Raw genomic sequence first — 55871 nt, forward strand, 5'->3', positions numbered from 1 at the left:
ACGGTGATGTCGGTCATCGCCCGGCGCAGCCGGCCCAGCGCCTGCTCGCGGTCGCGGCCGTACGCGATGATCTTCGCGATCATCGAGTCGAACGCGGCCGGGATGACGTCGCCCTCCCTGACGCCGGTGTCCACGCGGATGCCGGGCCCGGCGGGCAGCACCAGGCGCGCGACGCGGCCGGGGGACGGCGCGAAGTCGCGGTCGGGGTCCTCGGCGTTGAGCCTGGCCTCGACGGCGTGGCCGGTCTCGACCGGGGGAGGCCCCTCCAGCCTGCCGCCCGCGGCCACGTGGAGCTGCAGCCGGACCAGGTCGGTGCCGGTGGTGACCTCGGTGATGGGGTGCTCGACCTGCAGCCGGGTGTTGACCTCCAGGAAGGCGAACAGCTCCTCGCCGGGGTGGTAGAGGAACTCCACGGTGCAGGCGCCGCGGTAGCCGACCGCCTTGGCCAGCCGCTCGGCCGACGCCTTGAGCTCGGCGGCCTGCTCCTCGCTCAGGACCGGGGAGGCCGACTCCTCGATGACCTTCTGGTTGCGCCGCTGGACCGAGCAGTCGCGTACGCCGAGCGCCCACGCGGTGCCCTGGCCGTCGGCGACCACCTGGACCTCGACGTGCCGGGCCCCGGTGACCAGCCGCTCCAGGAACACCACGCCGGAGCCGAACGCGCGCAGCGCCTCCTGGCGGGTGCGCTCGTAGGCGTCGGCCAGCTCCTCCTCGGAGGTGATCACGCGGATGCCGCGCCCGCCGCCGCCGGCGCTCGCCTTGAGCATCAGCGGGTAGCCGATCTCCTGGCCGGCGCGCAGCGCCTGCTCCAGGGTGGCCACCTCGCCGCGGCTCCACGGCGCGACCGGGACGCCGGCCTCCTCGGCGAGCAGCTTCGCGCCGATCTTGTCGCCGAGCCGGCGCATGGCCTCGGCACTCGGCCCGATGAAGGTCACCCCGATCTTCTCGCACAGCTCGGCGAAGGCCGGGTCCTCGGCGACGAAGCCCCAGCCGACCCAGGCCGCGTCGGCCCCGGTCTCGACGAGCGCCCGCTCCAGGACGGCGTGGTCGAGGTACGGCCGGGCCGAGGCGGGCCCGAGCAGATGGGCGAGATCGGCCTCCCTGACGAAGGTGGCGTCACGGTCGGCGTCGGTGTAGAGGGCGACCGTCTCGATCCGCACCCCGGTCTCCGCCGAGAGGTCCCTGACCGCGTGGATGAGCCGCATCGCGGCCTCTCCGCGGTTGACGATGGCGACACGTTTGAACACCGACTGATTCTCCCCGCTGTCACGTGCGCGAGGCGACGTTCATCGCATCGCGTCGCCTCCACCCGTTCCACGGTGCTCGAACATCATCATTCGCGGCGCCATATGGAGGCCGCCACATTGTAAAAGATCCGCCTCGCGACGGGACCTGCGCGCTGTCATTACCGGCGGGTATCAGCCCTGGTACGGCGGCGCGACGCCCCACCCCCAGTGCGGCACCGGGGCCTGCTCGACGGGGGTCGCACCGGGCTGCGAGTTGGCCAGGGCGAGCCTGGTGCCCCATTCGACGTAGCCCATGAACGCGGCGCGGAACTCCGGGTCGTCCGGCAGGCCGACCTCGTCGGCGGCGTCGGCCAGCAGGTTGACCCAGCGGCGGCGCTGCCGCTCGCTGATCGCCCTGTCGCGGTGCATGCCGAGCATGTGCGGGTAGCCCCCGCGCTCGCCCGTGTAGCGCGCGGGGCCGCCGAACACCTCCGCCAGCCACATGGCGACGAAGCGGGGATGGTCGGGGTCCATGTGGGCGAACAGCGGGCCGACGACGTCGTCGGCCTTGACCAGCTCGTAGAAGCGCTCGGTGAGCCGTTCGAGCGCCTCGGTGCCGCCGGCCCACTCGTACAGGGAGGGGACGGAGCCGCCGGGGCCGCGCACCGGGGTCTGCTCGTAGTGGCGCATCTCCTCGATCCGCTCCACGTAGGGGCGGATCTCCTCGAAGAAGGCGGGGAAGTGCTCGCCCGCCCTGAAGCCCTTCATGTGGTCCTCGGGCGAGGTCCAGGTGATGCGCAGGACGTAGCAGGCGGGTTCGTCCACGCAGCGGCTGAGCTCGTAGTCCACGCACTGCGGCGCTTCGGCGAGCGACCGGGCCGCCCTGCCGTAGGCGGCCTCGAACTCAGCCGAAGCGCCGGCGGGTAAGCGATAACGGATGTACTCCACGATCACGATGACTCCTCCCCAGGGGTTGTAATGATGTAATCACAACAGCTGCCCGGCGGCGAGCTCAGCTCTCAGCTCTGGACGAACGCGAGCGGCACGCCACAGGCGTCGCCGGCGGAGACGTAGAAGCCGTCGGGGGTGGTCCGGGTGGGGATGCCGTTGCCCTCGATCAGCTCGCGCGCGGCCGTCAGGTCGCGGACGGCGACGGTGTGCGCGGCCAGCAGGGGAACGGCGGGCAGGACGTGTCCGGGCAGGAAGTGATCGAGCGCGGACCGGGGCAGGATCTCCACCCGGCCGTGCCGCAGCGGCAGCACGCGCTTGGGGCCGTCGATCCACACGTCGGCGTCCAGGATGCGGGCGTAGCGCTCCTCGTGCTCGTCCACCTCGTCGTCGGGCACGACCATCAGCACGCCGTGCAGGCCGGTCGCGCCGTTGGGGTGGTCGAGGTAGCGGGGCTGGTGCACGTACTGAGGGGTGAAGTGCTGGGTGGCCTGCAACGCGCACCCGGGGGTGTGCGCGGCGTCGACGCGGACGCTGTCGGCCCGTACGGTCCGCGGCCCCTCGGGCGTGCCGACCTCGCGCTCCAGCCCGCGGACGCCGGTGGAGGCCAGGCCGGCGGCGTGCAGCCGTGCCGCGGTGGCCCGCACGTCGCGGGAGCCGAGCGTCATGAGCAGGCCGCGGTAGGTCCGGCGGAGCTCGTGCACGCCCCAGGGGTCGGGCGCGGTGGCGTCGACGATGCCGAGGAGCTCGATGAACGACTCCCCGAAGTAGGCGCAGCGGTTGGCCGTGCAGGCGGGCATCAGGGGACCGCCGGGCCGTTCGGCGAGCTGGTGGGGCGAGACGGGGCTGAGGGTGAAGCCGAGGTCCTGGTAGCGGGCGGACGTCGCGGCGAGGTCCGTCGTGATGAGCACCGTGTGGTCGATGTGGTCGATGTCGGAGCGGGTCATGGGTTGTGGTCCTTGGTGGTCAGACGGGGCGGATCCGTCTCCAATCTTGTCAGCGGAAAGATTGGATGATGCTCGCCATCTTGTCAATGTCAAGATAAGGTGAGGTCGTCACGCGACAGCACCGGAGGTGAGAGGGATCAGCCAGCAGGGCTACCACCACGGCAACCTGAGGCGCGCCGTCATCGACGCCGCCCTTCAGGCCATCAGCGAGTCCGGCCCGGCCGGATGGAGCCTGCGCGAGCTCGCGCGCCGCGCCGGCGTCTCGCACGCCGCCCCCGCCCACCACTTCGGCGACAAGCAGGGGCTGCTGACCGCCGTGGCCGCCGAGGGGTTCGCGATGTTCGCCGACGCCCTCGAACGGGCCGCCGGCGACGTGTGGGAGATCGGCGTCGCCTACGTCCGCTTCGCCATCGATCACCGGCCCTACTTCGAGGTGATGTTCCGGCCCGAGCTCTATCGCGGTGACGACCCCGGCGTGCGGTCCGGGCACGAGCGCGCCGCCGGCGTGCTCATCGCCGGCGCCGCGACGCTGTCGCCGGGCCCGGCGGAGGACCACCTGACCGCGGTCGCCGTCTGGTCGCTGGTCCACGGCTTCACCAGCCTGTGGCTGAGCGGCGTGCTGCCGGAGAGCGCCGACGGCGATCCGGAGGCGCTCGCCCGCTCGATGATCCGGGTCGTCTTCGGCGCGACGCGCTGAGACCCCCGGCCTTCCCCAAGGGTTGTTGGAGAACCTATGATCCGACGGTGACCTCGGAGAACGAGCTCGTGCCGCTGCGCGCCCTGGCCAACCCGCTGCGCATGCGCATCGTGTCGCTGCTCACCGGCGCGTCGATGTCGGCCACCGAGGTCGCCGACGAGCTCGGGATCGCGCACGGCTCGGCCAGCTACCACCTGCGCCGGCTCGCCGAGGCGGGCTTCCTCCAGCAGGTGGACGAACGGCCGCCGGCGGGCAAGGGCCGGCCGCGGGTGCTCTACCGCTACGACCCGTCCAGCGCCGAGCGCATCGACAGGTCCGACGGCCGGCAGCTCCTCCACCAGGCGATGAGCGCCGACCTGGCCAGACGCCTGACCGAGACCGAGCGCCAGCGCATGTCCATGGACGCCGAGGTGTGGCTGCCCAGGCCCGTGTGGGAGGAGGTCGTCGGACTGATCGGCCAGGCCGTCGCGCTCCTGCACGACAAGGCAGGAGCGCCGCGCGACGGTGTCAAGGTCAGCATGACGGCGCTCCTGCTCGAACTGCGTGACGAACGATGAGGCGTGACCGAGGTCAGCGCTGCAGGGTCAGCAGGCCCGGCCGGTAGGGCAGGAGGCCGTAGTCGCCGCCCGAGCTGGGGCTGCGTCCCTGGTAGAGCAGTTGCAGGTTGCAGGGGTCGACGGTGAAGGTCTGGTCCGCGCTGGTGCGGATCAGCTCACCGTGGCTGATGTCGTTGGTCCAGGTGGCGCCGCTGTTGGCCTTGCCGGCGAACGGGTTGCTCTCGGTGGCGGCCTGCGGGGTCCAGGTGCCGTTCAGGCTGGTGGCGGTGAAGGAACGGAAGTAGCGGCCCTGCGCGCCGATCGCCTCGACGAGCATGAGGTACTTGTTCTGGCCCTGGAGCTTGTAGACCTGGACGGCCTCGAACAGGTTGTTGGTCGAGTCGCTCATGATGACGGTCGAGGTGGTGCCGAAGCTGCCGGGGAAGTTCCCGATAGGCATGCTCGCCCGGTAGATCTTGCCGTTGTCGCCGGCGAAGAACAGGTACATGTTCGTGCCGTCACCGATGAGCGTCTGGTCGATGGGGCCGGTGCCGGAGCCGGAGATGCTTCCGGAGAAGAGCACCTGCTGCGGGCCCCAGCCATTGGGGTTGGTGGGGTCGCTGGAGGTCCGGTAGGAGAAGGCGGTGCCGCCCCACTGGTAGGCGAGCACCCAGATGTTCTTCGGGGCGAAGTAGAAGAGCGTGGGGGCGACGGTCGAGTTGGACATGGTGTTCTGGCTCGCCGAGGCCATCTCGGACCAGTTGGTGAAGGGGCTGAAGTTCATCGAGCCCCACCTCGTGCCCGTGTCGTGCGTGGTGGCGTAGACGAGGTGCTTGCCGTTGTAGGGGGCGACGGTGAAGTCCTTGAGCGAGACCCAGCCCGACTTCGGGGTGGCCAGCGGGCCGGTCGAGCTCCACCGGTAGGACGAGGGGAGGTCGCACTGGCCGGGGTTCTGGGTGCCGCCGTCCACCTTGACGAACTGCCACTGCTGGTTGGTGCCGCCCCAGTCGTCGTACTGGACGATGTTGCCGCCGTCGGCGGTGGAGGCGCCCTGCACTTCGAGTGCCTTGTTGCTGTGGCGGGAGATCAGCCGCACGTAGCCGTCGGGGCTGTCGGCCAGGCGCCACTGCTGGTTCGTGCCGTTGGAGTCGGTCCACTGCACGATCGCGCCGCCGTTGGCGGTGGAGAAGTTGTAGACGTCGAGGACCTTGCCGGAGTGGCGGGACTTGACGCGGTAGTAGCCGCCTCCGGAGTCCACGAACTGCCACTGCTGCTGGTTCTGGTTGTTACGGGTCCATTGCGTGATGCGGCCGCCGTCGGCGGTGGACAGGTTGTAGACGTCCAGGGCCTTGCCGCTGTTGCGGTTGACCAGGACGTACCAGGCGTTGGTGTCGACGGTGGCCGCGTTGGCCGGCTGGGTCTGCAGGGCGACGAACAGGCTGGCCAGTAAGGCGGTCACCGTCGCCAGGATGGACAGGGGTCTGTGCTTCATCGGGGCTCCGTTGTTAGCGCTAACATGATGTGGTGCGGAGGCTTGTCGCGGAGTACATCCGACGGGTGGCCCGGCGTCAACGGAAGGGTCTCCCGTCGAGCCGGGCCTTGCCGTCACACGGCCTTCCCTCCTGGGGTTTCGCCTCCAGGAGGGTCGTTCATCCAGTTGAAACTTTCACAGTGCGGATGTGTAACTTGCGGCCGTTCCGAGGTTAAGTTGCTGGGGTGTAGGACCACTTCTGGTTGTTGCCGCCCCAGCAGGAGTAGAGCTGCAGCCCCGTCCCGTTGCCGGTGCCGGCGCCGATCGCGTCGAGGCACAGCCCGGACTGGACGCCGGTGATGGTGCCGTCGGAGTTGACGCGCCACTTCTGGTTGTCGCCGCCCCAGCAGGAGTAGATCTGGATCCTGGCGCCGTTGCCTGTGCCCCCGGCGTCCAGGCACTTGTTGCCGTAGACCCTCAGCTCCCCTGCCGAGGTCTGCGTCCACTGCTGGTTGGACTGGCCGTTGCAGTCCCACAGCTGGACCGCGGTGCCGTCGGCGGTGCCGGCGTTCGGCACGTCCACGCAGCGGCCGGCGGCCGTGCTCCTGATCTGGCCCGCGGTGCCGCCGCCGGGGTCCTGCGTCGGGGTGGTGGTCGGGGTGCTGGTGGCGCCGCCGTTCAGCGCGTTGAGCACCGAGGTGTAGGCGGCCTTCTTGTTGCCGTTGCCGTCGAAGAGCAGCGCGGAGGCGTTGGTGCCGAGCCAGGAGTCGGTGTCACGCACCCCCCAGACCGAGATGCCGGTGCACCGCGGCACCGCCAGGCAGTCGTTGACGACGTTGGCGTACGTGGTGGCCGAGCCGCCCTGGATGTCCAGCTCGGTGATCTGCACGTCCACCCCCAGCGCCGCGAAGCTCTGGATGGTCGTGCGGTAGTTGCTGTTGTAGGGGCTGTTGCTGTTGAAGTGCGACTGCAGGCCGACGCAGTCGATCGGTACGCCGCGCGACTTGAAGTCCCGCACCATGTTGTAGACGCCCTGCGTCTTGGCCCAGGACCAGTTGTCGATGTTGTAGTCGTTGTAACAGAGCTTGGCGGCGGGGTCGGCGGCGCGCGCGGTGCGGAAGGCGACCTCGATCCAGTCGTTCCCGGTGCTCTGCAGGTTGGAGGAGCGCCGGCCGCCGGAGTTGCCGTCGGCGTAGGCCTCGTTGACCACGTCCCAGGCGTAGATCTTGCCCTTGTAGTGGCCCACGACGCCGTTGATGTGGTCGATCATCGCCTGGCGCAGCGAGCTGCCCGACAGCGACTGCATCCAGCCCGGCTGCTGGTTGTGCCAGGCCAGGGTGTGCCCGCGCACCCGCTTGCCGTTCTGCACGGCCCAGTTGTAGACCCGGTCCCCGTTCGTGAAGTTGAACTGCCCCCGGTTGGGCTCGGTGGCGTCGATCTTCATCTCGTTCTCGGCCGTCACCATGTTGAACTCGCGGTTGGCGATCGTCGTGTAGGCCGAGTCGCCGAGCTTGCCGGCGGCGATGGCGGTGCCGAAGTAACGGCCGCTCTGAGCGGCCGCCGCGCCGAGCGTGCTCGCCGCGGCGTCGGCGGGGATCGCCGTCGCGAACGCCGCGACCAGGCCGATCGCGCCGAGCGCGCCGGCGATCACCGCCCGGCGGCGCGCGCCGGGCGGGCGGTGTTCGGCAGGTGGGGACATGGCGTTGACGCGCATGACTGAGCCTCCATAGCGAATCGGAGAGAGAACGTGCGGGACGTGCCCACGTGATCGACGCCGCGCCACGGGGGCGTCGTGACGGCGGTCCCCGCCGTGCGCCACCGATGCGGCAGGGAGATCGCCTCGGGGACTCAGTGTGAGGAGGCTCACCGAAACTTGTCAAGAATGTAATGAAACTTTTCGTGGCGTTTCGGCGGGATCTGGCCGGTGTTCTGCGAGTACGCTCGATCAGGAGCTGGCGAAAGTTTCGGCTCTGTTAAGTAGTCAGATGAAAGTTTCATCGTGGTGCCGGCGCCGATCGTTCGCCGAAACGGCAGGTCGGCGCGGTCGGGCCCCGTCTTCTTCGCTCCGTTGCCGGTTCCGGCGTGGTTGACAGGACCTTTCCTGCTCGGATTTGCTCCGTGACGCCGCCACCCCCACCGGCTGCCGAGGAGGAGCTCGACGAGAAAGCTTCCTGTTAGCGGTAACAGCCTCGGGTTCTCACCTGGGCTCGGGGTCGAGGCAGCTGCCGGTCTCGTGCACCTGGTCCGCAGGCGGAGGCTCGATGGACACGGTGCTTCCCCAGTCGGTGAAGTCGATCTCGGTCACGGCGGTCCTGGGCACGCCCTCCGCCGCCTCCGGGTCGGTCGTGACGAGCCGGACCCGGCGGGGCAGGCCGTCCGGCCCGACCCACAGCCGCCACGAGACCTCCGTCGGGCGGGCCTGCTCGCGCAGCACCGCCGCCATGACCGGGTCGTCACCCGGGGAACGGACGGCGAACTCGGTCTGCAACGCGCTTCCGGCGTGCACCACGGTGTCGACCCCGTCGATGACCTCGCCGGAGGAAGGAGCGGGGGCGGCCAGCTTCCGCAGCACCTGGGGCGACAGGATCGTCCGCAGGTCCAGGTTTCCGACGAGCCGCGCCGCCGCCCCGCAGCCGGCGCCGTCGTGGTGCAGCCAGGTCTTGCCGGCGGGCATGTCCTTCCGCTCGGCTCGCTGCTCGTAGGTGCCGGAGTCGCCGATCGAGATCGCCCTGGTCGTCATGTAGGACAGATCGTCCGGGATCACGCTCTTCAGGTCTTCGGGGATGTTGGTCCGGTAGTAGGTCGTGGTCAGATCGGAGGCGGTCGTACCGAGCCGCAGGACTCCGGTGGTCCGGCTCTCGTTGTACTCGCCGATGTTGACCGGCACGACGCCGTCGTCCTCCCCGAGAGGGGTGGGCATCGCCTCGCCGTAGTCCAGACGGACGATCTTGGTGACCTTCACCCCCGTCGAGTCCTCCGCCTGCCGGGCCACCGCCTCGGCGGGCGACGAAGCCGCCGGCGCGCACCCGCCGGCCAGGGTGATCATGAGCATGGCCGGCGCGATCCTCGGTAAGCGCATCCGTTGATCATAGGGAAACTCCGGCGCGGCCCCGAACCACTGATCGGCTCGTGGCGTCCAACGAGACCACGGCACCGGAAGGGGGACACATGACGGTCGGGGCGTGCACATGGTGATCCGCGAGCGCGCCCCACGTGTCGACGTGGCCCGCCTGCCCGACGACGTCGTGGCGCTCATCGACGCGCTCGAACCCGGCGAGAGCCTGATCCTCACACGGGACGGCGCGTCGATCGCGACGATCTCCAGCACGATCGACGTCGTGGAGGGCGCCGTCGTCGAGCGCGACGAGCCGGACGAGGGCGACGAGCAGGGACCGATCGACTACGAGAGCGTGACGGTCGTGGCCACCGCCATGGAGCTGTCGGCCGCCGCCAGGGTCGCGCTGTCCACCCAGCTCGGGGCGGACTACGTGGTGCTCGACATGCACGCCGCGCCCGCGACGGCCGACGTGCTGCTGGTCCCCGCGGGCAGCCCGCAGCTCATCGCGGGGCTCCGGTCGATGTTCCCGGAGGCCCGGGTGGTCGTCACCGAGATCGAGGACGACGAGCTCGGCGTTCAGTACCACGGGCCGGTACGGCGGCTGCTCGACGCGGGCGCCGACGCGTACCTGCCTCCGGCGACCCTCAACGTCCTGGCCAGGCAGCTCGACCACACCCTGAGCCAGGGGCGCGAGCTCGCCGGCGGGGCCGCGACGCCCCTGCAGATCGCGCCGGCCGCGACACGGACGGAGGCGGCCGGCGAATGACCTTCCTGACGGCGTCCGTGAGCAGAAGCTTGGTCGTCGCTTCGTGGTCGCGCGCGACGGCCGGTCGTGTCGGCGCGGATGTCGCGGAGCTTCGTCACGGCCCTGTGCGCCCCGTCCGCCCCGTCGCCGGCGTGACGCCGGCCTCGAGGCCGACCAGCGAGTCTCCTGTCTGCTCCCGGGTGAGGAGATCCCACGTGCGCACCGTACGGTCCTCTCCGGCGGTGAGAGCGATCGGCCGGCCGTTCACCTGGGTCACCGCGAGGGCGACGACGCCTCTGTCGTGGCCCGTCAGTGGGTCGCCGAGCTGCTTCCTCGTGGCCAGATCCCACATCCGCACCGTACGGTCCACGCCGCCGGAGACGATGACGGGCCGGCCGTTCACCTGGGTGACCGCGACGGGACCCCCGGCGCGTTCGTGGCCGATCAGCGGCCCGCCGAGCTGTTCGCCGGTGGCCAGGTCCCACACGCGCAGCGTGGCGTCCCAGGCGCCCGACACGGCGACCGGCCGGCCGTCCACCTCGCCGAGCGCGACGGACACCACGAGGCTCGTGCCGCCGGTCATGGGCGCGCCGCTCTGTCTCCTCGTGACCGGATCCCACCTGCGCACCGTGCCGTCATGACCGCCGGAGACGATGACCGGCCGGCCGTCCACCTCGCCGAACACGACCGAAGCGATCACCCCGGCATGGCCGGTGAGCGGGTCGCCGATCTGCTTCCGCGTGGAGGGGTCCCACATGCGCAACGTGCCGTCCGCGCTGCCGGAGACGACGACCGGCCGGCCGTCCACCTCGCCGAGCGCGACGGCGACGACACGGCGTTCGTGGCCGGTCATCGGGCGGCCGAGCTGCTGTCCCGTGTGCGGATCCCAGATCCGTACGGCGCAGTCCCGCCCGCCCGTGACAGCGATGGGCCGTCCGGCGAGCCGGCCGAGCGCGACCGTGAGGACACGTTCGTCACCGGTCGCCGGCTCCCCGAACTCCGACAGCACGATCAGGCTCCCGATCTGCCTTCTCGTCGTCAGGTTCCACACCCGCACGGTGTCGTCCCTGCCGGCTGAGATCGCGATCGGCTGTCCGTCCACCTCGCCGGCCGTGAGCGAGATGACGCCGGCGTCGTGCGCCGCCGGCCCGGGACCCCGGCCGACGGCGCACGACACGGCAAGGGTCACGGCCGCCGCCGAGGCCACGATCAGCACGTCACGGCGGTTCAGGACATCGTCTCCAGCTGGTTGCGCGTCAGCTTGACGGTGTTCTCCGGCAGCGGCGCCGGGTTGTTGGCGCTGTCCAGCGGATACTTGCCCTGGACGGGGTTGAGCAGCGCCGCCGGGGAGTCGGGGTAGGTCTCCAGGAACAGGACGTACCCGCTGCCCTCGTTCAGCGCCGTGGTGTGCTCCTCCTCGTACGTCACGCCGTCGAAGACGCCGCCGAGCTCCTTGACCTCGACCTTCTGCCCCACCTGGGCCTCGCCCTTGTACACCTTCAGCACCTCGGCGGTGTAGACGGTGATGACCATCGGCGGGGCGTCGGGCTGGGCGGCCACCGCGGCGGGAGCTCCCGCCATGGGGTTCAGCCGCGGATCCGTCTCGGCGGGGTCGGGCTCCGACACTTCCTGCAGGTAGCGCGGCTCGCCGACGACGCGGGCCTCGACGACCAGGTTCGCCCGGTCGAAGAGCGCGTCGGCGTTCTCGTACTCCGGATAGTCGGCCCGGTAGAGCACGGGCTCCTGATGGGCGGCGCACGCGGTGACGAACAACGCGGTCAGGACGAGTGCGCCAAGACGCCGTAGCATCCTGCGGCCTCCTTCAGTAGTAGGCGTTGACGTCGGCGACATCGTGCGACGAGGGTTTCGTCATCGAGTTACGGTTGCGGCTTCTGTTCATGATGGACGTGGTCGAGTTGTGCGCGAGATTCAGCGCGTGCCCGAACTCGTGGACCAGCGTGCTGGTGACGAAATTGGAGAAGTTCGAGGCGTCCCGGTTGATTGTGCGCGAGTTCAGCCGGACGTACATGCACATCCCGCCGCACCGCTGATAGTTGCCGTACCAGGTGTTGCTGTAGGACTTCACCGTGATGGTCGAGCCGGAATTCGAGTTCTTGTAGAAATTGGCGGGGCTCGACGTCGCGTTCCAGTTGGCGAGCGCCTTGTTCATCGGCGTCTGCCACGTGCTGTTGTAGCTGTACGGGCGCATGTGGATGCTGGCGATGTCCTGGCCGGTGCCGTTCCAGTGGGCGAACGCCGGGTCGGCGCTCGTCGCCGTCAGCAGAATGACGGCGGCCGCCGCGGCGGATCCCCGTCGAAGGGCATGCCCTAACACTCCCGAAGCCATTTCGAGATGTCACTCCCTGCGTCTTTGTGATGCTGGCGGAAAATGCAGGAACCCGGGCCGGCGAAGGGTGAGGGGGAATTAGGGCCCGGAGGTCGGGAGGGTTTTTGACAACCTCTTTTGAAGCGTCTGATGGGAGTATGCAAGGTCCATGATCACCATGTCAATGGCGAAGGGCCGCCCGCGCGACGCGGACGGCCCTTCGCCTGACGCTTCAGATCAGGCCGAGTGACAGCATGGCGTCGGCGACCCGGCGGAAGCCGTCGATGTTGGCGCCGGCCACGTAGTCGCCGGGCATGCCGTACTCGTCGGCGGTCTGCAGGCACCGGGCGTGGATGTCGCGCATGATCTCCTGCAGCCGGTGCTCGGAGAACTCGAACGTCCACGAGTCGCGGCTGGCGTTCTGCTGCATCTCCAGCGCGCTGGTGGCCACGCCGCCCGCGTTGGCGGCCTTGCCCGGCCCGAACGCGACCCCCGCGTCCAGGAACACCTTGATGCCCTCGGGCATGGTCGGCATGTTGGCGCCCTCGCCGACCGCGATGCAGCCGTTCTGCACCAGGAACGCGGCGTCGCGGCCGGTGATCTCGTTCTGCGTGGCGGACGGCATCGCCACCTCGCAGGGCACCTCCCACACGCTGCGGCCCGGCACGAAGGACACGTGGTCGCCGCGGCGCGCCGCGTACGTGTCCAGCCGGCCGCGCTCGACCTGCTTGATGTGCTTGAGCAGCGCCAGGTCGATGCCCTTCTCGTCCACGACGTAGCCGGAGGAGTCGGAGCAGGCCACCACGAGCCCGCCGAGCTGCTCGATCTTCTCGATCGTGTAGATGGCGACGTTGCCGGAGCCGGAGACCACGACCCGCTTGCCGTCGAACGACGTGCCGCGCGCCTTCAGCATCTCCTCCACGAAGAACGTGCAGCCGTAGCCGGTGGCCTCGGTCCGCACCTGCGCGCCGCCGTACGCCAGGCCCTTGCCGGTGATGACGCCTGACTCGTAGCGGTTCGTGATGCGCTTGTACTGGCCGAACAGGTAGCCGATCTCCCGGCCGCCGACGCCGATGTCACCGGCGGGCACGTCGGTGTACTCGCCGATGTGCCGGTAGAGCTCGGTCATGAAGCTCTGGCAGAAGGCCATCACCTCGCGGTCGGAGCGGCCCTTGGGGTCGAAGTCGGACCCGCCCTTGCCGCCGCCGATCGGCAGGCCCGTCAGGCTGTTCTTGAAGATCTGCTCGAAGCCCAGGAACTTGACGATCCCCAGGTAGACCGAGGGATGGAAGCGCAGCCCGCCCTTGTAAGGACCCAGCGCGCTGTTGAACTCGACCCGGAAGCCACGGTTGATCTGCACCTCGCCGCTGTCGTCGAGCCACGGCACGCGGAAGATGATCTGCCGCTCGGGCTCGCAGATGCGCTCGATGATCTTCGACTCGGCGTACTCGGGGTGTTTGCCGAGAACCGGGCCGATGCTATCGAGCACTTCGCGCACCGCCTGGTGGAACTCGACCTCCCCAGGGTTGCGGCGCAGGACGTTGTCGTAGATCGACGACAGTTTCTCGTGCAACATGTGCTCCCGACCTCATTGCGGTGATCCGTGCTCACCTTACGGTTAGGCCAGAAGTGAGAAGAACCCGCCCCGGCACTCTGCCGAAATCATTACCCGGCGGCGGACGACGGGTGGGACGGCGGCGGAGCCCGGCCCCCGCCGCCGGCCGCGTCCCGGCCGACCGGGTCAGCGGACCCGGATGAAGACCGGGTTGGAGTAGAACCAGAGGTCCTGCCAGGGGCTCTCCTTGCCGTCCGCGAGCGGCTCCATCTCGTCGGTGCTGGTGCCGCGCACCCGGAGGTAGCTGTCCTGGCCCACGTCGCGCAGGGTGTGGCGGATGACCATGTCCTGGCCCTGACGGCGCCAGTCGTTCGGGCCGAAGCGGGCGACGACCTTGGTGGTGGGGTTGGCAGCCGCGTCGAGGTCGGCGCTGACCCCCGTCACCTGGCCGGCGATGAGGTCCACGCGCCGGACCTCGGGGCGGTCGCCGTTGCCGTTGACGCCGTTCAGCGGGCGGAAGCGGATCTCCACCTCGACGTCGCCCCGGCCCCGGTTGCTGAGGACCAGCGTCTCGCTCACGGTGGCGGAGCGGCCCTGGGCGCTCGCGGTGACGTCCAGGGCGGTGACCAGGTCGCCGGTAGTGACGAAGATCCGGCCGCCCCGCAGGGCGTCCATGACGTCGCCGTAGTCCTGGCGGGCCATCACGTACGTCTTGCTGTACTCGCCCGGCCAGAAGTCGGAGCCGCCACGGGTCCAGTGCACGTGGGAGTCGGAGGTGGCGGTGATCCACCAGTGCCGGCCCTCGCCGAGCAGGGAGTCCCACAGGCCGCCGACGCGGGCGGTCATCTGGTCGAAGCCGCCGTACGTGGGGTGGTTGCCGTAGCCGCCGCGCGCGCCGCCGTTCAGCGGGCCGGCCTGGTGGCCGGGGGCGCCCTCGAAGCCGACGTACACGTCGGGGGCGACGTTGTTGCCGTTGCGGAACTCGCGCGGCGTGTCCTGGCCCCACACGCCCAGCCCGGTCGCCGAGCGCGAGGCGTGGTGGGCGATGACCAGCGGCTTCTGCCGCATGTCGCGGGCGGCCTTCAGGAACTCCACCATCTTGGCCTCGGTGTCGCGGCCCGGGTCGGCCGGGAAGGCGTCGTGCTTGGCGAAGCGGCTCTCCAGCTCGAACAGCTGCTGCGCCTCCCCGTCGTGGTGCGGGATCATCAGGGTGTGGTGGTCGAGCGCCGGCGCGTCGAACTCCATGCCCCAGAACTGCAGCACCTCGGGCACCAGCACCCGCGAACGCAGCAGGTCGGGATACGCCTGCTCCAGGTTCACCTTGGAGTGGGTGGGGCCGCCGTGGTCGGTGCACATCGCCCAGGTCAGGCCGAAGTGCTTGGCCATGATCGCGTTGGTGACGATCGGGTAGACCGCGTCCGCGCCCTTGTGGAAGATGGGCGGGCTGGTCTTGGTGTCGAACTCGCCGCTGTACTCGGAGTGGATGTGGTGGTCGCCGGCCCGCCACCTGCGGCCGTTGCCGCCGCCGTTGCCGAACCTGCGCTCGTCGTCGGCCTGGGCGGGGGTGCCGCCGATCAGGGGAGCGGCCGCGGCCAGGGTGGCGCCGACGCCGGCGTACTTGACCAGCCGCCGGCGGGAGAGCCGGGCCGCCTCGGCCTGTTCGGCCTGCTCGGCCTTGTTCTTGCTCACGGTGAAGCCTCTCGTGCGTGCAATGCAGGTGCCGGGCCGCAAGCTTTGGGGAGCGGATCGAACGGCGGGTGAACGCCGTCCGGGGCGCGCGCGAACAGTCCGTGGATGCGGGCCCGCCACCCACGGAGGACGACCATGAAGAAAGGAAGGAAGAGCGTCCCCTTTTGCCGCTACTCTTCTGCGTCGGGCGGTCGGCGGACGAGGGAGACTGCGTGCTGGACCAGCGAAATCATCAGGGCAAGTTCGCCGAGGACTATGTGCGGGTGCTCGCCTCGGCGGCGGGCCTCCTCGTCTATCAGGACGACCTCGACCACGACGGCATCGACCTGGGCTTCCGATATCCGGGAAGGACCGGCCACATTTCCTCGCCCGCCATCGAGGTGCAGATCAAGTCCTGGTCGGACCCCCGGTCCAAGGGCGCGGTCCTGCATTATGGCGGGCTGAACGAGGTGCAGTACAACAAGCTCGTCGACGGCCCGTTTCTCGTCCCGCGCTACCTGTTCCTCGTCGTGGTCCCGCAGGAGAGCGACCGGTACGCCCGCGTGGAGACCGACGGGCTCACGCTGAGCCGGCTCTGCTACTACCGCGGCTTCGAGGACGACCGGCCCGTCCCCGACCCCAGCGCCGCGCGGAAGGTGCCGCTCCAGGTGCCGCTCGGGAACGTTCTCACGGTCCGCGCGTTACGCGAGCTCGTCGGCGCGCCCACGGCGCCCTCCGCCCGATGAGGAACGTGTCGGTCGCCGACGTCAGCAGCTATCTCGCCGCGACCGGCTGGGTCCGCCGGCCGGAGACCTGGAGGGGCGCGGCGATCTGGGAGCACGACGGCGACCACGAGATCCTGGTGCCCGGCACGGACCACCTGGCCGACGGGCCGCGCCGGCTCAGGGAGATCCTGTCGCTGCTCGCGCGGGTGGAGGGTCGCGCGCCCGAGGACATCGCCTCCGACATCGGCTCGCCCATGGCGGACGTCCAGTGGTACCGCGCGCCCATCGTCCCCGAGGGCGGGGAGCTCGGGCTGGTGGACGCCGTCACGGCCGTGACCAGCGCCCACGCCGCGCTGAGCGCGGCGGCGCGGGCCGCGCTGGGCGGGCCCCGGCCGGTGTTCGACGGCGCGGCTCCCAAACCGGTGCGCGACCTGATGGCGCGCGTCCGGATCGGACCGATCGTGCCGTCCTCGAACCTCCTCACCGTACGGCTCCCGCTGGACGACGGCGGCGACCCTCCGCTGGCCCGCCGCGCCCTGACCCTGCTCCAGCGCGCCGCGCTGCTTCTGCGCGAGGCCACCGCCGAGGCGCGCGGAACCGGCGACGTCAGCGTCTTCGACGACCTCGTACGGGACGGCGTGTCGGCCGACCTGTGCCTCGCGCTCGCCCGCTTCGCCGGAGCCGATCCCGGCGCCCGGTTCGAGGTCGGCTTCCGCTGGGCCCGCGCCCTGCCCGCCGAGGTCCGCGCGCGGAGCGTGGTCTTCGAGCCGGGCACCGGCACCCTGCTGCGCCGCGTCGGCCACCGGCTGCGCCGACTGCACCACGAGAGCGCCGCGGTGACGGGCCTCGTCGGCGCGCTCGTGGACGACGGCGAGGACCGGTTCCGCGTCCACGTACGCGGCCAGGTGACCATCGGGGACGGCGAGCCGCGCCGCGCCGTCATCTGGGTGCGCCTGCCCGGCGAGGCGGACTACGACGTGGCCGTCCGCGCGCACCGCGACCGGGTCCCCGTACGGGTCGCAGGGACGCTCAGGGAGGTCAACGGCCGGCGTGAGCTCATGGCGACCGGCTTCACCACCGTCGTGGACGATCGATCCGAGGAGAGCTGACCATGAAGAACACCGGCTTCGGCACCCGCGAACGCGCCGTGCTCCTGGGCCTGATGACGCTCGGTGGAACGGCGTCCAACGCGGAGCTCAAGGCCCACGTCGGCTGCACCCTCGACGGGCAGCCCCGGCACCGGCTCAACAAGGGCGGCCTCGTCACGAGCGAGAAGCCCGGCAGGTCCTACCTTCACACGCTCACCGACGACGGCTGGGCCTGGTGCGTGACGGAGCTGGACGGCTCCGCCCCGGATCGCGGCGGTTCGCTCGGCCGCACCCTCTACGGCGTGCTCCACCTGCTCAAGGACTATCTGGACGCGGCGGACCTGAGCCTCGCCGAGTTCGTACTCAAGGCCCGCGAGAACGCCGCCCCGGCCGAGCTGCCCGAGGCGATCCGCGACGCCTACTGGCGGCTGGCCCGCGAGCCGCAGGACTGGGTGCTCCTGACCCGGCTGCGCGCGGAGCTGGGGGACGTCCCCCGCGAGGCGGTCGACGAGGCGCTGCGGCGGCTCGAACTCCTCCCGGACGTCCACCTGGCGCCGGAGGCCGACCAGAAGACCCTGACCGACGCGGACAGGGACGCGGCCGTCCTCGTCGGCGGCGTGAGCAAGCACCTGCTGGCCATGGAGGCGCGATGAACGAGCACGAGGAACGGGCCCTGCGCGCCATCTCCAGGGTCCTCACCTGGACGACCATGGCCGAGCACGCCTGGAACCCGCCGCCTTTCCACGTCGGCGGCGTGCACCCGCGGGCGGAGCAGCTCATCCTCGACGGCATCGACGAGGCGTGCGAGGCCACCGGGGCCAGCCCGCTCGGCGTCGTGATCCAGGGCGAGGGCGGCGCGGGCAAGACGCATCTCCTCGGCTGGGTCAGGGGTGAGATCGCGCGGGCCGGCGGCTACTTCTTCCTGGTGGACTTCAGCGCGGGCGACGACTTCTGGCGGCGGACGGCGGGCGCGATGGTCGACGACCTCGGCCGCTCGGCGGCGGGCTCGGACACCCCGGCCCAGGCGGTGGTGGCCCTGCGCGGTCTGGCCGCGCTCGCGGGGGCCGGGGACCGGATCGCGGCCGTCGAGGACGGGAAGGACATCACCCGCGAGGACCTCGACGCCCTGGTGGCCGGCCTATTGAGGCGGGACCGGCGGTTGCAGCGGTGCCGCGACACGATCCGGGCGCTCGCCCTCTACGCCGTCGCCTCGGGCCCGGCCTTCGACGTCGCCCACGATCACCTGATGTCCACCGAGGAGGCCGAGGAAGGCGACCGCGGGGCCTGGGGGATGAGCAGAGGGATCAAGGCGCCGCACGACATCGTGGTCGAGCTGTCGACGATCCTCGCGCTGACCGGCCCCAGCGTCATCGCGGTGGACCAGATCGACGCGCTGCTCGAACACTCCCGCGCCGCCTCCGGCGCGGTCCCCGACGGCGGCCCCCGCAAGGACGTCATCGACGAGGTCGCGAGCGGTCTCATGGCCCTCGTGCACGCCACTCACCGCACGTTGTGCCTGGTGGCCTGCCTGCCCTCGTCGTGGGGCCTGATCCGCGACCGGGCCATCGGCACGGCGAAGGACAGGTTCCGGCCGTCACTGATCCTGGGCACGATCGCGCGCCCGGAACTCGCCAGGAACCTGGTCGAGCGCAGGTTCGCGGTCGCCTTCGCGCGGGCGGGCTTCACCCCGCCCGACCCGGCCTGGCCCATCGCCCCCGGCGCGTTCGCGACCGCGCCGGGCAGGACGCCGAGGACGCTGCTCCGGCTCATCGCCGCGCACGTCGCGGCCTGCCGGACGGACGGCGTCGTACGCCTCCTGGAACGTTTCGACAGAGAGGAACCGGTCGTCGCGCCGCCCTCTTCCGCCGAGGCCGTCGCCGTCGTTCCGGAGTCGAGCCTGGCGAGGCTGGACGCGCGCTTCGCCGACCTGCGCGGGCGGTCGGACGTGTCGGCCGCGTTCGATCCCGAGCACGAGGACGAGCTGGCTCCTTCCCTGCTCGCCGCGGGGCTCGACGCCTGGATCAGGGAGCAGGACAAGGCGGGCGAGTCCTTCTCCGTCGATCCGCCGCCAGGCCGCCGGCCCAGCCTGCATGCCAGGCTGCGGCAGGTGCTGAATCCGGAGTCGGAGTACCAGCGGCACTGGACGTTCCGGATGATCGGCGCGGCGCACCACATCTCTGCGCTGAAGCGGCTGAAGGACGGCATCGTGGCGTCCGGGCTGGGCCCGGAGACGCCCGACCGGTGTTTCGTGGTGCTGCGCAACCAGGCGTGGTCGGACGGCGCGGTCACGCGGGCCCGCCTGGCGGAGCTCAAGGAGTGGGGCGGGCTCTCGCTTCCCGTACGGGGCGACGACCTGCGGGTCTTCGCGGCGCTGCGGCAGATGGCGGCCGACGGGGACCCGGAGTTCGAGACCTGGCTACGGGCCCGCCGCCCGGCCGGCGGCACGGAGCTGTTCAGCGTTCTGTTCGGCACACTCACCCAGGAGCCGACTTCACCGCCGCAGCCGCCGGCCCCGGAGACCGGACGGCCGGCGGGAAGCGGCCCGGAGTCGGCGCGGCCGGCGGGGAGCGAGTTGGGGCTCGCTCGCCCAGCAGGGAGCGCGCCGGAACCTGCCCGGCAGCCAGGGAGCGGTCCAGAGTCTGCCCGGCAGCCAGGGAGCGGGCTGGAGCCTGCGCGGCCGGCGGGGAGCGAACCGGAGCCCAGAAGTGGGCCTGTGCCGGTCGTTCCGGCTGGCAGGCGTATGGACACCGGTGCTGAGCTCGAACTGAAACTCGCCGCCCTCGCCCGCCACACCGCCGTGTTCGCCGGTTCAGGCTCGGGCAAGACCGTGTTCCTGCGGCGGCTCATCGAGGAGTGCGCGCTGCTCGGGGTGTCGTCGATCGTGCTCGACTCCAACAACGACCTCGCCCGCCTGGGCGACCCCTGGCCCGCCCCGCCGCCCGGCTGGGGCGACGGGGACGCGGACAAGGCGGCCCGCTACTTCGCCGAGACCGAGGTCGTGATCTGGACGCCGGGCCGCTCGCGCGGACGCCCGCTGACGTTCCAGCCGCTTCCCGACTTCGCGGCCGTGCTCGACGACCGCGACGAGCTGGAGACGGCGCTCGCTTTGGCCGTCGAGGCGCTCGCCCACCGGGCGAACGTGGACGGGGCGAGCGCCAAGGCCCGCAAGGGCAAGGCCATACTCCGCCAGGCGCTGGCCCACTTCGCCCGCTCGGGCGGCGGGAGCTTCGCCGCGTTCCTCGGCCTGCTCGGCGCGCTGCCGCTGGAGGTCAGCCAGATCGACCGGGCGGACCAGCTCGCCGCCGAGCTGGGCCAGCTCCTCACCGCCGCGACGATCACCGATCCGCTCTTCGCGGGCCACGGCGAGCCCGCGGACCCGGCGCAGTTGCTCACCCCGTCCCCGGGCAAGCGGGCCCGCGTCTCCGTCATCAGCTTCGTCGGGCTCGGCGACCAGGCGCGGCCGGCGTTCGTCAACCAGCTTCAGATGGCCCTGTTCTCCTGGATCAGGCGGAACCCGGCGCGCGGCCGCCCGCTCAGCGGCCTGTACGTGATGGATGAGGCGCAGGCCCTCGTACCGGCGACGCCGAAGACCGAGGCGCTGGCGAGCACTCTGACCCTGGCCTCCCAGGCCCGCAAGTACGGTCTCGGCCTGGTCTTCGCCACCCAGACCCCGCGCGGCCTGCACAACCACATCGCGGGCAACGCGACGACGCAGTTCATCGGCAGGATCAACAGCCCCACACAGATCGAGGTGGTCAAAGGGCTGGCGCGGGCCCGGGGCGGCCGGGCCGACCGGGTGGGGCGGCTGGAGGCCGGGCAGTTCTACGCCGCGAGCGACGGCGTGCCCGAGGCGCTCGTACGGGCGCGGCAGTGCCTGAGCCACCATCCCCCCGACCCGCTCACCGAGCAGGAGATCATCGAGCGCGCGGCGCGGCGTCCTGGCAGGTTACGGCTCGGAGCGGATGGGCAGCCGCAACGGCGAGAGCACTCGGGGGAGGCGTCATGACCGAACAGCCGCAGAAGGACCGTACGGACGAGGACGAGGACGTCGAGGACGTGGAGATGGAGGACGAGGAAGTCGCCGAGTTCAAGCGCCTCAAGGAGCTCAACCCCGACGACTTCGAGTGAAGTGACGGGGATCAGCGCACGCGCGCCGCGGCCATCGCCCTGATCCTGGCGAGGGCGGGAGCGGGGTCGCGGAGCGACAGGGTGCTGTGGACGGCGCCCGCGGCGAAGCGGAGCGTGCCGGCCAGGTCGAGGAGCAGGCCGCGCCGGCGTTCCACGGCCGCCCGCCGCAGGTCGCCCTCCAGCCACTGGTAGCGCACCCCGGGCCGGGCCCGCGTCGGCGGCACGTCGTGGCCGACGGCGAGGGCGGCCCAGGCCGCGGGCAGGTTGGCGCCGGCGGCGGTGGCGAGCGCCATCGAGCCGTAGAAGCGGCCGTTGAGGTCGATGAGCCGGGGCCGGCCGTCCTCGGGCACCACGAACTGCAGTTGCGCGAGCCCGAACCAGCCGAGTGCGGCCAGCAGCCGGGCGGCGCGGCCGCTGATCGCGGGGTCCACCCGTACGGTCTCGGCGCGGCAGCTCGCGCCGGCACCCGGCGGCCAGATGCGCGAGGCCACCTGCATGCAGTCGCACACCACCCGCCCGCCGACGGCGGTGACGGCCGCGTAGGCCATCAGGCGTCCCTCGTGGAACTCCTCGACGCGCGGCTCGCCGCCGAGCCTGCGCACCTCGTCCACCCGGCGGCGGGCGGCCTCCGGGCCGGGCACGACGAGCGTGTCGATCCTGGGCGGCGCTCCCGGCCGTTCCGGGTGGGCGTGCAGCCGGGACTTGACGACCAGGGGCGGGCGCTCACCGGCGAGCGCGGACGGGTCGGGCGCGGACGGGCCGAGGGTGGACGGGTCGGGCGCGGACGGGCCGGGCGCGGACGGGTCGGGCGTGGACGGGTCGAGCGTGGACGGGTCGGGCGCGGACGGGTCGGGCGCGGACGGGTCGGGCGTGGACGGGTCGAGCGTGGACGGGTCGGGCGCAGACGGGGCGAGCGTGGACGGGTCGAGGGCGCGGGCCGTCAGGATGCCCACGGACTCGGCCGCCTCGGACAGCTCCTGCTTGTCGATCGCGCGGACGACCTGCCGGTGCCCCGCGTGCGGCACGATCGCCCCGACCTGGTCCCTGAGCAGGGACAGCGCGAGCACCTCGGCCTCGCCGGCGCCGAAGACCACGTCGTAGCCGTGGTCGCGGACCGCGCGCCGCACGGCGGTGAGGAAGGCGTCGCGGTCCTCGTGCGCCGCCGGCACCAGGTGGCGCCGGCGGCGGTAACGGGACGAGGACGCGAGGCCCGCGCCGGCGGGAGCGCCGACGCCGACCTCCCAGCCCGCCGCGGCGAGCGCGCGTACGGCGGCGAGCGCTCCCCGGCTGAAGCCCGTCTCCACGATCAGTGCGCGCACGGCGGTCCACGTCCCCCTACTCACGGCCGTCCGACGACGCCCAGGTACCCGCGCGGACCGCCAGCATGCGTCCCGCTGTTAGCGGACCGTCACCTCCAGCGTGCCGGTCACCGGCGCCTCGCCGGGCGAGCGCACGGTGAGCGTGCCGGTGTAGGCGCCCTCCTTGTCGAAGGACCTGGTGGAGGTGACGGTGAAGGCGGCGTTGACGCGCATCCCGGGGATGCTCGCCTCCCGCTCCGTCACCGGCGTCGCGGGCTCCTTGACGCCGTCGCTCCAGGTGATGACCGCGCCGAGGTCGGCCGCGGCCTTGCCGGGGGCGGTGACGGTCCAGGTCGCGCCCGAGGGCCGGCCCGTGCCGGCGGTCACCGCCGGAGCCAGGATCTCCGTGCGCCACGCCACGTCGGCCGTGGGGAAGAAGTTGGTGCCCTGCACGGTCAGCCGGCCGCCCATCTTCGCCAGGCGGGTCTTGAAGTCGCCGTAGTCGCGCTGTGCCTGCGGCGTCCAGCCGGCCTCGGCCGTGGCGATGAGCCTCGGGTAGGCGTAGTACTGCGCCTGCGGCACGCGGCGGATGAACTCGCCCCACACGGCCGACTCCACGCCCAGCACGCTGCTCTCCTGGATGCCGGGGATGTACGTGCCCGGGTCCCAGTTGTAGTGCCGGTCGAGGCCGCACGGCCCGCCGCACGCCCAGGTGCCGCCGTCCGGCTGCCGGGAGTCCTGCTTCTGCGGCGAGTACGCGTTCGCCGCCGGCGACAGCACGACCTTGGCGCCCCGGTTCCTCACGGCGTTCGCGACGGCGTTGCGGTCGCCGCTCCAGAACTGCACGACGGCGTCGTCCTGGGGCAGGGCGGTGCCGGCGTACTCGTTCCAGCCGACGACGGTCTTGCCGAGCGCCTTCACGCGGGCGGTGAAGGCGTCGACCATCTTCACGTAGTCGGTGTGGCTGGTGACGTGCGCCTCGTCCCCGCCGATGTGCAGGTACGGGCCGGGCGTCATGGCGGCGATCTCGGCCAGCACGTGCCCGACGAACTCGTACGTGACCGCGCTGCTCGCGTCGAAGGAGGAGTAGCCGACGGCGCCGGTGCCGTTGTGCGGGACGGTGGCCTGGCCGGCGGCGGGCCGCGGCTGGGAGCCGGCGGTGTTGAGCTGCGGGACGGAGTGCAGCGCCGAGTTGACGTGGCCGGGCATGTCGATCTCGGGGATCACGGTCATGCCGTTCTCGCCGGCGTAGCGGACGATCTCGGCGTAGTCGGCCTTGGTGTAGAAGCCGGTGATGCCGGGCTCGGTGCCCCGCTCGGTCATCGCGGTGCCGCCGCCGACCCGGGTGAGCAGGCCGTAGTCGATGCCGGACGGGTTGCTCGCCGGGTCGTCGATCACGATGCGCCAGCCCTGGTCGTCGGTCAGGTGCAGGTGCAGCCGGTTGACCTTGAACAGCGCGGCCGCGTCGATGTAGGTCTTGACCTCCTCGACCGGGTAGAAGCTGCGCGCGACGTCGAGCATCATGCCGCGGTGCGCGAAGCGCGGGTAGTCGGTGATCTCCACGGCGGGCACGGTCCACGCGGTGTCGACGACCTCCTTGGACTCGACCCACTGCGGGAGGAGCTGGCGGAGCGTCTGGACGCCGTTGAGCGCGCCGTTCGGGGTGGCGGCGCGCAGGCGGATCTCGCCGGCGGCGACGGACAGGGTGTAGCCCTCGTCCTCGTGGCCTTCGGGGCCCTTGCCGGCGCCGACCTCGATGATGATCGGGGCGGGGCCGCGGCCGTTCGCGGCGACCTTGAGCGTCTGGCCGGTGGCGCGGCGCAGCAGCCGGGCCAGGTAGTCGGCGGGCGCCCGCGCGCCGTCGCCTTGGGCGAGGACGCGGGTGTTCTTGTGCAGCGTGAACGGGGCGGCGCCGGTCTCGGTGACGGACACCGGCTTCGGGACCAGGCCGAGCGTGGGCGCGGGGGCGGCGGGCGGCCCGTCCCAGATCTCGAACTCGGAGATCGAGTAGCCGTAGGCGGCCCAGCGCTTGCGGCCCTGCATGCGGACGTACCCGACGGGCTCATCGGAGAGCACGTCGATGACGTCGGTGCGCGGGCAGGTGTCGCGCTGGAGCGCGGCCACGTCGGTCCAGGTCCGGCCGTCGGGCGAGGTCTGCAGGACGAAGTCGCGGGCGCAGGCGTTCGGCCAGGTGAGCTTCACGTGGTCGACCCTGGCCGGCTGGGCGAGCTGGATCTGCACCCAGTTGTCGTCCTGGTACTTGGACGACCAGCGGGTGGCGCTGTCGCCGTCGTTGACGTGGGCGGCCACGAAGTCGGAGCGGTCCAGCTCGACGCTGGAGGCGGTGGCCGTGCCGGTCAGCGCCAGGTTGGCCGGGGTGTCGGCGGCCCGGGCGGCGGGCGCCGGGGCCAGCAGCGTGGCCGCGAGCGCGGCTGCCGCGAGGGTCGCGAGGGGACGACGCATGGGTCTCCTTGTCTCGGGGGGAGTCAGCGCTCAGTGTGGCGACGATCACCGATTTAGGTCAAGAGACAGGAATAAAAAGGCGGACAATCCACCCCGCTCCCTCTTGTGATCTCTCTGATCGCCCCTTTAACGTAAAGGCTCGGTACTAAATCGCGATCGGAGCATGAGTGACCAGTCCACGCAACGTCCTGTTCCTGATGACCGACCAGCATCGGGTGGACACCCTCGGCTGCTACGGCAACCCGGTGATACGCACGCCCGCACTGGACGGCCTCGCTGCGGAGGGCACGCGCTTCGACCGGTTCTACACGCCGACCGCCATCTGCACCCCGGCCCGCGCCTCGCTGTTCACCGGGCTCCACCCGTTCCGGCACGGCCTGCTGGTCAACCCGGAGCGCAACGGCGGCGGCCGCGACGAGGTCGCCGAGCAGGACCCGGTCATGTCCGCGCCGCTGCTGGCCGCCGGCTACAACATGGGCCACGTCGGCAAGTGGCACATCGGCCGCGAGCACGGGCCCGAGCACTACGGCATGGACGGCGAGCACCTGCCCGGCGCGCTCAACCCCTTCCACCACCCGTCGTACGAGCGGTGGCTCAAGGAGAAGGGACACCCGCCGTTCGCCGTGGAGCGGCCGGTCTTCGGCAAGGCCGCCAACGGCACCGGCCGCGGCCACCTCATCGCCGGCCGGTTGCGGCAGCCGGCGGAGGCCACGATGGAGGCATTCCTCGCCGACCAGACGCTGGAGCTGCTCGACCGCTACGCCCGCGACTTCCGCGAGTCCGGCCGGCCGTTCATGCTGTCGTGCCACTGGTACGGCCCGCACCTGCCGTACCTGATCCCCGACGAGTACTACGACATGTACGACCCCCGGAGCGTGCCGCTGCCGGCGTCCATGGCCGAGACCTTCGACGGCAAGCCGGAGGTGCAGCGCCGCTACTCGGAGTACTGGTCGGCCGACCACTTCGACGCCGACGCCTGGCGCGAGCTGATCGCCGCCTACTGGGGATACGTCTCGCTGATCGACGCCCAGATCGGCCGGCTGCTGTCCGCGCTGCGCGAGCTGGGCCTCTGGGACGACACGGCGGTGATCTTCACGGCCGACCACGGCGAGTTCACCGGCGCCCACCGGCTCAACGACAAGGGCCCGGCCATGTACGAGGACATCTACCGCATCCCCGGCATCATCCGGGTGCCGGGCGCGCCGGCCCGCACCGTGGACGCCTTCGCGACGCTGATCGACCTCAACCCCACGATCCTCGACCTGGCCGGGCTGCCGCCGCAGGAGCCGTGCGACGGCGAGAGCCTGCTGCCGCTGCTGTCCGGCGCGCCCGCCGAAGGCCGGGACTCGGTGACCACCGAGTTCCACGGCCACCACTTCCCCTACTCGCAGCGCATGTTCCGGGACCGCCGCCACAAGCTGGTGTTCAACCCCGAAGGCGTGCACGAGCTGTACGACCTGGACAGCGACCCGCACGAACTGCGCAACGTCTACGCCGTGCCCGCCTACGCGGCGGTCCGCAGGGACCTGACCGTGCGGCTCTACCGCGAGCTGCTGCGCCGCGGCGACCCCGCGTACACCTGGATGAGCTACATGGCCGACATCGGCGAGGGCCGCGCCCCTGACGTGGACGGCGTCGCCGACGAACTGGGCTGAGGCCGTCCACGTCACCCCCCGAACAAGAACGAGAAAGGATCCGCCGATGAGGCGTCCCCGCATCCTGGCCACCGTCCTCGCGGCGCTGGCCGTCCTCCTGCCCGCCGCCGGGTGCGGCTCCTCCGACTCAGGGGGCGGAGGAGCCGAGCCCAAGAAGGTGCGCATCGGCTACATCGCCGACTTCTCCGGCGCGGCCGTGCTCGCCGCCGCCGACAAGCAGGGCCTGTGGGCCAAGAACGGCCTGGAGCCGGAGCTGAAGGTGTTCACCAACGGCCCGCTGCAGATCCAGGCGCTGGGCGCGGGCGACCTCGACTTCGGCTACATCGGCTCCGGCGCGACCTGGCTGGCGGCCAGCGGCAAGGCCAAGATCATCGCGCCGAACATGCTCGGCCAGGCCGACCGCGTCATCACCTACCCGGGCTCCGGCATCTCCTCGATCGCCGACCTGAAGGGCAAGAAGATCGGCGTCCCCGAGGGCACCTCCGGCGACATGATCCTGGAGCTGGCGCTCAAGGAGGCCGGGCTGTCCGGCAAGGACGTGCAGAAGGTCAACATGGACGCCAGCACGGTCGTCACGGCCTTCAGCGGCAAGCAGGTCGACGCGGCCGCCATCTGGTACCCGCTGATCGACACCATCAAGAAGAACGTGCCCGACCTGGTCGAGCTGACCAAGAGCGAGGACTTCTACCCGAGGCTCAGCTTCCCCAGCTCCTTCGTGGCCCGCAACGAGATCGTCACCGAGGACGCCGGCACCGTCACCAAGGTGCTCAAGGTGCTCCAGCAGGGCAACGACTGGGTCGCGGCCAACACGACCGAGGCCGAGACGCTGACCGCCACGTTCCTCAAGGCGCCCGCCGAGCAGTTCAAGGGCTCCTCGGCCGTGACGAAGATCCTGCCGACCAGCGAGCTGAAGGGGCTCATGGCGGACGGCTCGGTGTCCGGCTGGTACAAGGGCCTGGCCGACCTCTTCGTCACGATGGGCAAGCTGACCGACTCGCCCGACCCGGCCACGTACATCACGACCGACCTCTACACCGCTGCGGCGGGCGGCTGACCGGCCGGCCCGCCCGGAAAATGGACCCATGTCGACCCCCACTGACGCCCTGCAACGGCTGCGGCGGGTGCACGAGGACGCCGTACTGTCCGCGCTGCGCTCGGCCGGCGGGCTGAGCCGCGCCCAGCTCACCGAGCGCACCGGGCTGTCCCGCACCACGATGTTCGCGATCGTCTCCGGGCTGCTCGAACGCGGCGTGGTCATCGAGACCGAGGGCTCGGCGGCGGAGCCGCGCGGACGCGGCCGGCCGGCCGCGCTGGTCTCGCTCAACCCCGACGCGGGCCTGCTCCTCGGCCTCGACCTGGGACGCAACCGGGTACGCCTGGCCGTCGCCAACGCCGCACACCAGGTGGTCGCGACGGCCTCGGCCGACCTGCCCGAGGAGGCCGCCCCCGAGGAGGAGGCGGAGAGCGCGGTGCGGCTGGTCCGCGCCGTCGCCGCCGAGCGCGGCCTGAGCCTGGGCGCCCTGGAGGCGATCGGGCTCGGCCTCGTCGGCGTGGTCGACGACCACCTGCCGCCCGTCCCCGTGGGCGGCGAGCAGACCGCGGTCGTCCCCGTCCGCTACCTGCCGCTGGCCCGGCGGCTCGGCGAGGAGTTCGGGGTGCGGCTCGCCGTGGACAACAACGCCCGGCTGGCCGCGCTCGCCGAGGCGACGTGGGGGGTCGCCAGGCCGGTCCGCGACATGGTCTACGTGCGCTGGTCGGTCGGCGTCGGCGGCGGCTTCCTCGCCGGCGGCCGGCTGATGCGCGGCGCGCACGGCGCCGGCGGCGAGCTCGGCCACGTCTGCCTCGACCCCGAGGGCCCGCCCTGCCACTGCGGCTCGCGCGGCTGCCTGGAAGGGCACATCGGCGGCCGGGGCCTGCTGGAGCGGTGCGCCGCCCACGGCGTCCGGCTGCCCGCGCTGGACGCCCTGGTCGCCGCGGCGCAGGACCGCGTGCCCGCCGTGTGCGAGGTCGTCGCCTCGGCCGCGGCCGACCTCGGGCGGGTGCTGGCGGGCACCGTCACCCAGCTCGACCCGGCGCTCGTCGTGGTCGGGGGCGAGCTGGCCGGGCTCGGCAGCCTGGTCCTCGACCCGATCCGCGCGGCCATCGCCGAGCGGTCGCTGCCGCGATCGTCGCGCGAGATCGCCGTCGTCCCCGCGGACCTCGGCGTGAACGCCTCCGCGATGGGCGCGATCGCCCTCCTCCTGCACGAGGAGCCCTCGATCCCCGCCCATCTCCGCCCCGACGTCCCCTGAACCGTACCGAGAAGGAACCACCACACCATGCAGAGCTCTGAGCCATGACCGCCGCCACCGTGACCGAACCGTCCGCCTCGCCGCGCCGCCGCCGCTCGCGCCCCGGCCGCACGGTCGTGCTCAACGTGACGGCCGTGGTCGCCGGACTCGCCGTCTGGACCGGCCTGTCCGTGTCCGGCATCACCGGCCTGACCGGGCCGATCGAGGTGGTGCGGCGGGGCGCCGAGCTCATCGCCGACGGCACCCTCGTCAACGACGTCCTCGCGAGCCTGCGCCGCGTCTTCACCGGCTTCGTGCTGGGCACGGCGCTGGCCGTCCCGGTCGGCTTCCTCATGGGCTGGTACGCCACCGCCCGCGCGCTGATCGAGCCGTACGTGCAGTTCTTCCGCACGATCCCGCCGCTGGCGATCATCCCGCTGGCCATCCTGCTGATGGGCATCGGCGAGACGCCCAAGGTGTTCGTCATCTTCCTGGCCGCGTTCCTGTCCAGCGTGGTCTCCACCTTCCAGGGCGTCCTCGACGTGGACAAGACGCTCATCAACGCCGCCCGCGTGCTGGGCGCGTCCGACCGGACGATCTTCGTGAAGGTGGTGGTGCCGGCCTCGACGCCGTTCATCATCGTCGGCATGCGCGTCGGGCTCGGCGCGGCCTGGGGGACCCTCGTGGCGGCCGAGCTGATCGCCGCCCAGGAAGGGCTGGGCTACCGGATGCAGCAGGCCCAGCTCTACTACGACCTTCCCACGATTTTCGTCGGCCTGATCAGCATCGGCGTGCTCGGCCTGGTCATGGACCGGCTCCTGCTGCTGGCCGAGCGCAGGCTGACCGGATGGCAGGAGCGCCGATGACCCCCAAGATCTCCTTCAGGAACGTGTCGAAGTCGTTCCCGCTGAAGGGCGGCGACTTCCTCGCCCTCGACCGGGTGGACCTCGACATCGCCGACCGTGAGTTCGTCACCGTCGTCGGCCCGTCGGGCTGCGGCAAGAGCACGCTCATGAGCATGGCCGCCGGGCTGACCGAGCCGGGGACGGGCGACATCCTGCTCGACGGCGCGCCCGTCGCCGGCCCCGGCCCCGACCGCGGGGTGATCTTCCAGCAGTACGCGCTGTTCCCGTGGCTGAGCGTGCGCAAGAACGTCGAGTTCGGGCTCAGGCTCATGAACCTGCCGCCGGACGAGCGGGCGAAGCGGGCCGAGCACGCGATCGAGCTGGTCGGGCTGTCGGACTTCGCCGACGCGCTGCCGAAGACCCTGTCGGGCGGCATGAAGCAGCGCTGCGCCATCGCCCGCGCGTACGCGGTCAACCCGCAGGTGCTGCTCATGGACGAGCCGTTCGGCGCGCTCGACGCGCTCACCCGCGTCCAGCTCCAGGACCAGCTCCTCGACACCTGGAGCAGGGAGCGGCGCACGGTCATGTTCATCACCCACGACGTGGACGAGGCCGTCTACCTGGCCAACCGGGTCGTGGTCATGGCGGCGCGACCGGGCCGCATCCACCGGGTCATCGACGTGGACCTGCCGTACCCGAGGACCGAGGAGCTGCGGCTGTCGCCGGAGTTCTCCCGCATCCGCAACGAGGTCTGGCACTCGGTCTACCACCAGGCGCCCGCCGCCTGACCCCGGCTCAGTCGCCCGGTTCCGTGGTGAACGGCAGGACGAGCCGCGACGGGTGGGCGGCGTCGCGGTAGATCTTGTGCGTGACCGGGCGGCCCACCGGCAGGTGGAAGGCGTCCGGCGGCAGCAGCGCGTTGTGCGCGTCGGCCGGCGGCTCGTCGTTCGACAGCTCCGCCACCAGCCGATGGCCGGGGCGCAAGGTGGCCGCGAACGGGTAGAGGCGCAGCACGTACTCCTCGATGACGCCCGGCTCGACGGGGACCGCGCGGGTGTGCGGGTGGTACGGGTCGCCCTCGGTGGTGCGCTCGTCCAGCTCGCGGTGCGACGCCTTGAGATAGCCGGTGGTGATGAGCTGCCGCCCGCCGTCGGGCGCGGCGTCCCACAGGCGCAGGATGAAGTTGGTGTCGTCCTGGTCGATCTCGGCGAACAGGTGGGCCGCGCCGGTGCCGATCAGCTCGGTGGGCTGCTCGAACGGCTCGGTGCTCCAGCTCACCGTCGCGACCTTGTCGGTGACGGTGAGCGGGGCCTGGTAGAAGCCGTCGGGGGCGGCGTGCTCGGCGCCCATCAGCTCCGGCTCGGGCGACAGCTTGTGGCGCGGGCGCAGGTAGAGCGAGCGGTGCTCGACCGGCTTGGGCGGCCACGTGCCGGCGGTGACGACCTCCCGGGAGCCCTCCACGAAGACGCTGACGGCCGGCTCGTCCATGACGCCGTTGTCGACGCCCTTGAGCCAGTGGTCGTACCAGCGGAACATCTTGTCGTGCTCCTCGACCCAGGGGCGGGACTGCATCGGCGGGTAGGAGCCGATGTCCAGCTTCTTGGGGCCCTTGAGGGCGTGGAACAGCTCGATGTGGCCGTCCACGGTCCAGCCGCGGCCCTGGTCGATCTGCAGGTAGACCGGGATGTCGATGTTGCGGGCCAGGTTGATGGGGTTGCGTTCCTCGTACCAGGGGCCGTCGAGGGGGTTCATCACGATGTCGAACCAGAACTCGCGGTTTTTCGGATATTTCAGGACGTGTACGAGATTGGGCCAGGCGGCCACGTCCGGGTCCCGCAACCGCTCCTCGACCAGGCGGTCCAGCTCCTCCGGCGCGTGCACGTGCGCCATGCGGGAGATCACGTCGGTGTGGGCGATGCCGGAGTCGCCGCCGCGGCCCTCGCGGGCGGCCCGCGGCATGAACCACATGATGCCGCCGTGATAGGTGGTCTCGTAGAAGTCGAAGTGGCCGCCGCTCACGAAGATCGCCTTCAGGTGCGGGGGCCGTTCGGCGGCGGCGAGCACCTGCATGGAGCCGAAGTAGGAGATGCCGATCATGCCGACGTTGCCGTCGCACCAGGGCTGGGCGGCGACCCATTCGATGAGGTCGTACAGGTCCTGGCCCTGCGGCACGCCGCCGGCGTTGTAGTTGCCGATCATCTGGCCGCCGGAGTCGCCGGTGCCGCGCATGTCGCCGATGACGTGGACGTAGTCCTCCTTGACCACGCGGGCGATGTCGCCGGCCTCGATGCAGCCGTCCCACATGGGGGAGGGGCGGCGCTGGGGCGGCGTGGTGAGGGCGAGGGCCTGCAGCTCCTTGCCGTACGCGCTCATCGCGACCAGCGCGGGCCGCGGCCTGTCCTCGGCGCCGTGGTAGGCGTCCACGGCGAGGGTGACCCCGTCGCGCATCGGGACCCGCAGGTCCTTGCGCACGGCGATCCGCTGCGAGCCGGCCTGGATCGTCCGGATGTCAGCCATGGTGGATGGTTCCTTGTCTTATGAGTTGTGCGTGCGGTAGGCGTGCATCGAGGTGAAGAACGGCGACGGTTCGAGCGTGGGATCGCCGGTGTAGCCGAGGGCTTCGGCGACCGGGGAGAACGGCGAGTAAGGCGAGCCCGTCTCGCGCAGGCCCTCCCGCAGGCAGCGGCGGGCCGCCTCGCCGACCCCGGCCTCGATGTCCAGGCTCCCCTGGATCGCCTCGCGGGCCTGACCTGCGTCCAGCTCGACGCCGTACGGGACGCCGTCCGCACGCCGGTACGGATGCCCGAGGTGAAGCCGCCGCGGGCGCACCTCGTCGCGCAGCCGCTCCAGGCTCGCCCGGTAGGCGACCGGATCGGTGTAGCCGGGGAAGCCGTTGGCGGCCCCGTGCACCTGCACCGCGTCGCCCACGAACACGTCGTCCTGGCCGTCGAGCACGTAGGCCACCGATCCCGGCGTGTGCCCGGGGATCGCGTGCACCGACACGGTGACGCCACCGCCGAGCGGGATGGTCTCACCGCCCATGACCAGCACGTCCGGCTCCAGCTCGCCGGAGATGACCGTCTCGGTGGCCGCCGCGACCCTGGCCGCGCCGTCCGGGTCGTTCAGGTAGCGGCCCCGACCGGACAGGTACTCCTCGACGTGGGCCTGCCGCGAGCGCAGCATCGGCGCGTCGGCCTCATGGATGACGACCCGCGCCCGCCGGCCGGTCAGCTCCCGCAGCGCGTACGCGCCGCCGACGTGGTCGATGTGGCCGTGCGTGAGCAGGATCCAGCGCACGTCCTCGATCCGCCGCCCGAGCGCCTCCAGGGCGGGGACCATGCCCTCGGCGGGCGAGGACGCGATGCCCGTGTCCACGATCGCCGGCTCGGGCGCGTCGAGGAAGAAGCTGTAGAGGCCGAACCGGCCCCACGGCGAGACCAGCGGGTGCACGCGCGTCACGACGCGCCCCGCAGGAAACCGGCCGTCTCCTCGAAGGCCCGGTGGTAGTCGGGGATCCAGGAGAAGTGCTGGACGAATCCGTGGCCCGCGCCCTGGTAGCGGCTCACCCGGGCGGCCACGCCGGCCTCCGCCAGCCGCCGGCCGTAGAGCTCGCCCTCGTCGCGCATGGGGTCGTACTCGCCGGTGACGATCAGCGCGGGCGGCAGCCCGGTGAGGTCGGCGCGCTTGATCGGCGAGACCAGCGAATCGCCGGGATCGGCGCCGCTGCCGAGGTAGAAGGCGTTGAACGGCTTGAGCCCCGCCGTCTCCAGGCCGTAGCCGACGGCGTTCTCACGCAGCGACGGGTGACGGTCGACGTCGAAGTCCAGGTCGAGCGACGGGTAGTACATGACCTGGTGGGTGATCCGGTCGAAGCCGTCGTCGTGCGCCATGGCGGCGACCGCCGCGACGAACGTGCCGCCCGAGCTGTCGCCGGCGACGGCGAGCGTGCCGCCGTCCCAGGCGAGGCTTTCGCCCTGCTCGGCGGCCCAGCGGACCACGCCGTAGCAGTCCTGGAGGCCGGCGGGGAACGCGTGCTCCGGCGCCCGGCGGTAGCCGACGGAGATCACCTTGAGCCCGGTCTCCTTCGCGAGGGACCGCGCGACGTGGTCGTGCGTCTCCAGGCTGCCGAGGAAGAACGCCCCGCCGTGGAAGTAGACGAGCAGGCCGTACGCGGCCGCGTCGGCCGGGGTGTAGATCCGCACGGGCACCTCGCCCGGCGCGGTGCGCGCGGTGACGTCCTCCACCGCGTGCAGCGGCAGGCGCTCGGCCGGCGGCGGGACGGCCGCCTCCTCGGCCGCGCGCATGGCGGCCGGGTCGAGCGGTCCTGGAGGCGGGGCCGGCATGGCGGCCAGGGCTTTGGCGATGTCGGGATGCAGAGGCATGGCGTCAGTCCTGCGGTCGCTGAGAGGTCGGCTTCTGGCCGGGGAAGACGTCGTTGATCTCGTCCTCCGTCCAGCCCTGGCGGGAGATCCGTTGCAGCTCGTCGGTCACCGGCTTGCGGACGGCCTGGTAGGAGGCCAGCGCCTCCTTGACCGAGCCGGCCTCCCTGAGCGCGTCGGCGAGGGCGCCGGCGTCGAGGATCGCCGAGTTCGCGCCCTGGCCCTGGTGGTGCAGCATCGAGTGGGCCGCGTCGCCCACGAGGACGACGGAGTCCGAGTGCCAGGTGTCCACCGGGTCGATGTCGTAGACCGCGCGGCAGTTGACGGTGGCCAGGTCCAGGTTGCGGGTGATGTCGACGATCCGCGGGTCGAAGCCCTCGACGGTCCTCAGCAGGTCGTCCCTGGTGACCTTCGGCGCCCAGGTGGGGTCGGGGCAGAGGGCGGTGATGTCGAAGGAGACCTGGTCGCGGTGGCGCAGCGGCAGGAAGTAGACCTTGGTGCCGCGGCCGATGTACATCCGCAGGTTGTCGTCCACGGCCAGGCCGCGCGCGTCCGCCACGGAGATCACGGCGCGGTAGGCGTGCTCGCCGGAGAAGACCGGCTGGTTGTCGCCGAACAACCGCGCGCGCACGACCGACTTGATGCCGTCGGCGCCGACCACCAGGTCCGCGGTGACCGACGTGCCGCCCGCGAAGGTCAGCCTGGCCCGGTCGCCCTCGTCCTCGATCGACTCCAGCTTGTGGCCGAGATGCACCATGCCCTCGGGGAGCACGCCCATCAGGGCCTCGATGAAGTCGCAGCGGTGGATCAGGTGGGTCTTCTCGCCGTAGGTCGCGATCTCCGGCCACTCCTCCTTGGCGATCGGGTCGGAGGTGGCGGTGAGGATCTCGAAGTAGTCGCTCGGCGAGCTGACCGCGGCGATCGCGTCGAAGACGCCCCACTGGCGGAACCGGTCCATCGTGGAGGGCCGCAGGCCGATGCCGGCCCCGACCTCGCGGACGGCGCTCGCCTGCTCGTAGACGTTGACCGTGGCGCCGAGGAGGCTCAGGGCCTTGGCGGCGGCGGCGCCGGCGTAGCCCGCGCCGACGATCGCGATGTCGAGGTTTCTCAGGTCGGAAGGCTGCATGGTCGCGGTTCTCTTCTTCAGTGCTGGATGGTCAGGAAGTCGGCGGGGTTGTCGATGAAGACGGTCGCGATCGTGCGCTCGTCGAGACCGGCGGCCCGGAGGTCGGGGATGAGGTCCTCGAAGATGTAGTTGACGGTGTGGCCCTTCACGCCCGGCCAGCCCAGCGGGCTGCAGTTGGCGTCGGCGGAGGCGAGGACCCTGCGCAGGTGGCCCTGGCCGATGAAGCGGAGGAAGTGGTCGAGCCGCTCCCGGCGCGGGCGGGCCCAGAACGGCGGGTCAGGCAGCTCGGTCTCGTAGCCGAAGGTGTCGAAGCCGACCCGGCCGCCCTGCTCGGCGATCCAGATGTCGCGGGTCTTCTCGGCGTTCACGCCGTCGTCGGCGTGCCCGAACAGCACCCGGTCGAGGGGCAGGCCCTCCTCGTTGAAGATCGCGATGGCGGTCTCGGCGTCGATCGCGAGGTGGGTGAGGATCGGCACGCCGGTCTCCAGCGCGGCGCGGGCAGCGGCCCGGTAGATGCGCTTGTCCAGGTCGGTCATGCGCCCGCCGCGGCTCACCCCGACCTTGATGACGCCCGCGCGGGCGCCGGTGCCGCCGATGCCGACGATGATCTCGTGGGTGAACTGCCGGGTCAGGTAGTCGACGCTCGCCCGCTCGAAGAACGGCAGGGCGGTGTCGCCGCCGACGAAGCCGGTGCAGGCCACGATGTGCACGCCGGTCTTCGCCGACAGGGTCCTGTAGTAGTCGACGTCGCGGCCGTTGCAGATGCCGGTGGCGTCGACGAAGGTGCCGCCGCCGTACTCGCGGCTGTGGTCGTGGAAGGCGCGCAGCTTCGGCACGGTCTCCGCGTAACGCTGCTCGGGGGACTTCCACCACGTGCTGTCCAGCTCGGAGCCGGGCATGCCGTACCCGATGTGCTCGTGGACGGCCACGATCCCCAGCTCCTCGGCTGGGATCGGCCCGAGCACGGTGTTCACTCTCGTCACAGAACTCACCTCTTGAAAGATCGGAAGGCTCTCGCCGGGTCAGCGCACCGAGAGCAGGTCGCGGGGGTTGCCGGCGAGGATGCGCCGGACGTCCTCGTCGCCGAGGCCCCGCGCGGTGAGCAGGGGGACGAACTCCGACAGGACGTGGCTGAACGGCAGGTCGTTGCCGGGGTGGCCCTTGGCCACGCCGATCGCGTTGGCCGACAGCAGGACGCGCTCGCCGTGCCCGGCCTGGACGAGGTCGAGCACCAGTGCCGCGCGGTCCTCGTCGGTGACGCCCCCGTCGGAGCCGACGCCCGAGCCCACGTGGTCGAGCGCGACGTACGCGCCGCGGCGGGCCACCTCCAGCGGGGCGCCGGCGGCGAGGGCGTCCGCGCGGTCGAGCCCGCCGATCACGACGCGGTCCGCCGGCAGCTTCTCGTCGAGGACGATCTCCAGGTCGTGCACGGCGTCGGCGCCGTAGCGGACGGAGAGCGGCACGCCGGTGGCGAGGGCGGTGCGGGCCGCGCCGCGCAGCAGGCTCTCGTCGGTGGCGGTCATGCCCTCGCGGGTGGCGGCGGTGGCCACGAGGCCCGCGGCGGCCCGCCGCTCGACGCGCGGGACGACCATGCCCTCGGTGACCTCCTGGGTGAAGAGGCGGGCGAACTTGTCGGCCGGCCACGGCGTCGGCGGGTTGGTCTGCGGGGTGAGGAAGTAGCCGCCGAGCAGCTTCTCCGGGCCCATGCCCGTGGACGCCACGATGTGCACGCCGGTCGAGCGGGACAGCGCCTCGTACAGCCGGAGGTCGCGGCCGTGGAACATGCCCGTGCTGTCGACGATCGTCCCGCCGCCGTGCGCCCGGAAGTCCGCCAGCTTGCGCGCCAGGATCTCGAAGATCTCGGCGCGGTCGACGGTGATGTCGAAGGCGTGCTCGGCGCCCGGGAGCACCGACAGCAGGGCCTCGTGGACCGCGACGACCCCGAGGTCGTCCGCGGGGACGGGGCCGAGGACGGTGTTGACGGCGCTGCTCATGGCGGTTCGCGCACCTTTCACCGGTGTTTCCTTTCGCTGGCGATCGTGTCATGTGATTTTACAGGGCGTCAAGCAAATGTCCTCCCTGTAAATTCTATTGTGCGTCTGCAAGATCCGCTGGACGGGAGCCGAAGAGCCCGGCCAGGGTGAGGACGGCGGCGACGGCCGCGCAAAGCCCGGCGACCAGGAAGGCGAGGTTGTAGGCGCTGCCCAGGGACTCGAAGGCCAGCACCCGGAGGCTGTCCGGCATCGGCACCGGCGGCAGGTCGGGGCCCGCCCCGGGCACCACCGGCATCGAGTTGACCGCCATCGCGCCGCCCTGCTGCGCCAGGCCGCCCGCGACCTCCGTGTACGGCGGCTTGAGCCCCGACGCCGCGATGGCGGGGCCGAGCCCCTGCGTCAGGTCCCCGTTCGCGCGGCTCACCGCGAACGCGGCGATGAGCACGGGACCGAGCGCGAAGCCGAAGTCGCGCAGCAGGTTGGTGGTGGCGCTGGCCATGCCCGCCAGCCGCAGCGGCACCGCGTTGATCGCCACGGCCGTGATCGAGCCGACGGTGAGCGCGAAGCCGACGCCGAGGGCCAGCATCGGGGCGATGAAACGGATCCAGTCCAGGTCATGGACGTCGAACGTCGAGCACCAGATGCCGCTGACCGCGATGAGCGCGAAGCCGCCGGTGAGCACCCAGCGCGGCGAGAAGTTCCGGATCAGGTGCGAGACGACCGGCACCAGCAGGAAGGCGGGCCCCTGGATGAACAGGAACAGCACCCCGATGTTGAGCGCGCTCTGGTGCTGGATCGCGCCGAGCCAGATGCTCATCGAGTAGCAGGTGGCGAGGAAGGCGAACATGCCGATGACCGTGGCGACGGCGACGACCGCGTAGGCGCGGTTGGCGAAGATGGTGAGGCGCAGCAGCGGGACCTCGGTCCGCAGCTCGATGACGACGAACGCGCCGAGCAGCACCACGCTCGCGACGAAGGCCCCGATGATCTCGGGACGGGCGAAGCCCGCCTCGGAGCCCTGGGTGGCCGCGAAGAGCAGCGCGATCAGGCCGAGAGCCAGGGTGACCTGACCGGGAACGTCCAGCTTGCGGCCCTCGGGAGCCGCGGAGTCTGCGGCGAACTGGGTGATGGCTATCGAGACGACCGAGGCGGCGATCACCACCAGGTACGACGTCCGCCAGCCGCCGTCCTCGGCCAGCCAGCCGCCCATGAGCGGCGAGATCGCCGCGCCGGCCGAGAGGAAGCCGGCCCACATCGCGATGGCCCTGGACCTGGCCTCCTGCGACGTGCTCACGGCGGCCAGCATGGCGAGCGAGATCGGGTAGAGGATGGCCGCGCCGACGCCGGCGACGACCTGGCCGATCCACAGGACTTGGACCGTTCCCGCCGCGTAGCAGATGACCGAACCGGCGATGGTGAGGGCCGCGCCGGCCTGCAGCAGGCGCTTGCGGCCGAACAGGTCGCCGATCACGCCGGTGGTCAGTTCGAGCACGACCATGGGGATCGCGAAGGCGGCCGTGATCCAGGTCAGCTCGGCGCCGCTGGTCTGGAACTCCTGCTGGAAGGTGCCGTTGAGCGCGCCGGGCAGCGAGTACGCCACCTGCGCGAGGAGCACGGCGAAGCAGCCGGCGAGCACCGTGACGGTGTGCCCCTGCCTGCGCGCGGCGGTCTGTGTCATGGCGGTCGTCTTCCTCGTCAAAGGGGGCTGGGGGGTGGGGGTGTGAGCGGCATCACCGCGTTGATTGTGCAAAGTGGCACAAGATTTAACACGGCGTCAAGAGTTTGAGCAGCGCGTATCCGAAATGGGCGTCGAGGACGGAACGCGGCCGGCGTGCTCTACGCTGGCCGTATGGCGAGGCTTCGTGAGGCGCAGAAGGAGATGACACGCAAGCTCCTGCTGGACGCCGGCGTGGAGCTGTTCGTGTCGAAGGGCTACGCGGCCACCACGGTCGACGACATCGCCTCGGCGGCGGGCACGACGCGGGTGACGTTCTACGCCTACTTCCCGTCGAAGGTCGAGCTGATGAAGGCCCTCGTCACCGAGCGGCTCAACGCCGCGCTCGACCGCGTCCCCTCACCGGAGCACGGCTCGACCGCGCGCGACCTGGTCAGTGTGGTCGAGGACGGCACGCGCGAGCGGATCCGCGACTGGCTCGCGGAGATCTCGCTGCGCTGGCCCGTCATCCGCCCCTACACCACGGCCGCCTTCGAGGCCGCCGCCGTCGATCCCGAGATCCGCGAGCTGCTCGGCGCCTGGCTCAACGAGGCCATCGGCGACGTCGAGGAGGGGCTCAACCGCGCCGACCGGTTCCCCGCCGCCACCCGGCACTTCCGCAGCGTCATCGCCATCACCGAGCTCGACCACGTGGCGCGCCACTGGGTCGCGGGACACTGGGGCGTGCAGCGCGAGGAGATGCTGGACGTGCTCACCGAGAGCTGGCTCGGCACGATCGGCCGCCGCTGACGGCCCGGCTCAGGGCCTGGCGGCGTCGAACAGGAGCTGCCGCAGCCACGCCATGAAGTGATGGTCGCCGAGCCGCGGGTTCCACACCATGTCGATCCCCAGCCCCGGGATGGGGAACGGGAACTCCTCGATCCGCAGCGGCACCAGCGTGCTCATCTCGCGGGCCACCCGGTATCTCAGGAGCGCGACCCCGCCGGCCCGCCCCACCAGGTACGGCACGAGCAGGAAGTCCGAGATCAGCAGCCCCACGCGGTAGGGCACGCCGTGCTCGTCGAGCACCGAGTACGGGAAGACCCGCCGCTCGGTGTCCACCACCACGTGCGGCTGCGCCGACAGCAGGTCGAGCGCGCTCGACTCGGGCGGCGTGTCCACGGAGGTCACCACCACGCCGCGGTCGTCGTACAGCCGCTCGCGTGGATGGGGCGCGGCGATCGCCTCGGAGACCAGGACGACGTCCACGCCGTGCTCGGTGTAGGTGGACTCGGTCGGCACGGTGATCGTCCGCAGGCGCAGCGTCGCGTTCGGGGCCCGCTCGGCCACCAGGCGCGCCAGCCGCGCCCCGAGGACGAACGCCGCGCTGGTGGTCATCGCGATCGTGATCACCCGGCGGTCCGTGGCCGGATCGAAGACGGGGAACCTGACCACGTCCGCGACCTGTTCGAGCGTGGCCCGCAGCGGCGCGATGAGCTGCACGGCGCGTGGCGTCAGCGTGACGCCGTTGCCCTGCCGGACGAGCAGGTCGTCGCCGAGCAGCCGCCGCAGGCGGCCGAGCGCGTGGCTCATCGCCGACTGGGAGAGGCCGACCCGCTGGGCGGCCCTGGTGACCGAGCGCTCCTCCAGCACCGCGAGCAGGGGCACCAGCAGGTTGAGGTTGACCGACGCCAGCCGGTCCAGCCCGGAGGCCGCGGTGCCCCTGTCGTCGTCGCTCATCGCGACGCATCCTATGCGCTGCTCCTTATACGACGGCCTGGCTCACCCTGCGCAGCTTCGGGATGGGGACGCGCAGGTTCAGCGCCGCGGCCGTGCCGTGGGGCCAGCGCATCAGCGCGGGCCCGCCGGGCCCGCCCTCGACGAACACCGGCTCGCCCGCGACCGGTAGCTCGCCCGCCGCCTTGAGGCTCAGCCCGAACTGCTCGGTCCAGAAGTACGGCTGGAACCGCAGCGGCGGCGCCTGCTCGCCGCGCACGAGGGCGGCCCCGGCCACCTTCGCCTGCTCGATCGCGCTGCTCCACAGGGGGACGCGGCGCCGGCCGTACGGGGTGGGGAACGCCGCCAGGTCGCCCGCCGCCGCGACGTCGGGGCGCACCAGCCCGCGCTCGTCCACCGGGAGGACGCCGCCGTCGGCCAGGCCGGTGCCGGCCAGCCACGCGGTGTCGGGGACGTCGCCGACGGCCGACACCAGCAGCTCCGCCTCGACGACCGCCCCGTCGCCGAGCTGGACGAGGGCGTGCCCGGGGGACGCCTCGACGTGCGTGGCGCCGTTCGTGAGCAGGGTCAGCCCGCGCTCCAGCGCGGCCCTGACGAACACGCCCGCCAGGTACGGCCCCAGCTGCGCGCTCAGCGGCACCCCGTCGGAGACGAGCGTGACCCGGCAGCCCGCCGCCAGGCAGCCGGAGGCGATCTCCATGCCGAGCGGCCCGCCGCCGACCACGACGACCGACGGCCGCCCGGCGAGGCGCGCCCGCAGCGCCAGCGCGTCGTCCAGCCCGCGCAGGGTGAGCTCGTCCGGCAGCCCGGTCAGCCGCCGGGCGCGGGAGCCGGTGGCGATCACCAGCCGGTCGTACGGCAGCGCGTCGCCGCCGTCGAGCAGGACGAGCCGGCGCTCCAGGTCGAGCCCCGACGCCCGGACCCCGAGCAGTTCGCGTGCCCCGTGCGTGGCCGGCGGCAGCTCGTGGGACGACAGGTCGTCGCCGTCGAGCAGGAGCGCCTTCGACAGCGCCGGGCGGCTGTAGGGCGGGTGCCGCTCGTCGCCGACGACGGTCAGCTCCCCGTCGTACCCGCTGTCGCGCAGGGCGTCCGCCGCGGTGAGCCCGGCGACGCCGTTGCCGACGACGACGACCCGCCTGACCGGCCCGATGGACCCGTTCACGTGAGATGGAGGGCCGCGACCGGGCAGACCCGGACGGCGGCCTGGGCCTGCGGGACGTCGGCGTCGCCGACCTCCTCCTGGTGCAGGACCAGCTCGCCGTCGTCGTCGAGGTGCATGAGCGCGGGCGCGGCCTCCTCGCAGAGGCCGTGCCCCTCGCAGCGGGGACGGTTCAGGACGATCTTCATGCGGGGGACACTTCCAGGACGGGGAGCTCTTCGATGCTCCGGGTGATGTTGCTCGGCACCCGCACCTCGGGGCCGACGACGAGCCGTTCGACGCGGCGGGACAGGGACGTGATGACCGCGTGCGCCTCCAGCCGGGCGAGCCCCTGGCCGGCGCAGCCGTGCGGACCGTAGCCGAACGCCAGGTGGTCGATCGGGTTGCGCTCGACCAGGAACGCGTCCGGGTCCGGGTAGTGGTGCGGGTCCCGGTTGCCGGCGCCGAGCAGGACCGCGACCTTCGCGCCCGCCGGGATCAGGACGCCGTCGATCTCCACGTCCCGCGTGGCGCGGCGTCCCCAGGCGTTGACCGGCGGCCAGAACCGGAGCGTCTCGTTGAACGCGGCCGGGACCAGCGCCGGGTTCTCCCGCACCAGCGCGAGCTGGCCGGGGTGCCGGGCGAAGAGGGCGACGATGTTGCCGATGGAGGCGACCGTGGTGTCGACGCCGGCGCCCAGGTACTGGTGGATGATGTGGCCGGCGGTGCCCGGCGGGATCTCGCCGCGGGCCTCGGCCTCGAAGATCCCGCGCCCGACGGAGCCGGGCGTCAGGTCGCCGGCGGTGACCGCCGAGCACCAGGCGTACAGCTCGCCCGCGATCGGGAAGCTCTCCGCGGTGCGCTGGTTCATCGGCCCGATGACCTGCATGGCCGCCTGCCCCCAGCGCAGCATGTTGTCGCGTACATGGCCGGTGAACCCGATGAGGTCGGCGACGATCTCCAGCGGCAGGGCGCGGGCCAGCGCGTCGATGGCCTCGAACGAGCCCTTGGCGACCAGCTCCTCGACGAGCGCGTCCGCCTTGGCCTCGATGGTGGCCTTCAGGCCGCGCAGCGCCCGCGGCGACAGGTTGGCGGTCAGCGCCGCCCGCAGCCGCGTGTGCGCGGGCGGGTCCGAGGAGAGGGACGTGCCGGTCAGCGCCTCGTTGACCATCGGGTTGAAGCCGATGGCCCCGGCCGAGGAGAAGGTCTCCCAGTCGGCGAGGGCGTCGCGGATCACGTCGTAGCGGGTGAGCGCGTAGACGTCGTTCGCCGGGAGGCGGACGACGGCGCCGAGCTCGCGCAGCGCCGCGTACGACGGGTAGGGGTCGATCAGCACCTCGTCGGCGAAGAGGTCCAGGTCGGAGACGGGGGCAGCGGGGTCGGTCATCGGTCTCACCTCGGGGTCGGTCACTGGTAGTCCAGTGAAACGACCGGGCTCCCATCAGGCAAACACATGTTCTGCATGGGTGGACATGAATCCCGTGCATGCCTGGTTCGGCCCGTACGCCGGGCGGCTGCCGCGCAACGAGTTCGCCGGGGTCCGCACCGCGACGACGATGCGCAGTGACGCCACGTTCCTGGTCGCGAACCGGGCCGCGGGCGTGCCCACGATGGCGGGCGGCGGCGTCGGCGTGGTGGGAGCGGTGGTGGCCTGGCTCGTGCCGGACGAGATCGGCGTGGTCGTCGCGGTCCTCGTGGCGGTCGCCGTGATGACGGGGCTGACGGTCCTGGGGGCCGTCCAGGGCATCCGCGCCGCGAAGGCGGTCGCCGACTCGCGCTGACGTGTCCCCCGTGCGAGCTACCCGCGAGTGTCCACCGTACGGTGACGATTCCCGAGGGCCGGATCTCTAGCGTTCTGTGCGTGGCCGCGGCGCACGGACCGGCGGCTTCCTGAACCCTCTCCAAGGAGTCGTCATGCGACTGGTGAAACAGCTCGTGGCCGTAGCGGTGGTCGCGTTCGCCGGCAACGCGGGGGTGAGCGCGGTACAGGGGAACGCGCTCCTCACCCTGGTGATCGGCCTCGCGACGGCCGCGCTCGCGCTGTTCGTCTACGCCCGCATGGTGCGCTGGTCCGAGCGCCGCGACCCGGTGGAGGTGGCCACGGCGGGCGCCGCCGCGACGACCGGGCGCGGTGCGCTGATCGGGATGGGGCTGTTCGCCGCCGTGATCGTGAACATCGCCTTCATGGGCGGCTACCGGATCGACGGCATGGGCTCGGTGACGGGCGCGCTGGGGCTGGTCGGCTTCATGGCGGCGGCCGCCGTGACGGAGGAGCTGCTCTTCCGCGGCATCCTGTTCAGGATCGTCGAGGAACGTCTCGGCTCCTGGCTCGCGCTGACGCTCACCGCGGTGCTGTTCGGGCTGGTGCACCTGGTCAACCCGCACGCCGACCTGTGGGGCGCGACCGCCATCGCGATCGAGGCGGGCGGCATGCTCGCCGCCTGCTACGCCGCCACCCGCACCCTCTGGCTGCCGATCGGCCTGCACTTCGGCTGGAACTACGCAGCCGCCGGCATCTTCGGCGCGGAGGTCTCCGGCAACGGCGCCTCGAACGGGCTGCTGCACGGCGTGACGTCGGGCCCCACCGCCCTCACCGGCGGCGCGTTCGGGCCGGAGGGCAGCGTGTACGCGGTGGTGTTCTGCACGCTGCTGACGATCGTGTTCGTGTGGCTGGCCCGCCGGCGCGGCACCTGGATCCCGCTCCGGCGCGGCGCGGCGGCCGGTGAGGACGCTAGGCTCTCCCGATGATCAGCTTCCGCCGGGTCACGGAGCTGTGGCAGCGGCTCCACGTCACGGTCCGGGACGCGCCGCTCGGGGTGGCGCTCATGGTTGCGTCGTTCCTGCCCGCGCTCCAGAACAACGGGACGCAGCTCGGCGACCTGCCGCCCCGCCCCTTCGACGAGCTGGCCGTCGTCGCGATCGCCCTCCAGTGCCTTCCGCTCGCCGTGCGCCGCCAGTGGCCGGCCGTCTCCATCGGCCTGGTCTCGCTCGGGTTCGCCCTCGACCAGGTCCGCGTCTACCACACGGTGGCCGGCACCGCGCTGGGCATCGCGCTCGTCAGCGCGGGCATCCACCTCGAACGCGGCCGGCGGGTCGTCGTGGTCCTGCTGACGGCGGCGTACGTGGCGCTCGCGGTGGTGCTCGACCGGCTCGGCTCGCCCGAGGGGCTGGACGGGTTCACGGTCTTCTACCTGACGCTGGTGCTCGCCTGGTGCATCGGGGCCTGGCTGCGCTCCACCAGGATCGCCGAAGCGGAACGCCGCCGCGCCGTCGCCGAGGCCACCCGCACCGCCGAGCGCACCCGCATCGCCCGCGAGCTGCACGACGTCGTCACCCACCACGTCACGGCGATGGTCGTGCAGGCCGAGGCGGCCCGCTACCTGACCGCGGCCCCCGAACGCCTCGACGCCACCCTGACCGCCGTCACCGACACCGGCCGCCGGGCCATCTCCGACCTGCGGCACCTGCTCAACCTGCTCAACCCCGACCACGACGGCCCCGCCCAGGTCAGGGCGCCCTCGATCGGCGACCTCGGCGAGCTCGTCGAGCAGACCCGCCAGGCGGGGCAGCCGGTGGAGCTCACGGAGGCGGGCGAACCCGCGGGAACCGCGGGCAGCGCCGAGTTCGTGGCCTATAGGGTCGTGCAGGAATCCCTGACGAACGCCCTCAAATACGCCCACGGCAGCCGCACCGCGGTCAGCGTCCGCTACGGCGAGAAGGAGATCACCGTGGAGGTCACCACCGACGGCTCCGGCTCCGCGGCCGGCTCCCCAGGAGGGAGCGGGCGCGGCCTCGCCGGGCTGCGCGAGCGGGTCGACGCCCTCGGCGGCGAGTTCAGCGCCGACCGGCGGGCGGGCGGCGGCTTCGTCGTACGGGCCCGCATCCCCGCGGGGAGCCCGGCGTGACCGCGCCGGTACGCGTCCTCGTCTGCGACGACCAGGCGCTCATCCGCACCGGGTTCGCCACGATCATCGACGCGCAGCCCGACCTGGAGGTGGTGGGCGAGTGCGGCGACGGCCGCGCCGCCGTCGAGCTGGCCCGCGAGCTGGACCCGGACATCGTGGTGATGGACGTCCGGATGCCGGTGCTCGACGGCATCGAGGCGACCCGCCTGCTGGCCGGCGCGGGCGTGGCGCGTCCGGTGAAAGTGCTCGTGGTGACGACGTTCAACCTGGACGAGTACGTCTACGAGGCGCTGCGCGCCGGCGCGAGCGGCTTCCTGCTCAAGGACGCCCCGCCCGCGCAGCTCCTCCAGGGCATCCGCACCGTCGCCTCGGGCGCCGCGCTGCTGGCCCCCGAGGTGACCAGGCAGCTCGTCGGCCGGTACGCCTCCCGCATCCGCCCCGCCGAGCAGGACCAGGACGGCGGCGCGCTCACCCCGCGCGAGCTGGAGGTGCTGCGCCTCATCGCCGACGGCCTGTCCAACAGCGAGATCGCCGCGACGCTGGTCATCAGCCAGGAGACGGTGAAGACGTACGTGTCGCGCATCCTCACCAAGCTCGACCTGCGCGACCGCGTGCAGGCCGTCGTCTACGCCTACCGCAGGGGACTCGTGACCTGACCGGTGCCCTAGGGTGTGGGGCCGTGCGGATCACTTCACTGAACACCTGGGGCGGGGCGATGTTCGACGAGCTCGCCCCCTGGCTCGCCGGCTGCGACGCCGACGTCCTGTGCCTGCAGGAGATCACCCACACCCCGACCGCGGACGGCTGGACCCGGTTCGACGACGACGAGCGTTCGCTGCCGCAGCGGGCCGACCTCCTGGGCGACGTACGCGCCCGCCTGCCCCGCCACCACGCCCTGTTCAGCGCGTGCGACTCCGGCCCGGTCCAGGACCAGGAGCACCGCGTCCACCGGCAGGACTTCGGGCTCGCGACCTTCGTCGCCCCGGCCTTCCCCGTCGTCGGCGTGCGCTCCGGCTTCGCGCACGGCGAGTACGCCGACCACGGCGACCGGTGGCCCAGCGACGGCCGGCCGCGGGTCGCGCTGGCGGTGCGCGTGTTCGACCGGCGGGCCGGGCGCTTCGTCACCGTCGTGAACTTCCACGGCCTGCGGGACGCGAGCGGCAAGGCCGACACCCCCGCCCGCCGCGCCCAGGCCGAACGCCTCGCGGACCTCGTCGCCGGGGCGCGCGAGAAGGGCGACCTGACCGTGGTGTGCGGCGACTTCAACGTCCTGCCCGGCAGCGAGACGTTCCGCGTGCTCGGCGGGCTGGACCTGGTGGACCTGGTGCGGGACGCCGACACCAGGACCTCCCGCTACCCCAAGCCGGTACGGCACGCGAGCTACCTGCTGGTGTCCGAGCCCGACGCGGTGACACGGTTCGAGATCGCAGCCGCGCCCGAGGTGTCCGACCACCGGGCGCTGACGCTCGACCTCTGGGGGTAGCGCGGGCCCGCCTCGTCTCAGCTTTCACGCATGGTGGCCCAGGTCGTCGATACGACTGAGCACCTCGTCCACGTGCGGGCGTACCTGGGCCTTCAACCCGTCGTCCCAGACCTCGTCCTGGTAGTGGCAGGTGAGGTACAGGTTTCTGGCGTGTTCCAGGACGGGACGGTGTCGCGGGGGCAGGAGGGCGAGGGCCCAGTCGGCGGCGGCGTCCTTGGATCTGATCTCACCTGTGGCGAGGGTGGTCCAGATGCGGGCAAGGGTCAGCAGGACGTTGCGGGTGTCGTCGTTCAGCTCGGCCAGGAGTTCGGGGATGCCCGCGACGCTCGCCCGGATGAGGTCGGCGTGCGGCACCGGGTCCAGGAGTCCGGCGAGAGGTGGCCCCGTCAGGGGGCGGGCGCCCGCCAGCGCCACCGTGAGAAGCAGCGCCAGGTCGGGCATCGGGCCGGGCCGGGGAGGCCCGCCCGTCTGTAGTTCGTCGCGCAGCCACTCCCCGAAGAGGAAGTCCCCTGTCGGCGGGAACCGCCAGGGGCGGACCTCGGACTGTACGACGATGGTGAGTTCGACCGGCCGGACGGTGGGCGTGCAGCCGGAGATCTTCAGCAAGCCCTCGACGAGCGCACACCGCCGGCGGTGGTCGAGACTGCGCCGGGTGACGGCCAGGACGTCCAGGTCGCTGGCCGGGGCGAGCTGCCCGAGTGCGGCGGAACCATGGAGATACGTCCCGAGGAGTTCTCCCGCTATGACGTCACGAATGAGTCCGACGGTCTGCTCGAGCTGATTCATCGCACCAGTGTGCCCATGCCGGGCGCCGCGACGCGTTGCCGCACTCCGCGTCCAAAGCGGGGCAGTCGCTCGGATCGGCCGTCAAGGTAGCGGAGGCGCTCCGGCCACCGCAGGCGGCGAACCTGCTCGACGCCGCTGGGGAGGCCTTCCAGTCGGGCCTGATCGTGACTCTGACCGGCGCCGCGGTGCTGCTCGGGCTCACCGCCGCCCTGGCCTTGGTGCTGCTGCGGGAGGCACGGCGAACGTCTCCCGTTCATCTGGACGTCAGGCCCGGTTCACACACTTCTCCCAGCTTCGTGCTGTCGGATGTGTGCGGACGAAAGGAGGGCCATGCTGCACGCGTTCAACCGGTACGAGATCAAGTATCTCGTGGACGCGGTGGAGGCGGCCGAGATCCGCGAGGAGATCGAGCGGCGGCTCGACCGCGACCGCCACAGCGGCGATCGGGGCTACGGCGTCTGGAGCGTCTACTACGACACCCGGCAGCTCCGCTTCTACTGGGAGAAGATCGAGGGGCTGAAGTTCCGCAGGAAGCTGCGGGTGCGCCACTACGGCGACCGGTTCTCGGTGGGCGAGGACACGCCGGTGTACGTCGAGATCAAGCAGCGGGTCAACCGGGTCACCCAGAAGCGGCGGGCGCGCCTGCCGTACCGGGACGCGCTGCTCCTCTGCGACGGGCGCACGCTCGTCGAGCACGAGCCCGCCCAGCGGCCCTTCCTGGAGGAGGTGCTGGACCTGGTCCTGCGCCTCGATCTGCGAGCCGTCGCGACGACCGGCTACACCAGGCACGCCTACCTGGGCCGCGACGCCGACGTGGGCCTGCGGGTGACGTTCGACCAGCGGATCCGCGGCCGGGACAGGGACTTCCACCTCGGCGCGGACGCGGGCGACCGGCTCATCGTGCCCGCCCGCAAGGTGATCATGGAGGTCAAGGCCGACGAGCGGGTGCCGTACTGGCTGACCGACCTCACCGCGAAGCGGAACCTACAGGTCGTGCGGGTCTCCAAGTACTGCCAGAGCGTCGAGGCGCACGGGCTCGCGCCGCGCTCGGTGTTCCACGTTCCTGATCATGACCACGACCTCGACGCCGGCCGCTCCCGGCCGGGCGTCCCCTTGGAGGCATGACCCCCCATGGACTTCTCCTTCCAGGACCTGTCCGGCACGTTCAGCGTGGCCGACATCGCGATCGCGATGGCGCTGTCGTTCGTGCTCAGCGCCATGATCGGCTGGGTCTACCGGGCCACGCACCGCAACGTGTCCTACAGCCAGTCCTACGTCCAGACGCTGGTCGTCCTGGGCATGCTCATCTCGCTGATCATGCTGGTCGTCGGCTCGAACATCGCCCGCGCCTTCGCCCTGGTCGGCGCCCTGTCGGTGGTGCGCTTCCGCAACGCCATCAAGGAGACCCGCGACGTCGGGTTCATCTTCCTGGTGATGGGCGTCGGCATGGCCGTAGGCACCCGCTTCTACCTGCTCGCCGTGGTCGCCGCCGTCGCGATCTCGCTGATCGTCGTGGTCATGCACCGGTTCAACTGGTTCGCGCTCAACGTGCGTCGTCAGGTCGTCAAGGTGCAGGTGCCGTCGGACGACGACTACACCGCGGCGGTCCAGGACGTGCTCGTCCGGCACACCGACGAGTTCGAGCTGGTGAGCATGGAGTCGATCAGAGGCGGCGCGCTGCTCGAACTGATGTACACGGTCAAGATCAAGAAGGGCAGTGAACCCGCGGACGTCATCTCCGGCCTGCGCGCCCGCAACCACGGCCAGGCGGTCACGGTCCTGACCGGGTACGACCAGACCGATCTGTAGGGCCGGGGCCATGGCACAGCTCAAGCACCGCGTCCCGGTCAGGCTGCGGCAGAACTGGAAACTGGTCGCGCTGTGCGCGGCGTTCCTGGCCGTGTGCTGGGGCGTGTTCGGCAGCGGGACGATCCGCCCGTACGTCACCACCGCCCGGACCGCCGAGGCCGGCGCCGTCACCACGAACCTGACCGGCGCCAAGGACCTGTTCGACGCCTCGGTGCCGCACGACGTGCGGATCACGTTCACGGACGAGGCGTACGAGGACATGCTGACCGCCTACTTCAAGGACGGGGAGAAGAAGTACGTCGAGGCCGACCTGGTCATCGACGGCACCCGGATCCCCAGCGTCGGCGTCCGGCTCAAGGGCAACTCCACGTTGCAGGGGCTGACCTGGAAGGGGCAGAGCAAGCGGCGGGTCATGCCGGGCGGCGGCGGGCCCCGCCAGGCCGGCGACGGCCCGCCGGACGGCTTCCAGCCCCCCGAAGGTTTCCAGCCTCCCGAAGGCTTCCAGCCTCCCGAGGGCTTCCAGCCGCCGGGCAACGGGAACGGGCAGCAGCGGGGCAACGGGCGGCCGCCCGGCGGTGGCGGCATGATGCGGGCCTCGCTCAAGGCCGAGGAGCCGGAGAGCCTGCCGTGGCTGATCAGCTTCGACGAGTTCGTGGAAGGCCGCCGCTACCAGGGCCACAGCCAGCTCGCCGTGCGCCCGGCCCTGTCGGGCTCGTCGGCGATGCTGAACGAGGCCCTGGGCATCGCGGTCGTCGGCGCGGCCGGCGAGCCCACCCAGCGCTCCGCCTACGGCTCGTTCACCGTCAACGGCCGCGCCTCGACGCCTCGCCTGCTGGTCGAGTACCTGGACGAGGGCTACGCCGAGGGCCTGGGCGACGGCGTCCTGTACAAGTCGCTGGCCTCCGGCTCCTTCACCTACAAGGGCGAGGACCAGACCGCGTACGGCACCGACTTCAAGCAGGTCAACAAGGTCGGCGGCAGGGACCTGCAGCCGGTCATCGACTTCGTGAAGTGGGTGAACGACTCCTCCGCCGAGGAGTTCGCGGCGGGCCTGGCCGAGCGTCTGGACGTGGAGTCGTTCGCCCGCTACGTGGCCCTGCAGAACCTCATGGTCAACTTCGACGACATGGCCGGCCCCGGCCGCAACTACTACCTGTGGTACGACCTCGCCGCCAAGAAGTTCACGGTCGTCACCTGGGACCTCAACCTCGCCTTCAACGGTGACGCCACGAGCGGCGTGCACGACACGATCGGCATGGGACGCATGGGCGGGCACCCGCTGAAGGAGAAGTTCCTGGCCGACGCCGGCTTCAAGAAGCTCTACGAGGAGCAGTACCGCGCCCTGTACGCCAAGCTGCTGGCCGGCGACGCCGCCTCCGGGCTGCTGGACAAGCTGGTCGCGGCCTACGACCTCAACGAAGGGGCCGACAGCGCCAAGGTCAAGGAGGAGGCGGCGACGTTGCGTACGTTCCTGGAGACCAGGAAGAAGACGCTCGGCGCCGACCAGGCGATCACCGGGCCGTCGTGAGCCGCGCCGCCGCGCCGCCCGTACGCGAGAGGAGGACCCCGGCGACCACGAGGACGCCGCCCGCGACGGTGTTCCAGCCCAGCGGCTCGGCCAGCAGCAGCGTGCCGAGCAACGTCGACCACACGGGCGTCACGTACGTCACGGTGGAGGCGATCGTGGACCCCGCCGAGCGGATCACCCGCAGGTTGAGTATGTACGCCAGCCCGGTGCCGACCGCGCCGAGCAGCACGAGCGCCGCCGCGGCGGGCAGGCCGGGCCAGGACGGCCCGCCGCCGGCGAACGGGGTGACGACGGCCAGCTCGGCGGTCGCGCAGACGATCTGCACGGCCGACAGCGCGGCGGCGGAGCCCTCGCGCCCCGAGTAGAACCTGCGGGTGTAGGCGAACCCGGCCCCGTAGCAGGCCGTGGCCGCCAGGCAGGCGAGGCTCCCGATCGCCGGGCCGCCGCCCGCGCCAGGCCCGCCGGCGAGCACCACGAGCGCCCCGGCGAAGCCGACGAGCAGCCCGAGCAGGCGGCGGGCGGTCGGCCGCTCCTGCGGCACCATGAGCAGGACGAACACCAGCGTGGTCAGCGGCGTCGTCGCGTTCCACACCCCGGCGAGCACCGAGCTGACCAGCGTCTCGCCGTACGCGAGGAGGGCGAACGGCACCGCGTTGAGCAGCGCGGCCACGACCAGCGCGTGCCCCCAGACGGCCCGGTCGCGCGGCAGCGGCTCCCGTCGCAGCGCGCACACCGCGAGCAGGGCGAGCGCGCCGAAGAAGCAGCGCCAGAACGCCACCCACAGCGGCCCGACCCCCGCCTCGACCGCGATCTTGATCAACGCGAAGCTCGCCCCCCAGATGGCGGACAACGTCACGAACGCCGGCATCCACCGCATTGCGTCCCCCTTTTCCACAGCGATGGACGGCATCCTGCTCAGGAGGGGAGCATGAGTCCAACAAGCCGGCCCGCCGACCCTATGAAGGAAGCTCATGACGGTGCACCTGGCCCAGCTGCGGGCCTTCGTGGCGGTGCTCGACGAAGGCGGCTTCAGCGCCGCGGCCGACGCCCTCGGGGTGAGCCAGTCGGCCGTCTCGCACGCCGTCACCGCGCTGGAACGCGCGCTCAAGGCCCCGGTGCTGCTCCGCCAGGGCCCGCCGCGGCCCACGGCGTTCGGTGAGCGGATCCTCGGGCACGCGCGGGCCGCGGTCGCGGCGGCCGTCGCCATCGACGACCTCGTGGCCCTGCGCGACGGCGTGCCGCGCGGGGCCATCAGGCTGGGCGCCCCGCCGTCCGTGTGCCAGGGGCTGCTTCCCGGGCTGCTCAACCGGTGGAAGGCCGACTTCCCCGAGGTCGAGATCACCGTGTTCGAGGGCGAGGACGACGAGGTCGCCGGCTGGCTCGCGGGCTCCGCCGTCGAGCTCGCCGTGCTCGTCGACCCGCCGCCGGGCAGCGGGGTGGTCGTCGGCGTGGACGCCTTCCACGCCCTGCTCCGCCGCGACCACCCGCTCGCGGGGGAGGCGTCGATCAGCGTCGCGGACCTGGAGGACGACCCCTTCCTGCTGTCCCGTGGCGGCTGCGAGTCGCACGTCAGGGAGGTCTTCCGTCAGGGGCGTACGCCGTTCGCGCCCGCGCACCGGATCAGGGAGCTGGGCACACTGCTCGCCATGGTCCGCAGCGGCGTCGGGGTGACCCTGGTGCCCGGTCTCACCGCGGCGATGCTGGACGCGCGGCTCGTCCTGGTGCCGCTCGACCAGCGGGTCACCAGGAGGCTCGTGCTCAGCGGCCCGCCCGGCCGTCCCTGGCACCCCGCCGCCGAGGCCCTCGTCGCCGCCGCTCACCCGCCCGTTTGACGCTCAGCCGCCTGCTTGACGCTCAGCCGCCTGCTTGACGCTCAGCCGCCTGCTTGACGCTCGGCCGCCCGCTTGACGCTCAGCCGGCCTCCGCGGCGAGCAGGCGGGCGAGCTCGCGCGGCCGGGTCAGCATGGGCCAGTGCCCGGAGTCGAGGTCGGCGAACGTGACGTTCCTGGCCCGCGCCAGCTCGGGCACGTCCCCGGCGTCGATCCACGCCTTCGCCTCGGCCGGCCTGAACTCGGGGCACACGACGACCACGGGCACGTCGTGACGGCGCTCGTCGGTCAGCCGGACGACGCCCCTGGCGACCCCCTCGGGCACGGGGATCGCGGCGGCGGCGAAGGCCCGCCTGGCGTCCTCGTCGAGATCGGCAGAGTCGGCCCCCTCGAACGGCCCCCACCCGGGGAAGGGCATGACGCCGTCCGTCACCTCGAAGAAGTCCGCGTACGCGGCCCCGTCGGCGGCCGGGAAGCCGCCGACCAGGGCCACCTTGGCGATCCGCGCGGGCCGCGCGTCGGCGGCCAGCCACGCCAGGCTGCACGCGGCCGAGTGTCCCACCACCATGACCTCGCCGGAGGCCGCGTCCAGGGCGGCGAGCACGGCCGCCACCTGGTCGCCGAGTGTGGCCGAGGCCGAGCCGTCGCCCTGGCCGGGCAGGGCGACCGGCACCGGGCGGTGGCCGAGCGCGGCCAGCTCGGGCACGACGTCGTCCCAGGCGGAGGCGTCGAGCCAGAGGCCGCCGATGAGCAAGATGTCCACGGTCAGTCTTCCTTCTCCAGTGCGTTCTTCAGGGCGTTCAGATCGCGTTCGGCGTAGAGCCGGTGCTCCCACTCCTCGCGGAGGATGATGTGGAGGCATTCCTTGACGGGGAAACGTTCGAGTCGCGGCCAGCCGGGCTCGGTGCGGGTCACCTCGGCGGCCAGCCGCTCGTCGGTGAGCGCGTCCAGGACGCCGCGCACCATGGCCTGCCGCTCGCGGCGGACGGCGAGCACCTCGTCGAGCGAGGGGCGCAGGTCGCGCTCCCACGGGATGTCGTCCCACCGGGGCGCCTCGTCCCAGGGCAGGTCGAGCGGATGCCAGGGCGAGGGGTCGCCGAGGACCATCCGGCCCGCCCAGGCGGCGGAGGCGAAGTTCAGGTGCCGCAGGGTCTGGATGAACGACCACTCGTCATCGACGCCGCGGTGCAGCGCGGCCTCCGGGAACGTACGGGCCCGCGCGAGCGTGCCCTCCCACAGCCGCTCCAGGATCGCCCACGCCTCGCGGAAGCCGGCGGGGTCCTCGGGGCGCATCTTCGCCCGGTCCGGCATGCGCCGGTCGAGCTCGGCCTCGACCAGCGGGGCGATGTCGACGCCGTTCACGACGACGTTGCTCAGCTCGCCGGCGATCTCGACGTCGATCAGCTCGACGCCGCGCAGGCGGGTCCGCCGGAACAGCACGCCGCGGAGGTCGGCCCCGGTGAGATCGATCCTGTGCATCCGGGCGTCGACCAGGTCCACCCGGTGGAAGGTGGCGTCCTGGAGGTTCACGCGCTCGAAGCGCGCCGCGGAGAGGTCCCGCTCGCGAAACTCGTCCATGAGCCCCGACCCTAGGCCCCATTCCGGACGTTGTGCTTCCGGTTCCGCATCGAGGGCGGGCTGCCAGGATGTTCCGATACGTTGGAGTTCATGGTCGCCGCCCCCGCTTCCACCGCCGCCCGCACGGAGACGACCCGGCTCGACTGGCTGGACGCGCTGCGCGGCCTCGGCGCCCTGGCGGTGGTGGGGGAGCACCTGACGACGTGGGCCATCCCCTGGCTGCGGCCCACCGCGATCAATCTCGGCATCTACGGCGTGCTGGTGTTCTTCCTGGTCAGCGGCTACATCATCCCGCACTCGCTGGAGCGGCACGGCGACGTGCGGGTGTTCTGGATCGGCCGCGTCTTCCGGCTCTACCCGCTCTACCTGGCGGCGATCGTGCTGACGCTGGCGCTCTCGCCGTGGGTCGCGGTCCGCGCCGAGGTGCCGCGCGACGGCTCGGCGGTGGCCGCGCACGCGACGATGCTGCTCGACGCCGTCGGGTCGGCCGGGGTGCTCAACACCATGTGGACGCTCTCGTACGAGATGGTGTTCTACCTGCTCGCGGCGGCGCTGTTCGTGCTCGGCGTACGCGACGGGCGGGGCGTGCTGCCGGTGCTGCCGGCCGTGGTGGCGGCGGTGACCGGCCTGGTGTGGGCCGCGCCGCCGCTGTCGGGGGCGTGGCTGTCGTGGGTGTCGCTGGCCGTGTTCGCCGCCGGGCTGGCCTGCGTGCTGGCCGGGCGGGCGGTGCGCGGCGCGAGCGTGGCGCTGGGGGTCATGGCGCTGGCGCTGCTGCTTTTCAGCAGCCGGGTGCCGTGGTTCGGGGCGGCGATCGTGGCGGTGATGTTCGCCGGCACCGCCATCCACCGATGGGAACGCGGCCAGGGCCGGCTGTGGCCGGTCGGCGTCGCGGCGGCGCTGGTGGCCGCGACGCCCGTGTGGGCGCTCAGCGCCGGCTGGTGGTGGGTGCGTCCGCCTGTGTGGATCCTGACCGTCGTGCTGGCCGCCGCCACCTTCGGCGCGGCCATGGCGCTGCGCGGCCGGCGGCTGCCCGCCGCGCTGACCGGGCTCGGCGTCGTCAGCTACTCGCTCTACCTGGTGCACCTGCCGCTGCTGCTGGTCCTCATGGCCGTGCTAGGGGAGATGCGGTGGGCCCCGGCGGGCGCGCAGCTCGGCGTCGGCGCGCTCGTGCTCGCCCTGCTGCTGCCGCTGAGCTGGCTCAGCCACCGCTTCCTGGAACTGCCCGGCCAGCGGCTGGGCCGGAGGCTGGCCCGCCGCCTTCGATGAGGGTGTCGAT

Annotated in this window: 53 protein-coding genes (2 of these 53 only partly in view); 24 read left to right on the plus strand and 29 right to left on the minus strand. The window is 71.9% G+C overall.

Annotation, left to right across the window (positions count from 1 at the left end; all coding sequences use genetic code 11):
• From ABD292_RS10690 to ABD292_RS10700, 3 genes are all read right to left on the minus strand, one after another.
• Positions 1–1247 carry the 5' portion of an ATP-binding protein gene (locus ABD292_RS10690; RefSeq protein WP_344206935.1) on the minus strand. The gene continues 4222 nt to the left of window position 1, outside the view, so only the first 1247 of its 5469 coding nucleotides appear in the window; the start codon lies at positions 1245–1247; its stop codon lies beyond the left edge, outside the window.
• Between the two features lie 171 nt (positions 1248–1418).
• Positions 1419–2180, minus strand: a complete 762-nt coding sequence (locus ABD292_RS10695; protein WP_344206936.1) for a group II truncated hemoglobin — start codon at positions 2178–2180, stop codon at positions 1419–1421.
• 65 nt (positions 2181–2245) lie between these two features.
• The gene (locus ABD292_RS10700) at positions 2246–3121 is read right to left on the minus strand and encodes a VOC family protein (protein ID WP_344206937.1); all 876 of its coding nucleotides are present in this window, start codon (positions 3119–3121) and stop codon (positions 2246–2248) included.
• Between the two features lie 127 nt (positions 3122–3248).
• On the opposite strand from ABD292_RS10700, the gene ABD292_RS10705 reads away from it, so the two are divergent.
• Both ABD292_RS10705 and ABD292_RS10710 read left to right on the plus strand, forming a co-directional pair.
• Positions 3249–3818, plus strand: a complete 570-nt coding sequence (locus ABD292_RS10705; RefSeq protein ID WP_344206938.1) for a TetR/AcrR family transcriptional regulator — start codon at positions 3249–3251, stop codon at positions 3816–3818.
• A 47-nt stretch (positions 3819–3865) separates the two neighbouring features.
• A complete protein-coding gene (locus tag ABD292_RS10710) occupies positions 3866–4375 on the plus strand; it encodes an ArsR/SmtB family transcription factor (RefSeq protein ID WP_344206939.1) in 510 nt (169 codons plus the stop codon).
• A gap of 13 nt (positions 4376–4388) precedes the next feature.
• Here ABD292_RS10710 and ABD292_RS10715 read toward each other — a convergent pair whose 3' ends face one another.
• The 3 genes from ABD292_RS10715 to ABD292_RS10725 form a co-directional block, all read right to left on the minus strand.
• Positions 4389–5846, minus strand: coding sequence for a non-reducing end alpha-L-arabinofuranosidase family hydrolase (locus ABD292_RS10715; RefSeq protein ID WP_344206940.1), 1458 nt, complete (start codon positions 5844–5846; stop codon positions 4389–4391).
• 211 nt (positions 5847–6057) lie between these two features.
• Positions 6058–7539, minus strand: coding sequence for an endo-1,4-beta-xylanase (locus tag ABD292_RS10720; RefSeq protein WP_344206941.1), 1482 nt, complete (start codon positions 7537–7539; stop codon positions 6058–6060).
• A 483-nt stretch (positions 7540–8022) separates the two neighbouring features.
• Complete coding sequence (locus ABD292_RS10725) at positions 8023–8904, minus strand: hypothetical protein (RefSeq protein WP_344206942.1); 882 nt, start codon at positions 8902–8904, stop codon at positions 8023–8025.
• A 109-nt stretch (positions 8905–9013) separates the two neighbouring features.
• Between ABD292_RS10725 and ABD292_RS10730 the strand changes: the two genes are divergently transcribed.
• Positions 9014–9649, plus strand: coding sequence for a hypothetical protein (locus ABD292_RS10730; RefSeq protein ID WP_344207153.1), 636 nt, complete (start codon positions 9014–9016; stop codon positions 9647–9649).
• Between the two features lie 94 nt (positions 9650–9743).
• Here the strand turns inward: ABD292_RS10730 and ABD292_RS10735 are convergent, their stop codons facing one another.
• The 5 genes from ABD292_RS10735 to ABD292_RS10755 all read right to left on the minus strand — a co-directional run bounded on the left by ABD292_RS10735 (position 9744) and on the right by ABD292_RS10755 (position 15198).
• Positions 9744–10844, minus strand: coding sequence for a WD40 repeat domain-containing protein (locus ABD292_RS10735; protein WP_344206943.1), 1101 nt, complete (start codon positions 10842–10844; stop codon positions 9744–9746).
• A gap of 11 nt (positions 10845–10855) precedes the next feature.
• Positions 10856–11437: a hypothetical protein gene (locus ABD292_RS10740; protein ID WP_344206944.1), complete on the minus strand. Its 582-nt coding sequence runs from the start codon at positions 11435–11437 to the stop codon at positions 10856–10858.
• Positions 11438–11450: 13 nt separating this feature from the next.
• Positions 11451–11975 carry a zinc metalloprotease gene (locus ABD292_RS10745; protein WP_344206945.1) on the minus strand — a complete coding sequence of 175 codons (525 nt, stop codon included), beginning with the start codon at positions 11973–11975 and terminating at the stop codon, positions 11451–11453.
• 211 nt (positions 11976–12186) lie between these two features.
• Positions 12187–13530, minus strand: coding sequence for an NADP-specific glutamate dehydrogenase (gene gdhA, locus ABD292_RS10750; RefSeq protein ID WP_344206946.1), 1344 nt, complete (start codon positions 13528–13530; stop codon positions 12187–12189).
• 165 nt (positions 13531–13695) lie between these two features.
• On the minus strand, positions 13696–15198 hold the full coding sequence (locus tag ABD292_RS10755) for a CehA/McbA family metallohydrolase domain-containing protein (RefSeq protein WP_344206947.1): 1503 nt from the start codon (positions 15196–15198) through the stop codon (positions 13696–13698).
• A gap of 212 nt (positions 15199–15410) precedes the next feature.
• Here ABD292_RS10755 and ABD292_RS10760 point away from each other — a divergent pair, with 212 nt between their 5' ends.
• From ABD292_RS10760 to ABD292_RS10780, 5 genes are read left to right on the plus strand one after another with little or no spacing between them, the layout of a single operon-like run.
• Positions 15411–15923, plus strand: coding sequence for a DUF4365 domain-containing protein (locus ABD292_RS10760; RefSeq protein WP_344206948.1), 513 nt, complete (start codon positions 15411–15413; stop codon positions 15921–15923).
• The gene (locus ABD292_RS10765; protein ID WP_344206949.1) at positions 15920–17011 is read left to right on the plus strand and encodes a hypothetical protein; all 1092 of its coding nucleotides are present in this window, start codon (positions 15920–15922) and stop codon (positions 17009–17011) included. The genes ABD292_RS10760 and ABD292_RS10765 overlap by 4 nt, the downstream gene beginning before the upstream one ends.
• Before the next feature lie 2 nt (positions 17012–17013).
• Positions 17014–17643, plus strand: a complete 630-nt coding sequence (locus ABD292_RS10770) for a hypothetical protein (RefSeq protein WP_344206950.1) — start codon at positions 17014–17016, stop codon at positions 17641–17643.
• Positions 17640–20996 (plus strand): ATP-binding protein, encoded by a 3357-nt coding sequence (locus tag ABD292_RS10775; RefSeq protein ID WP_344206951.1) that lies wholly within the window; start codon positions 17640–17642, stop codon positions 20994–20996. The genes ABD292_RS10770 and ABD292_RS10775 overlap by 4 nt, the downstream gene beginning before the upstream one ends.
• Positions 20993–21118: a hypothetical protein gene (locus tag ABD292_RS10780; RefSeq protein ID WP_329591677.1), complete on the plus strand. Its 126-nt coding sequence runs from the start codon at positions 20993–20995 to the stop codon at positions 21116–21118. Before ABD292_RS10775 ends, ABD292_RS10780 begins: the two co-directional genes overlap by 4 nt.
• An 11-nt stretch (positions 21119–21129) precedes the next feature.
• On the opposite strand, the gene ABD292_RS10785 is transcribed toward ABD292_RS10780, so the two are convergent.
• Entirely contained in the window at positions 21130–22437 is a 1308-nt protein-coding gene (locus ABD292_RS10785) for an ATP-grasp domain-containing protein (protein ID WP_344206952.1), read from the minus strand.
• 78 nt (positions 22438–22515) lie between these two features.
• On the minus strand, positions 22516–24879 hold the full coding sequence (locus ABD292_RS10790) for a family 20 glycosylhydrolase (protein WP_344206953.1): 2364 nt from the start codon (positions 24877–24879) through the stop codon (positions 22516–22518).
• A 167-nt stretch (positions 24880–25046) separates the two neighbouring features.
• On the opposite strand from ABD292_RS10790, the gene ABD292_RS10795 reads away from it, so the two are divergent.
• From ABD292_RS10795 to ABD292_RS10815, 5 genes are read left to right on the plus strand one after another with little or no spacing between them, the layout of a single operon-like run.
• Positions 25047–26534: a sulfatase family protein gene (locus tag ABD292_RS10795; protein ID WP_344206954.1), complete on the plus strand. Its 1488-nt coding sequence runs from the start codon at positions 25047–25049 to the stop codon at positions 26532–26534.
• Positions 26535–26580: 46 nt separating this feature from the next.
• Positions 26581–27588 carry an aliphatic sulfonate ABC transporter substrate-binding protein gene (locus tag ABD292_RS10800; RefSeq protein WP_344206955.1) on the plus strand — a complete coding sequence of 336 codons (1008 nt, stop codon included), beginning with the start codon at positions 26581–26583 and terminating at the stop codon, positions 27586–27588.
• Positions 27589–27616: 28 nt separating this feature from the next.
• A complete protein-coding gene (locus ABD292_RS10805; protein ID WP_344206956.1) occupies positions 27617–28825 on the plus strand; it encodes an ROK family protein in 1209 nt (402 codons plus the stop codon).
• 44 nt (positions 28826–28869) lie between these two features.
• Positions 28870–29670 (plus strand): ABC transporter permease, encoded by an 801-nt coding sequence (locus ABD292_RS10810; protein ID WP_344206957.1) that lies wholly within the window; start codon positions 28870–28872, stop codon positions 29668–29670.
• On the plus strand, positions 29667–30437 hold the full coding sequence (locus tag ABD292_RS10815) for an ABC transporter ATP-binding protein (RefSeq protein ID WP_344206958.1): 771 nt from the start codon (positions 29667–29669) through the stop codon (positions 30435–30437). Before ABD292_RS10810 ends, ABD292_RS10815 begins: the two co-directional genes overlap by 4 nt.
• Before the next feature lie 7 nt (positions 30438–30444).
• Here ABD292_RS10815 and ABD292_RS10820 read toward each other — a convergent pair whose 3' ends face one another.
• From ABD292_RS10820 to ABD292_RS10850, 7 genes are all read right to left on the minus strand, one after another.
• On the minus strand, positions 30445–32166 hold the full coding sequence (locus tag ABD292_RS10820) for a CocE/NonD family hydrolase (protein ID WP_344206959.1): 1722 nt from the start codon (positions 32164–32166) through the stop codon (positions 30445–30447).
• Positions 32167–32184: 18 nt separating this feature from the next.
• Entirely contained in the window at positions 32185–33108 is a 924-nt protein-coding gene (locus ABD292_RS10825; RefSeq protein WP_344206960.1) for an MBL fold metallo-hydrolase, read from the minus strand.
• Positions 33105–34031 (minus strand): alpha/beta hydrolase, encoded by a 927-nt coding sequence (locus tag ABD292_RS10830; protein WP_344206961.1) that lies wholly within the window; start codon positions 34029–34031, stop codon positions 33105–33107. The genes ABD292_RS10825 and ABD292_RS10830 overlap by 4 nt, the downstream gene beginning before the upstream one ends.
• 4 nt (positions 34032–34035) lie before the next feature.
• A complete protein-coding gene (locus tag ABD292_RS10835) occupies positions 34036–35154 on the minus strand; it encodes an FAD-dependent oxidoreductase (protein ID WP_344206962.1) in 1119 nt (372 codons plus the stop codon).
• A 17-nt stretch (positions 35155–35171) separates the two neighbouring features.
• On the minus strand, positions 35172–36137 hold the full coding sequence (locus tag ABD292_RS10840; RefSeq protein ID WP_344206963.1) for a phosphotriesterase family protein: 966 nt from the start codon (positions 36135–36137) through the stop codon (positions 35172–35174).
• Between the two features lie 39 nt (positions 36138–36176).
• Positions 36177–37148: a phosphotriesterase family protein gene (locus ABD292_RS10845; RefSeq protein ID WP_344206965.1), complete on the minus strand. Its 972-nt coding sequence runs from the start codon at positions 37146–37148 to the stop codon at positions 36177–36179.
• 94 nt (positions 37149–37242) lie between these two features.
• Positions 37243–38826 (minus strand): MFS transporter, encoded by a 1584-nt coding sequence (locus ABD292_RS10850; RefSeq protein ID WP_344206966.1) that lies wholly within the window; start codon positions 38824–38826, stop codon positions 37243–37245.
• A 171-nt stretch (positions 38827–38997) separates the two neighbouring features.
• Here ABD292_RS10850 and ABD292_RS10855 point away from each other — a divergent pair, with 171 nt between their 5' ends.
• Positions 38998–39612 (plus strand): TetR/AcrR family transcriptional regulator, encoded by a 615-nt coding sequence (locus tag ABD292_RS10855; RefSeq protein WP_344206967.1) that lies wholly within the window; start codon positions 38998–39000, stop codon positions 39610–39612.
• Between the two features lie 9 nt (positions 39613–39621).
• On the opposite strand, the gene ABD292_RS10860 is transcribed toward ABD292_RS10855, so the two are convergent.
• From ABD292_RS10860 to ABD292_RS10875, 4 genes are read right to left on the minus strand one after another with little or no spacing between them, the layout of a single operon-like run.
• Positions 39622–40542 carry a LysR family transcriptional regulator gene (locus tag ABD292_RS10860; RefSeq protein WP_344206968.1) on the minus strand — a complete coding sequence of 307 codons (921 nt, stop codon included), beginning with the start codon at positions 40540–40542 and terminating at the stop codon, positions 39622–39624.
• Between the two features lie 25 nt (positions 40543–40567).
• Positions 40568–41701, minus strand: a complete 1134-nt coding sequence (locus ABD292_RS10865; protein ID WP_344206969.1) for an NAD(P)/FAD-dependent oxidoreductase — start codon at positions 41699–41701, stop codon at positions 40568–40570.
• A complete protein-coding gene (locus tag ABD292_RS10870) occupies positions 41698–41886 on the minus strand; it encodes a ferredoxin (protein ID WP_344206970.1) in 189 nt (62 codons plus the stop codon). The genes ABD292_RS10865 and ABD292_RS10870 overlap by 4 nt, the downstream gene beginning before the upstream one ends.
• Positions 41883–43064, minus strand: coding sequence for a cytochrome P450 (locus ABD292_RS10875; protein WP_344206971.1), 1182 nt, complete (start codon positions 43062–43064; stop codon positions 41883–41885). The genes ABD292_RS10870 and ABD292_RS10875 overlap by 4 nt, the downstream gene beginning before the upstream one ends.
• An 85-nt stretch (positions 43065–43149) precedes the next feature.
• On the opposite strand from ABD292_RS10875, the gene ABD292_RS10880 reads away from it, so the two are divergent.
• The 5 genes from ABD292_RS10880 (at position 43150) to ABD292_RS10900 (ending at position 47065) form a co-directional block, all read left to right on the plus strand.
• Positions 43150–43458, plus strand: coding sequence for an SdpI family protein (locus ABD292_RS10880; RefSeq protein ID WP_344206972.1), 309 nt, complete (start codon positions 43150–43152; stop codon positions 43456–43458).
• A gap of 133 nt (positions 43459–43591) precedes the next feature.
• Positions 43592–44425 (plus strand): CPBP family intramembrane glutamic endopeptidase, encoded by an 834-nt coding sequence (locus tag ABD292_RS10885; protein WP_344206973.1) that lies wholly within the window; start codon positions 43592–43594, stop codon positions 44423–44425.
• Positions 44422–45582: a sensor histidine kinase gene (locus ABD292_RS10890; protein WP_344206974.1), complete on the plus strand. Its 1161-nt coding sequence runs from the start codon at positions 44422–44424 to the stop codon at positions 45580–45582. Before ABD292_RS10885 ends, ABD292_RS10890 begins: the two co-directional genes overlap by 4 nt.
• Complete coding sequence (locus ABD292_RS10895) at positions 45579–46238, plus strand: response regulator (RefSeq protein ID WP_344206975.1); 660 nt, start codon at positions 45579–45581, stop codon at positions 46236–46238. Before ABD292_RS10890 ends, ABD292_RS10895 begins: the two co-directional genes overlap by 4 nt.
• A gap of 23 nt (positions 46239–46261) precedes the next feature.
• A complete protein-coding gene (locus ABD292_RS10900) occupies positions 46262–47065 on the plus strand; it encodes an endonuclease/exonuclease/phosphatase family protein (protein WP_344206976.1) in 804 nt (267 codons plus the stop codon).
• Between the two features lie 24 nt (positions 47066–47089).
• Here ABD292_RS10900 and ABD292_RS10905 read toward each other — a convergent pair whose 3' ends face one another.
• Positions 47090–47851: an aminoglycoside adenylyltransferase domain-containing protein gene (locus tag ABD292_RS10905; RefSeq protein WP_344206977.1), complete on the minus strand. Its 762-nt coding sequence runs from the start codon at positions 47849–47851 to the stop codon at positions 47090–47092.
• Positions 47852–48181: 330 nt separating this feature from the next.
• Between ABD292_RS10905 and ABD292_RS10910 the strand changes: the two genes are divergently transcribed.
• Genes ABD292_RS10910 through ABD292_RS10920 form a run of 3 tightly spaced genes read left to right on the plus strand, consistent with a single transcriptional unit; the run spans position 48182 to position 51188 of the window.
• Positions 48182–48976: a polyphosphate polymerase domain-containing protein gene (locus tag ABD292_RS10910; protein ID WP_344206978.1), complete on the plus strand. Its 795-nt coding sequence runs from the start codon at positions 48182–48184 to the stop codon at positions 48974–48976.
• A gap of 6 nt (positions 48977–48982) precedes the next feature.
• The gene (locus ABD292_RS10915; protein ID WP_344206979.1) at positions 48983–49660 is read left to right on the plus strand and encodes a DUF4956 domain-containing protein; all 678 of its coding nucleotides are present in this window, start codon (positions 48983–48985) and stop codon (positions 49658–49660) included.
• A 10-nt stretch (positions 49661–49670) separates the two neighbouring features.
• Positions 49671–51188, plus strand: coding sequence for a CotH kinase family protein (locus ABD292_RS10920; protein WP_344206980.1), 1518 nt, complete (start codon positions 49671–49673; stop codon positions 51186–51188).
• Here the strand turns inward: ABD292_RS10920 and ABD292_RS10925 are convergent.
• A complete protein-coding gene (locus ABD292_RS10925; protein WP_344206981.1) occupies positions 51172–52065 on the minus strand; it encodes a DMT family transporter in 894 nt (297 codons plus the stop codon). The two genes, ABD292_RS10920 and ABD292_RS10925, sit on opposite strands and share 17 nt — an antisense overlap.
• Before the next feature lie 94 nt (positions 52066–52159).
• On the opposite strand from ABD292_RS10925, the gene ABD292_RS10930 reads away from it, so the two are divergent.
• On the plus strand, positions 52160–53020 hold the full coding sequence (locus ABD292_RS10930; RefSeq protein WP_344206982.1) for a LysR family transcriptional regulator: 861 nt from the start codon (positions 52160–52162) through the stop codon (positions 53018–53020).
• A 79-nt stretch (positions 53021–53099) separates the two neighbouring features.
• Here the strand turns inward: ABD292_RS10930 and ABD292_RS10935 are convergent, their stop codons facing one another.
• Together ABD292_RS10935 and ABD292_RS10940 are read right to left on the minus strand one after the other, a co-directional pair.
• On the minus strand, positions 53100–53780 hold the full coding sequence (locus ABD292_RS10935; protein WP_344206983.1) for an alpha/beta fold hydrolase: 681 nt from the start codon (positions 53778–53780) through the stop codon (positions 53100–53102).
• Between the two features lie 2 nt (positions 53781–53782).
• Complete coding sequence (locus ABD292_RS10940) at positions 53783–54595, minus strand: DinB family protein (RefSeq protein WP_344206984.1); 813 nt, start codon at positions 54593–54595, stop codon at positions 53783–53785.
• A 90-nt stretch (positions 54596–54685) separates the two neighbouring features.
• Here ABD292_RS10940 and ABD292_RS10945 point away from each other — a divergent pair, with 90 nt between their 5' ends.
• Positions 54686–55861 (plus strand): acyltransferase family protein, encoded by a 1176-nt coding sequence (locus ABD292_RS10945; protein WP_344206985.1) that lies wholly within the window; start codon positions 54686–54688, stop codon positions 55859–55861.
• Here ABD292_RS10945 and ABD292_RS10950 read toward each other — a convergent pair.
• Positions 55794–55871, minus strand: the final stretch of a protein-coding gene (locus ABD292_RS10950; protein WP_344206986.1) for a TetR/AcrR family transcriptional regulator. It continues 510 nt past the right edge of the window; only the last 78 of its 588 coding nucleotides appear in the window; its start codon lies beyond the right edge, outside the window; the stop codon is at positions 55794–55796. The genes ABD292_RS10945 and ABD292_RS10950 overlap by 68 nt on opposite strands.

This window comes from Nonomuraea bangladeshensis, from assembly GCF_039529455.1.
GTDB classification, from domain to species: Bacteria; Actinomycetota; Actinomycetes; order Streptosporangiales; family Streptosporangiaceae; genus Nonomuraea; species Nonomuraea bangladeshensis.

Coding starts and splice junctions, on each gene's coding strand:
- ABD292_RS10770 (WP_344206950.1), top strand. CDS start 17,014: ATGAAGAACACCGGCTTCGGCACCCGCGAACGCGCCGTGCTCCTGGGC.
- ABD292_RS10910 (WP_344206978.1), top strand. CDS start 48,182: ATGCTGCACGCGTTCAACCGGTACGAGATCAAGTATCTCGTGGACGCG.
- ABD292_RS10870 (WP_344206970.1), bottom strand. CDS start 41,886: ATGAAGATCGTCCTGAACCGTCCCCGCTGCGAGGGGCACGGCCTCTGC.
- ABD292_RS10740 (WP_344206944.1), bottom strand. CDS start 11,437: ATGCTACGGCGTCTTGGCGCACTCGTCCTGACCGCGTTGTTCGTCACC.
- ABD292_RS10855 (WP_344206967.1), top strand. CDS start 38,998: ATGGCGAGGCTTCGTGAGGCGCAGAAGGAGATGACACGCAAGCTCCTG.
- ABD292_RS10850 (WP_344206966.1), bottom strand. CDS start 38,826: ATGACACAGACCGCCGCGCGCAGGCAGGGGCACACCGTCACGGTGCTC.
- ABD292_RS10885 (WP_344206973.1), top strand. CDS start 43,592: ATGCGACTGGTGAAACAGCTCGTGGCCGTAGCGGTGGTCGCGTTCGCC.
- ABD292_RS10930 (WP_344206982.1), top strand. CDS start 52,160: ATGACGGTGCACCTGGCCCAGCTGCGGGCCTTCGTGGCGGTGCTCGAC.
- ABD292_RS10945 (WP_344206985.1), top strand. CDS start 54,686: ATGGTCGCCGCCCCCGCTTCCACCGCCGCCCGCACGGAGACGACCCGG.
- ABD292_RS10790 (WP_344206953.1), bottom strand. CDS start 24,879: ATGCGTCGTCCCCTCGCGACCCTCGCGGCAGCCGCGCTCGCGGCCACG.
- ABD292_RS10725 (WP_344206942.1), bottom strand. CDS start 8,904: ATGCGCTTACCGAGGATCGCGCCGGCCATGCTCATGATCACCCTGGCC.
- ABD292_RS10915 (WP_344206979.1), top strand. CDS start 48,983: ATGGACTTCTCCTTCCAGGACCTGTCCGGCACGTTCAGCGTGGCCGAC.
- ABD292_RS10860 (WP_344206968.1), bottom strand. CDS start 40,542: ATGAGCGACGACGACAGGGGCACCGCGGCCTCCGGGCTGGACCGGCTG.
- ABD292_RS10925 (WP_344206981.1), bottom strand. CDS start 52,065: ATGCGGTGGATGCCGGCGTTCGTGACGTTGTCCGCCATCTGGGGGGCG.
- ABD292_RS10830 (WP_344206961.1), bottom strand. CDS start 34,031: ATGCCTCTGCATCCCGACATCGCCAAAGCCCTGGCCGCCATGCCGGCC.
- ABD292_RS10875 (WP_344206971.1), bottom strand. CDS start 43,064: ATGACCGACCCCGCTGCCCCCGTCTCCGACCTGGACCTCTTCGCCGAC.
- ABD292_RS10700 (WP_344206937.1), bottom strand. CDS start 3,121: ATGACCCGCTCCGACATCGACCACATCGACCACACGGTGCTCATCACG.
- ABD292_RS10810 (WP_344206957.1), top strand. CDS start 28,870: ATGACCGCCGCCACCGTGACCGAACCGTCCGCCTCGCCGCGCCGCCGC.
- ABD292_RS10835 (WP_344206962.1), bottom strand. CDS start 35,154: ATGCAGCCTTCCGACCTGAGAAACCTCGACATCGCGATCGTCGGCGCG.
- ABD292_RS10815 (WP_344206958.1), top strand. CDS start 29,667: ATGACCCCCAAGATCTCCTTCAGGAACGTGTCGAAGTCGTTCCCGCTG.
- ABD292_RS10940 (WP_344206984.1), bottom strand. CDS start 54,595: ATGGACGAGTTTCGCGAGCGGGACCTCTCCGCGGCGCGCTTCGAGCGC.
- ABD292_RS10845 (WP_344206965.1), bottom strand. CDS start 37,148: ATGAGCAGCGCCGTCAACACCGTCCTCGGCCCCGTCCCCGCGGACGAC.
- ABD292_RS10820 (WP_344206959.1), bottom strand. CDS start 32,166: ATGGCTGACATCCGGACGATCCAGGCCGGCTCGCAGCGGATCGCCGTG.
- ABD292_RS10905 (WP_344206977.1), bottom strand. CDS start 47,851: ATGAATCAGCTCGAGCAGACCGTCGGACTCATTCGTGACGTCATAGCG.
- ABD292_RS10880 (WP_344206972.1), top strand. CDS start 43,150: ATGAATCCCGTGCATGCCTGGTTCGGCCCGTACGCCGGGCGGCTGCCG.
- ABD292_RS10765 (WP_344206949.1), top strand. CDS start 15,920: ATGAGGAACGTGTCGGTCGCCGACGTCAGCAGCTATCTCGCCGCGACC.
- ABD292_RS10805 (WP_344206956.1), top strand. CDS start 27,617: ATGTCGACCCCCACTGACGCCCTGCAACGGCTGCGGCGGGTGCACGAG.
- ABD292_RS10730 (WP_344207153.1), top strand. CDS start 9,014: ATGGTGATCCGCGAGCGCGCCCCACGTGTCGACGTGGCCCGCCTGCCC.
- ABD292_RS10920 (WP_344206980.1), top strand. CDS start 49,671: ATGGCACAGCTCAAGCACCGCGTCCCGGTCAGGCTGCGGCAGAACTGG.
- ABD292_RS10745 (WP_344206945.1), bottom strand. CDS start 11,975: ATGGCTTCGGGAGTGTTAGGGCATGCCCTTCGACGGGGATCCGCCGCG.
- ABD292_RS10720 (WP_344206941.1), bottom strand. CDS start 7,539: ATGCGCGTCAACGCCATGTCCCCACCTGCCGAACACCGCCCGCCCGGC.
- gdhA (WP_344206946.1), bottom strand. CDS start 13,530: ATGTTGCACGAGAAACTGTCGTCGATCTACGACAACGTCCTGCGCCGC.
- ABD292_RS10890 (WP_344206974.1), top strand. CDS start 44,422: ATGATCAGCTTCCGCCGGGTCACGGAGCTGTGGCAGCGGCTCCACGTC.
- ABD292_RS10775 (WP_344206951.1), top strand. CDS start 17,640: ATGAACGAGCACGAGGAACGGGCCCTGCGCGCCATCTCCAGGGTCCTC.
- ABD292_RS10800 (WP_344206955.1), top strand. CDS start 26,581: ATGAGGCGTCCCCGCATCCTGGCCACCGTCCTCGCGGCGCTGGCCGTC.
- ABD292_RS10715 (WP_344206940.1), bottom strand. CDS start 5,846: ATGAAGCACAGACCCCTGTCCATCCTGGCGACGGTGACCGCCTTACTG.
- ABD292_RS10780 (WP_329591677.1), top strand. CDS start 20,993: ATGACCGAACAGCCGCAGAAGGACCGTACGGACGAGGACGAGGACGTC.